General features: G+C 61.1%; 51 protein-coding genes, 1 rRNA gene and 1 pseudogene (1 of these 53 only partly in view). 22 read left to right on the top strand and 31 right to left on the bottom strand.

Features of this window, described 5'->3' with window-relative positions; translation table 11 throughout:
* The 3 genes from rrf to TU75_RS19705 all read left to right on the top strand — a co-directional run.
* A 5S ribosomal RNA gene (gene rrf, locus TU75_RS19695) occupies nt 1-108 on the top strand; the annotation flags it as partial.
* 234 nt (nt 109-342) lie between these two features.
* Entirely contained in the window at nt 343-2,235 is a 1,893-nt protein-coding gene (gene mrdA / locus TU75_RS19700) for a penicillin-binding protein 2 (protein WP_003238591.1), read from the top strand.
* A 149-nt stretch (nt 2,236-2,384) separates the two neighbouring features.
* The gene (locus TU75_RS19705; protein WP_015371722.1) at nt 2,385-2,852 is read left to right on the top strand and encodes an SRPBCC family protein; all 468 of its coding nucleotides are present in this window, start codon (nt 2,385-2,387) and stop codon (nt 2,850-2,852) included.
* A gap of 40 nt (nt 2,853-2,892) precedes the next feature.
* Here the strand turns inward: TU75_RS19705 and TU75_RS19710 are convergent, their stop codons facing one another.
* Nucleotides 2,893-5,118 carry a TonB-dependent receptor gene (locus TU75_RS19710; RefSeq protein WP_060549829.1) on the bottom strand — a complete coding sequence of 742 codons (2,226 nt, stop codon included), beginning with the start codon at nt 5,116-5,118 and terminating at the stop codon, nt 2,893-2,895.
* A 218-nt stretch (nt 5,119-5,336) separates the two neighbouring features.
* Between TU75_RS19710 and TU75_RS19715 the strand changes: the two genes are divergently transcribed.
* The 3 genes from TU75_RS19715 to TU75_RS19725 all read left to right on the top strand — a co-directional run bounded on the left by TU75_RS19715 (nt 5,337) and on the right by TU75_RS19725 (nt 9,078).
* Complete coding sequence (locus TU75_RS19715; protein WP_060549830.1) at nt 5,337-7,694, top strand: DNA polymerase II; 2,358 nt, start codon at nt 5,337-5,339, stop codon at nt 7,692-7,694.
* A 14-nt stretch (nt 7,695-7,708) separates the two neighbouring features.
* Nucleotides 7,709-8,341 carry a glutathione S-transferase N-terminal domain-containing protein gene (locus TU75_RS19720; RefSeq protein WP_060549831.1) on the top strand — a complete coding sequence of 211 codons (633 nt, stop codon included), beginning with the start codon at nt 7,709-7,711 and terminating at the stop codon, nt 8,339-8,341.
* Nucleotides 8,342-8,505: 164 nt separating this feature from the next.
* Nucleotides 8,506-9,078, top strand: a complete 573-nt coding sequence (locus TU75_RS19725; protein ID WP_060549832.1) for a DUF4174 domain-containing protein — start codon at nt 8,506-8,508, stop codon at nt 9,076-9,078.
* 107 nt (nt 9,079-9,185) lie between these two features.
* Here TU75_RS19725 and TU75_RS19730 read toward each other — a convergent pair whose 3' ends face one another.
* From TU75_RS19730 to TU75_RS19785, 12 genes are read right to left on the bottom strand one after another with little or no spacing between them, the layout of a single operon-like run.
* The gene (locus TU75_RS19730) at nt 9,186-10,223 is read right to left on the bottom strand and encodes an acyltransferase family protein (protein ID WP_003238582.1); all 1,038 of its coding nucleotides are present in this window, start codon (nt 10,221-10,223) and stop codon (nt 9,186-9,188) included.
* Nucleotides 10,224-10,245: 22 nt separating this feature from the next.
* Entirely contained in the window at nt 10,246-11,655 is a 1,410-nt protein-coding gene (locus tag TU75_RS19735; RefSeq protein ID WP_060549833.1) for a lipid II flippase MurJ, read from the bottom strand.
* A complete protein-coding gene (locus TU75_RS19740; protein WP_060549834.1) occupies nt 11,655-13,091 on the bottom strand; it encodes an O-antigen ligase family protein in 1,437 nt (478 codons plus the stop codon). Before TU75_RS19740 ends, TU75_RS19735 begins: the two co-directional genes overlap by 1 nt.
* On the bottom strand, nt 13,088-14,191 hold the full coding sequence (locus tag TU75_RS19745; RefSeq protein WP_060549835.1) for a glycosyltransferase family 4 protein: 1,104 nt from the start codon (nt 14,189-14,191) through the stop codon (nt 13,088-13,090). Before TU75_RS19745 ends, TU75_RS19740 begins: the two co-directional genes overlap by 4 nt.
* Complete coding sequence (locus TU75_RS19750; RefSeq protein WP_060549836.1) at nt 14,182-15,399, bottom strand: glycosyltransferase family 4 protein; 1,218 nt, start codon at nt 15,397-15,399, stop codon at nt 14,182-14,184. Before TU75_RS19750 ends, TU75_RS19745 begins: the two co-directional genes overlap by 10 nt.
* An 8-nt stretch (nt 15,400-15,407) precedes the next feature.
* Nucleotides 15,408-16,736, bottom strand: coding sequence for a GH39 family glycosyl hydrolase (locus tag TU75_RS19755; protein WP_060549837.1), 1,329 nt, complete (start codon nt 16,734-16,736; stop codon nt 15,408-15,410).
* On the bottom strand, nt 16,726-17,916 hold the full coding sequence (locus tag TU75_RS19760; protein ID WP_003238569.1) for a glycosyltransferase: 1,191 nt from the start codon (nt 17,914-17,916) through the stop codon (nt 16,726-16,728). Before TU75_RS19760 ends, TU75_RS19755 begins: the two co-directional genes overlap by 11 nt.
* Nucleotides 17,916-19,907 carry a GumC family protein gene (locus TU75_RS19765; protein WP_003238567.1) on the bottom strand — a complete coding sequence of 664 codons (1,992 nt, stop codon included), beginning with the start codon at nt 19,905-19,907 and terminating at the stop codon, nt 17,916-17,918. The genes TU75_RS19760 and TU75_RS19765 overlap by 1 nt, the downstream gene beginning before the upstream one ends.
* Before the next feature lie 14 nt (nt 19,908-19,921).
* The gene (locus TU75_RS19770; RefSeq protein WP_060549896.1) at nt 19,922-20,698 is read right to left on the bottom strand and encodes a polysaccharide biosynthesis/export family protein; all 777 of its coding nucleotides are present in this window, start codon (nt 20,696-20,698) and stop codon (nt 19,922-19,924) included.
* A 29-nt stretch (nt 20,699-20,727) separates the two neighbouring features.
* Nucleotides 20,728-21,639 carry a glycosyltransferase family 2 protein gene (locus tag TU75_RS19775; RefSeq protein WP_060549838.1) on the bottom strand — a complete coding sequence of 304 codons (912 nt, stop codon included), beginning with the start codon at nt 21,637-21,639 and terminating at the stop codon, nt 20,728-20,730.
* Nucleotide 21,640: 1 nt separating this feature from the next.
* Nucleotides 21,641-23,101: a mannose-1-phosphate guanylyltransferase/mannose-6-phosphate isomerase gene (locus TU75_RS19780; RefSeq protein WP_060549839.1), complete on the bottom strand. Its 1,461-nt coding sequence runs from the start codon at nt 23,099-23,101 to the stop codon at nt 21,641-21,643.
* Nucleotides 23,101-24,540, bottom strand: a complete 1,440-nt coding sequence (locus TU75_RS19785; RefSeq protein ID WP_060549840.1) for an undecaprenyl-phosphate glucose phosphotransferase — start codon at nt 24,538-24,540, stop codon at nt 23,101-23,103. Before TU75_RS19785 ends, TU75_RS19780 begins: the two co-directional genes overlap by 1 nt.
* A 190-nt stretch (nt 24,541-24,730) precedes the next feature.
* Between TU75_RS19785 and TU75_RS27430 the strand changes: the two genes are divergently transcribed.
* Complete coding sequence (locus TU75_RS27430; protein ID WP_141687575.1) at nt 24,731-24,922, top strand: hypothetical protein; 192 nt, start codon at nt 24,731-24,733, stop codon at nt 24,920-24,922.
* Between the two features lie 249 nt (nt 24,923-25,171).
* On the opposite strand, the gene inhA is transcribed toward TU75_RS27430, so the two are convergent.
* The gene (gene inhA / locus TU75_RS19790; protein ID WP_060549841.1) at nt 25,172-25,852 is read right to left on the bottom strand and encodes an isonitrile hydratase; all 681 of its coding nucleotides are present in this window, start codon (nt 25,850-25,852) and stop codon (nt 25,172-25,174) included.
* A 92-nt stretch (nt 25,853-25,944) separates the two neighbouring features.
* On the opposite strand from inhA, the gene TU75_RS19795 reads away from it, so the two are divergent.
* Complete coding sequence (locus TU75_RS19795) at nt 25,945-26,916, top strand: GlxA family transcriptional regulator (RefSeq protein ID WP_060549842.1); 972 nt, start codon at nt 25,945-25,947, stop codon at nt 26,914-26,916.
* A gap of 117 nt (nt 26,917-27,033) precedes the next feature.
* Here the strand turns inward: TU75_RS19795 and TU75_RS19800 are convergent, their stop codons facing one another.
* The 5 genes from TU75_RS19800 to TU75_RS19820 form a co-directional block, all read right to left on the bottom strand.
* A complete protein-coding gene (locus TU75_RS19800; RefSeq protein WP_060549843.1) occupies nt 27,034-27,936 on the bottom strand; it encodes an alpha/beta fold hydrolase in 903 nt (300 codons plus the stop codon).
* 48 nt (nt 27,937-27,984) lie between these two features.
* The gene (locus TU75_RS19805) at nt 27,985-28,617 is read right to left on the bottom strand and encodes a BRCT domain-containing protein (RefSeq protein ID WP_060549844.1); all 633 of its coding nucleotides are present in this window, start codon (nt 28,615-28,617) and stop codon (nt 27,985-27,987) included.
* A 12-nt stretch (nt 28,618-28,629) separates the two neighbouring features.
* Nucleotides 28,630-29,019 (bottom strand): hypothetical protein, encoded by a 390-nt coding sequence (locus TU75_RS19810; RefSeq protein ID WP_060549845.1) that lies wholly within the window; start codon nt 29,017-29,019, stop codon nt 28,630-28,632.
* A gap of 173 nt (nt 29,020-29,192) precedes the next feature.
* A complete protein-coding gene (locus TU75_RS19815) occupies nt 29,193-31,019 on the bottom strand; it encodes a glycoside hydrolase family 15 protein (RefSeq protein WP_003238550.1) in 1,827 nt (608 codons plus the stop codon).
* Nucleotides 31,012-31,812 (bottom strand): glucose 1-dehydrogenase, encoded by an 801-nt coding sequence (locus TU75_RS19820; RefSeq protein WP_003238549.1) that lies wholly within the window; start codon nt 31,810-31,812, stop codon nt 31,012-31,014. Before TU75_RS19820 ends, TU75_RS19815 begins: the two co-directional genes overlap by 8 nt.
* 187 nt (nt 31,813-31,999) lie before the next feature.
* Between TU75_RS19820 and TU75_RS19825 the strand changes: the two genes are divergently transcribed.
* The 3 genes from TU75_RS19825 (at nt 32,000) to TU75_RS19835 (ending at nt 34,409) form a co-directional block, all read left to right on the top strand.
* A complete protein-coding gene (locus TU75_RS19825) occupies nt 32,000-32,875 on the top strand; it encodes a type III secretion effector protein (protein WP_169794358.1) in 876 nt (291 codons plus the stop codon).
* Nucleotides 32,876-33,396: 521 nt separating this feature from the next.
* Nucleotides 33,397-34,023: a hypothetical protein gene (locus tag TU75_RS19830; RefSeq protein WP_060549846.1), complete on the top strand. Its 627-nt coding sequence runs from the start codon at nt 33,397-33,399 to the stop codon at nt 34,021-34,023.
* Nucleotides 34,023-34,409 (top strand): hypothetical protein, encoded by a 387-nt coding sequence (locus TU75_RS19835; protein ID WP_060549847.1) that lies wholly within the window; start codon nt 34,023-34,025, stop codon nt 34,407-34,409. Before TU75_RS19830 ends, TU75_RS19835 begins: the two co-directional genes overlap by 1 nt.
* Here the strand turns inward: TU75_RS19835 and TU75_RS19840 are convergent, their stop codons facing one another.
* Complete coding sequence (locus tag TU75_RS19840) at nt 34,410-35,561, bottom strand: MFS transporter (protein WP_060549848.1); 1,152 nt, start codon at nt 35,559-35,561, stop codon at nt 34,410-34,412.
* A 578-nt stretch (nt 35,562-36,139) separates the two neighbouring features.
* Here TU75_RS19840 and TU75_RS19845 point away from each other — a divergent pair.
* From TU75_RS19845 to TU75_RS19860, 4 genes are read left to right on the top strand one after another with little or no spacing between them, the layout of a single operon-like run.
* Nucleotides 36,140-38,152 (top strand): type VI secretion system Vgr family protein, encoded by a 2,013-nt coding sequence (locus TU75_RS19845; protein WP_060549849.1) that lies wholly within the window; start codon nt 36,140-36,142, stop codon nt 38,150-38,152.
* Nucleotides 38,152-38,988 (top strand): DUF4123 domain-containing protein, encoded by an 837-nt coding sequence (locus TU75_RS19850; RefSeq protein ID WP_060549850.1) that lies wholly within the window; start codon nt 38,152-38,154, stop codon nt 38,986-38,988. Before TU75_RS19845 ends, TU75_RS19850 begins: the two co-directional genes overlap by 1 nt.
* A complete protein-coding gene (locus TU75_RS19855; RefSeq protein ID WP_060549851.1) occupies nt 38,981-39,757 on the top strand; it encodes a hypothetical protein in 777 nt (258 codons plus the stop codon). Before TU75_RS19850 ends, TU75_RS19855 begins: the two co-directional genes overlap by 8 nt.
* Before the next feature lie 11 nt (nt 39,758-39,768).
* On the top strand, nt 39,769-41,925 hold the full coding sequence (locus TU75_RS19860; RefSeq protein ID WP_060549852.1) for a lipase family protein: 2,157 nt from the start codon (nt 39,769-39,771) through the stop codon (nt 41,923-41,925).
* Between the two features lie 3 nt (nt 41,926-41,928).
* On the opposite strand, the gene codA is transcribed toward TU75_RS19860, so the two are convergent.
* The 5 genes from codA to TU75_RS19885 form a co-directional block, all read right to left on the bottom strand.
* Entirely contained in the window at nt 41,929-43,170 is a 1,242-nt protein-coding gene (codA, locus tag TU75_RS19865; RefSeq protein ID WP_060549853.1) for a cytosine deaminase, read from the bottom strand.
* Between the two features lie 65 nt (nt 43,171-43,235).
* On the bottom strand, nt 43,236-44,504 hold the full coding sequence (gene codB, locus TU75_RS19870; RefSeq protein WP_015371744.1) for a cytosine permease: 1,269 nt from the start codon (nt 44,502-44,504) through the stop codon (nt 43,236-43,238).
* Nucleotides 44,505-44,668: 164 nt separating this feature from the next.
* On the bottom strand, nt 44,669-45,109 hold the full coding sequence (locus tag TU75_RS19875; RefSeq protein ID WP_060549854.1) for a GNAT family N-acetyltransferase: 441 nt from the start codon (nt 45,107-45,109) through the stop codon (nt 44,669-44,671).
* 84 nt (nt 45,110-45,193) lie between these two features.
* Nucleotides 45,194-45,550, bottom strand: a complete 357-nt coding sequence (queD, locus tag TU75_RS19880) for a 6-carboxytetrahydropterin synthase QueD (RefSeq protein WP_003237990.1) — start codon at nt 45,548-45,550, stop codon at nt 45,194-45,196.
* A 90-nt stretch (nt 45,551-45,640) separates the two neighbouring features.
* The gene (locus tag TU75_RS19885) at nt 45,641-46,720 is read right to left on the bottom strand and encodes a patatin-like phospholipase family protein (protein ID WP_060549855.1); all 1,080 of its coding nucleotides are present in this window, start codon (nt 46,718-46,720) and stop codon (nt 45,641-45,643) included.
* Nucleotides 46,721-46,909: 189 nt separating this feature from the next.
* Here TU75_RS19885 and TU75_RS19890 point away from each other — a divergent pair, with 189 nt between their 5' ends.
* Genes TU75_RS19890 through TU75_RS19905 form a run of 4 tightly spaced genes read left to right on the top strand, consistent with a single transcriptional unit; the run spans nt 46,910 to nt 49,507 of the window.
* Nucleotides 46,910-47,212: a PepSY domain-containing protein gene (locus TU75_RS19890; protein WP_032871482.1), complete on the top strand. Its 303-nt coding sequence runs from the start codon at nt 46,910-46,912 to the stop codon at nt 47,210-47,212.
* Nucleotides 47,212-47,523 carry a PepSY domain-containing protein gene (locus TU75_RS19895; protein WP_060549856.1) on the top strand — a complete coding sequence of 104 codons (312 nt, stop codon included), beginning with the start codon at nt 47,212-47,214 and terminating at the stop codon, nt 47,521-47,523. The genes TU75_RS19890 and TU75_RS19895 overlap by 1 nt, the downstream gene beginning before the upstream one ends.
* Nucleotides 47,523-48,191 (top strand): response regulator transcription factor, encoded by a 669-nt coding sequence (locus TU75_RS19900; RefSeq protein WP_060549857.1) that lies wholly within the window; start codon nt 47,523-47,525, stop codon nt 48,189-48,191. Before TU75_RS19895 ends, TU75_RS19900 begins: the two co-directional genes overlap by 1 nt.
* Entirely contained in the window at nt 48,188-49,507 is a 1,320-nt protein-coding gene (locus tag TU75_RS19905; protein ID WP_003237976.1) for a sensor histidine kinase, read from the top strand. The genes TU75_RS19900 and TU75_RS19905 overlap by 4 nt, the downstream gene beginning before the upstream one ends.
* A gap of 322 nt (nt 49,508-49,829) precedes the next feature.
* Here TU75_RS19905 and TU75_RS28645 read toward each other — a convergent pair whose 3' ends face one another.
* Nucleotides 49,830-50,585, bottom strand: coding sequence for a methyl-accepting chemotaxis protein (locus TU75_RS28645; protein WP_370671330.1), 756 nt, complete (start codon nt 50,583-50,585; stop codon nt 49,830-49,832).
* Nucleotides 50,586-50,687: 102 nt separating this feature from the next.
* Nucleotides 50,688-51,977, bottom strand: a pseudogene (locus tag TU75_RS28650) (methyl-accepting chemotaxis protein); the annotation flags it as partial.
* Between the two features lie 242 nt (nt 51,978-52,219).
* On the opposite strand from TU75_RS28650, the gene TU75_RS19915 reads away from it, so the two are divergent.
* Together TU75_RS19915 and TU75_RS19920 are read left to right on the top strand one after the other, a co-directional pair.
* On the top strand, nt 52,220-53,539 hold the full coding sequence (locus tag TU75_RS19915) for a Na+/H+ antiporter family protein (RefSeq protein ID WP_162276125.1): 1,320 nt from the start codon (nt 52,220-52,222) through the stop codon (nt 53,537-53,539).
* A 121-nt stretch (nt 53,540-53,660) separates the two neighbouring features.
* Nucleotides 53,661-54,728, top strand: coding sequence for an AI-2E family transporter (locus TU75_RS19920; protein ID WP_003237970.1), 1,068 nt, complete (start codon nt 53,661-53,663; stop codon nt 54,726-54,728).
* Here TU75_RS19920 and TU75_RS27695 read toward each other — a convergent pair.
* The 3 genes from TU75_RS27695 to TU75_RS19935 all read right to left on the bottom strand — a co-directional run bounded on the left by TU75_RS27695 (nt 54,725) and on the right by TU75_RS19935 (nt 55,802).
* The gene (locus TU75_RS27695; RefSeq protein ID WP_003237966.1) at nt 54,725-54,898 is read right to left on the bottom strand and encodes a hypothetical protein; all 174 of its coding nucleotides are present in this window, start codon (nt 54,896-54,898) and stop codon (nt 54,725-54,727) included. The two genes, TU75_RS19920 and TU75_RS27695, sit on opposite strands and share 4 nt — an antisense overlap.
* Nucleotides 54,899-54,988: 90 nt before the next feature.
* Entirely contained in the window at nt 54,989-55,183 is a 195-nt protein-coding gene (locus TU75_RS19930; protein ID WP_003237965.1) for a hypothetical protein, read from the bottom strand.
* A 244-nt stretch (nt 55,184-55,427) separates the two neighbouring features.
* Complete coding sequence (locus TU75_RS19935; RefSeq protein WP_169896687.1) at nt 55,428-55,802, bottom strand: hypothetical protein; 375 nt, start codon at nt 55,800-55,802, stop codon at nt 55,428-55,430.
* A 157-nt stretch (nt 55,803-55,959) separates the two neighbouring features.
* Between TU75_RS19935 and TU75_RS19940 the strand changes: the two genes are divergently transcribed.
* A complete protein-coding gene (locus TU75_RS19940) occupies nt 55,960-56,778 on the top strand; it encodes a shikimate 5-dehydrogenase (RefSeq protein ID WP_060549859.1) in 819 nt (272 codons plus the stop codon).
* 121 nt (nt 56,779-56,899) lie between these two features.
* On the opposite strand, the gene TU75_RS19945 is transcribed toward TU75_RS19940, so the two are convergent.
* Nucleotides 56,900-57,021, bottom strand: partial view of a YceH family protein gene (locus TU75_RS19945; protein WP_015371750.1) — the 3' portion only. Its footprint extends 529 nt past the window's final position; 122 of the gene's 651 nt are visible here — the last part of the coding sequence; the start codon falls outside the window, past its right edge; its stop codon occupies nt 56,900-56,902.

Consider the following 57,021-nt stretch of genomic DNA (forward strand, 5'->3'; position numbering starts at 1 on the left):
CCATAGAGCATTGGAACCACCTGATCTCATCCCGAACTCAGCAGTGAAACGATGCATCGCCGATGGTAGTGTGGGGTTTCCCCATGTGAGAGTAGGTCATCGTCAAGATTAAATTCCGAAACCCCATCTGCGAAAGCAGGTGGGGTTTTGTTTTGGGCGATCGGAAAGTTTCAAAAATCGCTTACCGTCTCGGTCATCGCCTGATGACCAATGCCAGCCTGCCGTTCGGGAAATCGATGCAAAGTGTTTCCGCATTTTTGGTATGGTGCAGCACCTTTTCCAAAGGATTGATCTCTTACCGCAGGACGCGGCGTCGACCTTCTTCAACGAGATGCTGTAGAAATGCCCGGACCCATACCGATCAAAGATCACGAAAAAGAAAACAGCCTGGTCAACAAGCGCCTGCTGGCCTGCGCCCTGCTGGTGATCGGCATCACCTGTGCCCTGGTGGGCCGCTTGTATTTCCTGCAGGTGGTGCAGTTCGATTACCACTCCACGATCTCTGAAAATAACCGTGTCCATGTTCTGCCTATCACCCCAACCCGCGGCCTGATCTATGATCGCAATGGCGTGGTGCTGGCTGACAACCGTCCCAGTTACAACCTCACCATCACCCGTGAACGCGCTACTGACCTCAAGGGTGAACTGGACGCCATCGTCAGCCTGCTTCACTTGCCCGCCGAGGACCGCGCGGTATTCGACAAGGCACTAAAGCAGGCACGCCATCCGTTCGTCCCTGTCACATTGTTTTACGAGCTGACGGAAGAACAGATCGCTCTGTTTGCGGTTAACGAATTCCGTCTGCCCGGGGTCGACGTCGAGCCGCAGTTCGTCCGGCATTACCCGCTCGGAGCGCACTTCGCGCACTCCATCGGCTACGTGGGTCGTATCAACGAGAAAGAATCCAAGGCCCTGGACTCGGTGGAATACCGCGGCACCCAGTCCATCGGTAAAACCGGCATTGAACGCTTCTACGAATCCGAGCTGCATGGTCATGTCGGCTATGAAGAAGTTGAGACCAATGCCCAAGGCCGCGTATTACGAGTGCTCAAGCACACCGATCCGATTCCCGGTAAAAACATTGTCCTGAGCCTCGACGTTCATCTTCAGGAAGCCGCCGAAGAGGCCCTGGGCGACCGTCGTGGTTCGGTGGTCGCTCTCGATCCGCAAACGGGCGAAGTGCTCGCCATGGTCAGCAAACCCAGTTTCGATCCTAACCTGTTCGTCACTGGCATCAGTTTCAAGGAATACGCCGCACTGCACGATTCCATTGACCGACCGCTGTTCAACCGCGTCCTCAGGGGCTTGTACGCCCCGGGCTCAACCATCAAGCCGGAAGTGGCCATCGCCGGCCTCGACAGCGGAGTCGTCACCCCACAAACCCGTGTGTTCGATCCGGGTTACTACCAACTGCCGGATTTCGATCACAAATACCGCAACTGGAACCACAGTGGTGACGGCTGGGTGGACATGGACGCGGCGATCATGCGCTCCAACGATACCTATTTCTACGACCTCGCCCACAAGCTGGGCATCGACCGCCTGCATGACTACCTGGCCGAATTCGGCCTTGGCCAGAAAGTCTCGCTGGACATGTTTGAGGAGTCCGCAGGTCTCATGCCATCCCAGGCCTGGAAGCGCGCTACCAGACGCCAGCCCTGGTTCCCCGGCGAAACCGTGATCCTCGGCATCGGTCAAGGCTATATGCAGGTCACGCCGTTGCAATTGGCGCAGGCCACGGCGTTGATCGCCAACAAAGGTGTGTGGAATCGACCGCATCTGGCCAAGACCATCAATGGTGTGCCGCCGGTGGATGAAAATCCGATGCCCAATGTCGTCCTCAAGGACCCGCGTGACTGGGAGCAAGTCAACCACGGCATGCAACTGGTAATGCACGACCCGCGCGGCATCGCCCGAGCAGCCGCGCAAGGTGCGCAATACCGCATCGCCGGCAAGAGTGGTACGGCGCAGGTGGTAGCGATCAAGCAGGGCGAGCGTTACAACCGCGACAAAACCCTGGAGCGCCATCGCGACAACGCCTTGTTCGTTGGCTTCGCGCCCGCCGAGCATCCGAAAATCGTCATCTCGGTGATGATTGAAAACGGCGAGGCCGGCGGGCGAGTGGCTGGCCCGGTGGTCAGGCAAATAATGGACGCCTGGTTACTCGACCAGGACGGCCATCTGAAGCCGCAGTACGCGACACCGAGCAAAGCGCCAGGCGACCCGCATGTCTAGATCAAGCCGTTAGCGCGCCGATTACAAAAGCAACTTCCCTGCAACGGGTCAGTCATAACCATTGGCTTGGTCAAGGACGGGACATCAGCGCGCGCAACCCAGGTTGCGCATCTGTCGATGTCACCTAAGGTCAATGGAGGAGGTGACTTATGCACGTATTGGATCGCATCGAGCGGAAAATTCTGCTCAACGCTTCACGTAAAAAGGTGTGGGAAGCGCTCACCGACGCCGAGCAGTTTGGCGCCTGGTTTGGCGTTGCTCTCAAAGGCAAGCGCTTTGTCGAGGGGGAAACCGTCGAAGCGCCGATTACTTATCCAGGCTACGAACACGTGGTCTGGAAAGCCAGAATTGAACGCATCCTGCCGCAAACCCTGTTCTCCTTCCATTGGCATCCCTTCGCGGTGCTGGAGGGCGTGGACTACGACAGCGAAACGCCGACGCTTGTGGAATTTACCATTGAGGACCGTGCGCCGGGCATCCTGCTGAGGGTTGTCGAATCCGGTTTCGACAAGGTCCCTGAAGCCCGGCGTCAGAAAGCGTTCAAGATGAACTCCCGTGGCTGGGACGACCAGATGGGCAACATCGAAAGCTACCTAGGTGCCGCTCGCCAGGCGTGACGCAAACGGGCATCGATAACGATGCCCGGTTTCGAAGCGATTAAAAATCAATGGTCGCCGACAACTTGGCAACGCGCGGTTCACCCTGACTCAGGTAGCCCCCCAACGCCGACTCCCAGTATTTTTCATTGGCGACGTTCTCCACATTGGCGCCGAGCGTCACATCGCGTTGATCCACCTTGAAGGTGTAGCGCGCACCCAGGTCGAAGCGATTCCAGGCCGGCAGACTCAGGTTGTTGGCCGCATCGGCGTACTGGCCGCCGGTGCGCAGCATGCGACCGCTGAGGGTCGCGCCCTGCAGCCCCGGCACATCCCAATCCACCCCTGCGTTGAGCTGGAATGAAGGCACACCGATCGCGCGATTGCCGTCGTTGGCGCCATTGAGCGTGTCCTTGAGTTCGGTCTTCATCACCGTTACGCCGCCGAGCAAACGCACACCACTCACCGGCTCACCGAAGACGTTCAGTTCCACCCCCTGGTTGATTTGCTGACCTTCGCGCACATAGGTCGCGGTGGTTGCGCCGGTCTGGATCGAGTAGCCATCACTCGGTTGCTCGATACGGTACACGCCCAGCGTTGCGCCGTAGGTGCCCATGTCCAGCTTGATCCCCGCTTCAGTCTGCTTCGAGCGGGCGGGCGCGTAGGCTTGTGCGCCATTGGTCACCGTCAGGCCGCCGGACGACACCGGTGCCGTTGGCCCCTGGGCCAAGCCTTCGATGTGGTTGGCATACAGCGACACATGTTCCCAGGGTTTGAACACGATGCCGTAAACCGGCGTATTGATTGATGCTGTGTAATTGGAACTGCGCGGGCCGGAACCATACGCATAGTTCTGCATGACCATTTCCTGATGGCGCAGCCCTGCGGTGAACAGCAGACGGTCGTCCAGGAAGCCGAAGGTGTCAGAGATGGCCGCACTGCGCACGAAGGTCTTGGCGGTGATGCCGGGGTCGCCCAGGTCACCACCGTTCACCGTGCCCCGCACTGGTTGCGCAATGTCGCTCGAAGGGTGGTAAATATTGCTGGCATTGGGCGTGAAGTCGAACTCGTAGGCATTGCGCACCTGCGTCCAGGTGCCGGTCAGACCGACGTTCAGTTGGTGGCTGACCGCACCGGTCTGGAACTTGCCATTGAGGCCGGTCATCAGGCTGGTGTTGTCTTCCTGATGGGCGATGCGCGAACCCGTCACCCTGGCCGTGCCGAGGTTATCGGTCAGGGTTACCGACGAATAGCGCCCGCTTTCATTAGTGTGTTTGGCGCCGGCGGCAAGGTAGGCGGTCCAGGTGTCGTTGAGGTCGTATTCGCCGCGCAGCATGCCCAGCGTGTCCTCGATATCGGTTGCGTTCCAGCTCGGCGCGTAGTTGGTGTCGGCCGAGGGCGCATCCGGAATGCGGGTGACGCCGGTGCCGAGGAACACCGAGTTACGGCCGCCGTTGACGCGCTGTTTCTGATAAACGAAATCACCCGATAAACGCAGGGCACCGCCACGGTAATCCAGGCCGACGGCAAACAGCTTGGCGCGCTGGTTCTCGTCATCGATGCCGGTATCGCCTTCGCGCTGGGAAATATTCACCCGCGCGCCAAACCGATTGTCCTGACCAAACCGCTGGCCGACATCCAGATGTTCGCCAACCCGACCATCACTGTTGATATCGGTGCTGAAACGGCGCAGCGGCACATCATCGGCGCGCTTGGGTTGCAGGTTCACACCGCCACCAATTCCCGAGCCGCCTGGTGTGACGCCATTGATAAAGGCATTGGGGCCCTTGAACACTTCCACACGCTCAAGCGCGTCGGTGGACATGATCTGGCGCGGCAGGATGCCGTACAGGCCGTTGAAGGAAATGTCGTCGCCATTAAGTTGCAGGCCGCGAATCACAAAGACCTGTGCCTGATTCGCATACCCCGACGCCTGACGCACTGATGAATCATTGAGCAGCACATCCGCCACTGTTTCGGCCTGCTGGTCGCGGATCAATTGCTCGGTATAGGACGCCATGCTGAACGGCACATCCATGATGTCCTGGTTGCCCAGCACACCCAATTGGCCACCGCGGGCCACCTGGCCGCCGCTGTACGCCGAGGGCAGTGTGTTTGGTGCGAGGGCGTCAGCGCTGATGTTGGTAGCGCCCAACTCCAGCGTGTTGCCGTCCTGGCGCGTACTCGTATCGGCCGGGGTGGCGGCATGGGTGGTAAGGCTCAGGGAGCAGCAAAGAGCGAGCAGGGTAGGGCGCAACGGCACTGCGAGTTGGTTACGGGTGGGCATGGTCGATCCTGACGGAGAACCGTCAATGTGAGGAAAAAGGGCAACAGCGTTGCGCGTCCTCACTGCGCGGATACGACTCCGATGCAAATGATAGTAATTGTTATTAGCGTATTGCAACAAATTTGTCAGATTAAGGTCCGCGCGAGCGTTAACCTGCCGCACCTGAGCGGATGCCGGGTAGAATCACACGCTCAAGGCAATGGCTGAGGTGCGGTACGGTGGATTTACAGCAGGGTTTTGTCCTGACCCGGCATTGGCGCGACACCCCGGAAGGCACGCAGGTCAGCTTCTGGCTGGCCACCGACCAGGGGCCCAGGTTCATCCGCTTGCCCGTGCAGACCTCAGTGATGTTCATCCCCGAAGCCCATCGCAAGCCGCTCGATTGGCTGCTCAAGGACGAGCGCGAGATCGAGCTGCGGCCGTTGCAGTTGTGCGATTTTCATCACCGCCCCGTCCTTGGCCTGTATACACGCCAGCATCGCCAGGCGATGGACCTGGAAAAGCGCCTGCGCACCGCCGGCGTCGACGTCTACGAAGGCGACGTGCGCCCGCCCGAGCGCTACATGATGGAGCGCTTCATCACCGCGCCGGTGTGTTTCGGTGGCACACCCGATGCCGACGGCACCTTGCTCGACGCGCAGATGAAACCCGCCCCCGACTACCGCCCGCCGCTCAAGCTGGTGTCCCTGGACATTGAAACCACTGCCCAGGGCGATCTCTATTGCATTGGCCTGCAAGGCTGCGGCGAGCGCCAGGTGTACATGCTCGGCCCGCCGAACAACACCTGCGCGGTGGACTTCAAGCTTGATTACTGCGACACCCGCGCCCAACTGATCGAAGCCCTCAACCTCTGGCTCGCCACCCATGACCCCGATGCGATCATCGGCTGGAATGTGGTGCAGTTCGACCTGCGCGTGCTCCACGAACATGCCCAGCGCCTCAACGTGCCGCTGATGCTTGGCCGTGGCGATGAACCGATGGCTTGGCGCGAACATGGCAGCCGCAATCATTACTTTGCCGCCGCCGCAGGGCGCCTGATCATCGACGGCATCGAAGCCCTGCGCTCGGCCACCTGGAGTTTCGAGTCCTTCAGCCTGGAAAACGTCGCGCAAACCCTGCTCGGCGAAGGCAAGGACATCTCCACGCCGTACCAGCGCATGGACGAAATCAACCGTATGTTCGCCGAGGACAAGCCCGCCCTGGCGCGCTACAACCTCAAGGACTGCGAATTGGTCACACGGATTTTCGCCAAAACCGAGCTGCTCAAGTTCCTGCTGGAGCGGGCCAGCGTCACCGGGTTACCGGCCGACCGCAACGGTGGTTCGGTCGCCGCCTTTACACACCTGTACCTGCCGCTGATGCACCGTCAGGGCTTCGTCGCGCCGAACCTGGGCGACAAACCACCCCAGGCCAGCCCCGGCGGCTTTGTCATGGATTCACGCCCTGGCCTGTATGAATCGGTGCTGGTGCTGGACTACAAAAGCCTCTACCCGTCGATCATCCGCAGTTTCCTGATCGACCCGGTGGGCCTGGTCGAAGGCCTCAAGCACCCTGACGACAGCGACTCGGTGGAAGGCTTTCGCGGTGCGCGCTTTTCCCGCACCCGGCACTGCCTGCCCGCCATCGTCGCGCGGGTTTCCGAAGGCCGCGAAGTGGCCAAGCGTGAGCGCAACGCGCCGCTGTCCCAGGCGCTGAAAATCATCATGAACGCCTTCTACGGCGTTCTTGGCTCCAGCGGTTGCCGGTTCTTCGACACGCGGCTGGCCTCGTCGATCACCTTGCGTGGCCATGAAATCATGCGCCAGACCCGCGCGCTGGTCGAAGCCCAGGGCTATGAAGTGATCTACGGCGACACCGACTCCACCTTCGTCTGGCTCGGCAGCGCCCATTCCCAGGAGGACGCCAGCCGCATCGGCCAGGCGCTGGTGGCGCACGTCAACGAGTGGTGGCGTGCGCACCTGCAGACGGCGTTCGGCCTGCACAGTGCGCTGGAGTTGCAATTCGAGACCCACTTCACACGCTTTCTGATGCCGACCATCCGCGGCGCGGAGGAGGGCAGCAAGAAACGCTACGCCGGGCTGGTGGTGCGCATCGACGGCAGCGAAGAGATGGTCTACAAAGGCCTTGAAACCGTGCGCAGCGACTGGTCGCCCCTGGCCCGACGGTTCCAGCAGGAACTCTACCAGCGCGTCTTCCACCGCCAGCCCCACCAGGATTACATTCGCGACTACGTGCGACGCACCTTGAGCGGCGAGTTCGATGAACTCCTGATCTACCGCAAACGCCTGCGTCGACGCCTGGACGACTACGAGCGCAACGTGCCGCCCCATGTGCGCGCCGCGCGCCTGGCCGATGACTACAACGACCGCCTCGGCCGCCCGCGCCAGTACCAGCGTGGCGGCTGGATCAGCTACGTCATCAGCGTCAACGGCCCGGAGCCGCTGGAAGTGCGGCAGGCGCCGATCGACTATGACCACTACGTGACGCGACAATTGCAGCCGGTGGCGGACGCGATCCTGCCGTTCGTGAATGACGACTTCAGCACCCTCGTTGGCGGGCAAATGGGGCTGTTTTAAAAGGAGGCAATACCATGTACACGCTCTACGGCACCGACGAATCCGGCTCGTGCATGATCGAAATTGCCCTGCAACGTTGCGCCGTGCCGTGGCACCGCGTGGACGCCAGTTCCTGGCATGAGGGCGAGGGCAGCGAAGCGCTTGCGCGGATCAATCCGCTCAAACAGATCCCCACTGTTGTGACACCCGATGGTCAAGTCCTCACCGAGAGCGCGGCCATTCTGATCCACCTGGGCCTGGAGTTTCCCGACGCGGGTCTGCTGGCAGGCAACCGTGGGCAGATCCTGCGCGGCCTGCTGTACATCGCCGCCAATTGCTACTCGGCCATCGGCATCATCGACTACCCGCAACGCTGGCTGGGCGATGCCGATCAGGCGCTGCAGGCGCACCTGGTCACCGGCACACGGCGCTACCTGCACCAGGCCTGGGTGGTGTTCGCCGAGCAGTTTGCCGACCAGTTGTTCACGCCCAACCATACGCCGAACGCTTTAGGCATCATGGCGGCGGCGGTGTCGCGCTGGGACGGTGCGCGGGAAGCGTTGAGCGCATTGGCCCCTGGCTTTGCCCACACCCTGGCGCAGGTGGATGCTGACCTGATCGTGGCCCCCGTATTTGCTCGGCATTGGCCACACTGGAATGGCCTCTGAGGTTTGTGCAATCAGAAGAAACAATCACCGCCCAGCCACCCTGATCCCTTGCGCGGCGGGCGTCATCACCTACGCTTTCAGAACCCGGCGTAGGAATCATCCTTGAAATTGACGGTCGCACACATGAAACTCAAGAACCTGCACGCAATTCAAAGGAGGTGCGCATGCTCATCCGGTCGCTGACCCTGGCTACCTTGATGGCTTTTACGGGGCCGCTGTTGGCCGCGGATGATATCAACCCGCTCAAGCAGGATATGGGCAAAGCCCGTCCGCTGGTGGTGGTGGAGCTCGATTCCGGTAACGCCACATTGTCCACGCTGCAGAAGCAGCTGGAGGAGCCTGCCAACAAGCAGTCGTTCGAAGAGCGCAACATGGTGTTCTACACCGTCAAATTCGGCAGCATCGGCGCCGAAGGGGAAAAATTCGCCAAGGAGGCCAAGGACAACAAAAAGCTCACGCCGCCTGAAACCAACGCGCTGATCCGTGCCCTCAAGCTGGGCGCCGGCAGCGGCACCAAGGTGATCCTGATCGGCAAGGACGGCGAGAAGAAACTTGAGAAGACCGTGCCTCCGGATACCCTCGACTTGAAGGAGTTCTTCAGCACCATCGACCAGATGCCCATGGCCGAAAAAGAGGCCGCCGCCCCCGCAGAGGCCGCGCCAGCCGAACCCGCGCCGGCCAAGGGCAAACCCGGCAAGCCGGGCGCCAAAGCCGCTCCACAACAACTCGACGACTAACTCACCACTCCCTGTGGGAGCGGGCTTGCCCGCGATAGCGGTAGATCAGCTGGTACACAAGCAAGCTGACCCACCACCTTCGCGAGCAGGCCGCCCCACCAGGCAATTCAGCGTTGCCTTGCTACCGGAAACGGGAAATAGAAAAACCGCAGAGCCGCCACCCGCTTGATCACTTCCCCGATCAGCAACGGCCCCACCACTGCCACCACCAGTCCGACACTCGCCGCCAGGAACGCATGCAGTCCCAGGCGCTGCATCAGGTCGAAGGTCTTGTGCTGGATCTCCCCGTGAAAAATCAGCAGGATCAGCGTCGACTGACCGATGTAAGTCATGGCCCGCGTCACCAGCGCCGAGACAGTCAACACTTTCGCCAGCGCCCAGCTTGCATACATGCCAATCACTGCCAGCAGGCTGGTCCACAGCCAGTGGTCATAGCGCCGTTGCGCCAGGTCCATGGTGTCCCAGGTCAAGTCGAATACCACCGCGAACGACACCACCGCGATCAACAGCGTCAGCCAACTGCCAGGGTGCGTGCGCAGCCAGTCGCGCAGCAGGTAGCCGGCGACGAAACAGGCGCTGCTGATCAAGGTGATATCCAGGCTGAACGGCAGCCCCGGCAGTATCCAGGTGTGCTCGCCGAGTGTCACCGGCAGTTGCCAGAACAGCGGCAACATCCAGATCCCCAGCAGCAACTGCACGGTGAGCAGCAGGCCACTGGCCCACGGCGCAAGGTTCAGCCGCAGGATCAGGCGCAGCATCACCCAACTGAACAGAATCGCCACCCACATGTGCGGCAGAAACCACATGGCCTGCCACGGAATGGTGTCCACCGAGGCATAAAGCACGCCGCCGATGTCCGGCAGCAAGGGTTGGTCGCGCAGCAGCGCACGCAGGCTGACATACAGCAGCAAAGTGAAAAAAAACGGTTTGAGAAGACCATCGGCCTTGCGCACGGCCATCTCCACAAACGGCTGCTCCGGCTTGAAAAACACCCCTGACAAAAAGAAGAACAGCGGTATGACGAACGAAGCCAGTATCGGATACATCAGTTCCCGGGAGTTGGCGACGAACCAGCTGTGGGCGAACACGATCACCAGGATGCCGATGCCTTTGGCAATATCCATTTGAATCCAACGATGTTTCATGCGCGTCTTCCCGATCGATCATTCATGCCTTGCGCCACGGCTTGAGCCACAGCCCCATGCCCAGCAACACCACAGCTCCGGCCAGGGTGCTGAGCCCCAGTTGCAGCCATACGCCGTCAATTGCAAACAACAGCACCGCCGCCAGCAGCATCAGTGCTGCGCTCAGCAGCCACTGCCTGGCCCAGGGGAGCGCGCCCAGCAGCGTCTGACGCTGCATCAACAACAGCGCCGTGCAGATCACCCCTGCCAGCGCCGCCAATGGAATACCGGCCAGGCCAAACGCAGAGGGCAGGGCGCCCAGCAACAGCACATTGACCAGGCTGCCGAGCAGCTCGCAGCGCAGGGGCTGGCGCGTGTCACCGGCCGCATAGGCATAACGCGCCAGCAACGCGTTCCAGGCGCCAAACACCAGTGGCACCGCGAACCACGCCAGTAGCAGCGGCAGCGGTGAGTCCGCCGACTGCCGGGGCAACAGCAACGCCACCAGACTCGGCGCCGCCGCCACCAGGCCGACGCCGGCGGGCAGGGTCAGCATGCTCGCGGTGTCCAGGCCGCGCTTGAGCAGGGCCAGACGCGCATCACCCTCGCGACGGCTCATCATGCCCAGCAACACCTGATTGAGGCTCATCAGCGCAATCAGCGGCAGATTCATCAGCTTGCGTGCAAGGTTGACCCAAGTCACCGCGCCTTCGCCCAACAGCGACGCCACCAGCCGTTCGATCAACGCCAGGCCCTGGCTTGCACCGTTGCTCAGCAACAGGGGACCGATGCGCTGGCCCAGCTCCCGCAACGGCGCCGCCGACCACTCCCAGCGCCACGGTCGCCAGCCCTGGCGCCAGATCGACGGCAACAGCGCCAGCGGCATCAGCGCACTGCCGGCCAGGCACGCCAGGGCCAGGGTGTGCGGCGTGGTCGCGGTTCCGGCCAGGGCGAGGTAGGTCACCGGCGGCAGGTTGAACAGCAACGAGCCCAGCCCCGCCAGCACAAAACGCTCACTGGCCTGCAACGGAATGCTGAACAGCGCGTGCAGCATCAAGCCCGGCACGCACCAGGCGACCACCTGCAGATTGCCGGCGGCGAGTGCGGTGGCGCTGTCCGCCAACCCCGGCCCCAGCAGTTGCACCAACCACGGAGCCAACAGTGTCAGCAGCAGGCTGGTAACCAGCGCAATCGCCATCAAGGCAGGGAACAACACGGCTAGCCAGCCCAGTCGTTCAGCGTCCTTGCGTTGCAGATACAGCGGCAACGCTGCGGCACTCAGCACGCCACCGGCCAACGACATGCGCAGCGCCTCCGGCAAAAACAGCGCGATCAGGAATGCATCACTGCGTTCACCCGCGCCCCAGGCCGCCACCAGCAGCCATTCACGCGCAAACCCCAGGCACAGGCCCAGCAGGGTCGCCAGCGTCAGCCAGGCGGCAGAGCCGAGCATCAGGGACGCGCGCCATCAGGCAGCGGTTTGCGATACGCCGCGGTCTTGATCTGCGGCACGCGCGCCGGAAACAGGCGGCGCGCTTCCAGCACATTGAGCCCCACCATCAGCCAGAACAGCGCGACCATCACCACCGCAAAGCTGAAGTAGTGGTCGAACAACCCGCTGACCAGCGCCGCCAGGATCCCGGCGGTACTGCCCAGCCACAGCGCATTGTCCTTGGTCAGACGGATCGGGCCGCGCTCCGGGCGTGCCTCACGCCACCAACGCACGGTCACCGCGACGAACAGCAGCATGCCGACAATGCCGGTCTTGTAGATGAAGTTCAGCCACAGATTGGAGATCCCCAGAAACTGCGTGCCTGGCACCGGTGGGTCAACCTTGAAGCCGATGCCGAACGGGTACGCCGCCACCGCCTGGGGAAACATGCGGTACTCGTCGAACCGGATTTCGGTACTGGCGTTGTCCGACGAAAATATCGTCGCCAGCCGCTCCTGCAACGGTGGATACGCCAGCACCAGCGCCACGGTCAGCGCCGCGCCGATCATCAGCAGGCGTCCGGTGTACGGCACGCGGCGCGTGGCCATCCACATCAGCACCAGCGCCAGGCTGACCATCGCGCCACGGCTGCTGGCCAGCAGCAGCGCCGCCGCGCCCAGGCAGGCCACGCCCAGCCCAAGCGCGCGTCTCCAACCGCGCTCGGTCATGCCGAAACAGAACGCCAACGGCAGGAGCAGCGCCATGATCCCGCCGATGGCATTCGGGTGCATCCACGGCGAGCCCATGCGCGAAGACATCGCTTCCAGGCCGAATTTGAGCATGTCGAAGTTGCCGTAATTGAGTAGGGCCAGGATCGGTGCAATGCCTGCTCCGGACCGCGTGCGCACGAACACCGCAATCGACATCACCAGCATTGCCAGCGTGCCCAGCAGCAGGGCCACCACCAGCGACTCCCGCTGTTTGGGTTCCACTAGCAGTTTGGCGCACAGAAACACCGCCGACAGGCTCAGCAACCAGCGCAACCAGTTGGCCACGCCGCTGGTTTCGACATCGGCGACGATCACTTGGCCGACAATGAACGGGAACACGCTGAACAGCATCAGCCACAGCAGCATCTGGTCGGTGGGCCTGCGCCACAGGCTTGGCGCCGCCGGCAGGCGCGAGAGAAACGTCTGCCACAACACCGCGCCCCAGGTCAGCGCCAGGATCGCCTCGCTGACCGTGCTGCGAATCCCCAGGTTGATGGTGGAATACGGCATGAACGTCGCGATCAGGGCGAACAGCAACAAGCCCCACAGCGGAAAGCGCAGGATGGTCACCGCCGCCGCCAGACCCACCACGCCAAGCAGCGCCTTGGCCGGTGACAGCGCCAGCGCCATCACGCCGAACAACAGGCCGAACAGGATCGCGACAGGGGCGCCCAAGGAGTCTCTCATTGCAATTCCTCGATCAGTTGCGCCAGACGCTGGCGGTAGGCCTGGTGGTTGAAACGCTGTGCCCACTGCCGGCGTAGCTCGGGTGATTCTTCGTCCGGCCGCTCGCTCAGGTTTACCATCAGTTGCACCAGCGCCGGCCCATCGGTGGGCGAAAAACGCGGCGCCGAGGGCGGGGTGATTTCATCCAGCGACGTGCCGCTGGCCACGGCCACCGGCGTACCGACACTCAGCGCCTCGATCACCGGCAAGCCGAACCCTTCGGCATACGACGGCTGCCACAGGCGCGCGGCGCGGCGGTACAGGGCATGCAGCTCGGCATCCGACACCCCGCTCAGGGCACGAATCCCCGGCACGGTGCGCTGGGCCTCGGGCAGATGATCCAGGCTGCCCACCAGCACCAGTTCCGGCACGGCGGGGCACAGCCGACGCGCCTCCTGCCAGGCCTGCACCAGAAACGGCACGTTCTTGCGCAACTCGCGAGTGCCTACCAGCAGCCAATATCGCTCGGGCAACTGCCGCGCCGTGAGGTCCGCCGCCAATTCGATAAAGCTGTCCACCTGGTTGGGCAGTACGCGAACCTTGCCCGCCGCTTTGGGAAACAGGCGCACGGTTTCATCGGCGCTGTACTGCGACGGCGTCCACACGCGGTCGGCGCTGTGCACCGCGTAGGCAATCGACAGGCGATCGCTGGTCTTGTAGATCGACGCTTTCAGGCGGTTGGCGTGGTAGTTGTTCAGGGTGATCTGGAACAGGTCATGCAGCAGCACCACGGTGCGCAATCCCTTGGGCCTGGGCGGCAACGGCAAGCCCATGTTGAAGGTGCTGATGTACAAATCGATATGCTGCTCGCGCAGCGCCCGTGGCAAAAAGCCGGCTTCGAAGCGCAGGCGATTGTGCGGCTGGTGCATCGCGGTTTTCGCGCAGCCCCAGGCAGGGCAGTGCGCCTGCAGACGCGTTTCGTCCCCCAGCGGCGCCACGGTAAAGCGTTCGAGCGCAATGCCCGGCAAGGTGTGCAAGGCGCTTTCCAGCGCGTACACCTGGCGGCTGATGCCCGATTGCGGCGAGGTGCCGACGGTGCGGTAATCAAGGCCTACACGCATGCGGGTTCCTTTTCGGTGAGCGGCGAAAGGCTGGCGTACACGCGCTCCAACTGGCTGGCGGCGACGCTCCAGTCATGGGCGCGGCGCACATAGGCGCGGCCGGCTTCACCCATGGGCGTGGCGGCATCGGGAAACTGCAGCAGGCGCACCACGGCATCGGCCAGGCCGGTAGAACTCTGGGCGCCGAGGTAATCCAGGCCTTCCACCAGGTCCAGGCCGGACACGCCCTGTTCGGTGCTCGCCAGCGGCAGGCCGGCTGCCAGCGCTTCGAGTACCTTGAGCTTGGAGCCGCCACCGTGGCGCAACGGCGCCAGAAACACTGAACAGCTCGATTGCAGGCTCAGCAGGTCAGGCACAAAACCCTGCCACTCGATACGCGGGTCCGGCCAGCGCGTACGCCAACTGTCGGGCATGCCGAAGCCGCACACGCTCATGCGCGCCTGCGGGCAGCGCTCCCAGACCTTGGGCAAGATCTCATCCAGCGCCCATTCGATGGCGTCCACATTCGGCGCATATTCGTAGTTGCCCAAAAACAGCACGCGGCGGCTCGAGGCGTCCGGGCGGGCGCCGGCAAAGTGGTCGCAGTCCACCCCGTTGACCACCACCGGCACCGGCTTGCCGGCGATCTTTGCCAAGGTTTGCGCGTCGCTGTCGGTGACCGCCACCACCTGCGTCGCCTGGCGCATCACCCGGTGTTCCCAACGACCGTAGCGCCACTGGTCGTAGCGAATAAACGGCAGCGCCCAGTTCGGCAGGCGATCGTACGTGGCGGCGCCGAGGGCCGATTCCACGTTGTGTTCGGTAAGCACGAAGGGCTGAGCCGTGCGCGCCAGCGCATCTTCGTAGGGCTGGAAGCTGTAGGTATGTTCGATCTGCACCACGTCCCAGTGTTCGTTGAGCAGTTGGTTGAAACGTGTCTGCAAGGGCGCGGACAGGCCATTCACGCTTGCCAGCAGCGGGTAGGGCGCAAACAGCCCGGCCAGCAGGGTTTTCAGGCTGCGCAGTGGGCGGCGTGGCAGCACGATCAAGCGTTCAAGAAAAGCCTCCAGCACCTGGCGATCAGCGGGCGACACCGGGTGCTTGTCATGCAGTAGCAGAGTGATCCGGTGCCCGCGCGCCGCGAGGCTGCGCAGCAGGTGGAACTGACGCGTCTTGCCGCCGCTGGTGGCCGGCCAGGGCGAATAGGGCAGGATCCATAAAATGCGCATGGCAGGCTTCAATCCCATAGCAGAATTTGCAGGTTGGATTTGACCGGCACGGTCAAGCCAGCGGTGCCGCTGACCGGGGTTTGCGTGCCGCGCAGTGGGTCGTACAGCGTCGCGCTGGCCAGGCCCGGCAAGTGCGCGTTGCCGCCCTGAGCTGACCAGAAAAACCACAACTTGCGCCCATCGGCGCGGGTCCAGCCGATGCTGAACAGGCCGTCGGGCAATTGGTCGGCGCTGGGTGGGTCGCCGGGGGTGAGGCTCGGCCCGCTCACGTCGAGAAAATACTTCAAGGCGGTGTAGACAGGTTTGGGGTTGGCGTCTATATCGAGCAGGCCATAGGACTGGTCGCGCACGCTGGCGCGCTGGTCGAGGTCGCTCAAGGTGAACAGGAACGTGCGGTCGTAATCCAGCGCGCTCATCAGCGCCAGACGCCGCACCACATAGTCGGCCTGGCCTTGCAGGGAAATGATGTCCTGAGCGTCCTTGGGCCCGGTATAGGTGGACCAGCCCCACTCGGTGGTCCATAGCGTTTGCACGCCGCCTGCACGCAGGGACTGGTTGAGCGCGGTGGTCTTGGCGATAAAGTCCAGGTTGGCCGGGTCGTTGCCTTCAGGCAATTGGGTGTAGGGGTGGTAGGCAATCACCGTATTAAGGCTGGCGATACCCAGTGCGCCCAGGGCGTCGAACATGGTCTGACCGTTGGGCATCTCACTGAAGAACGCCATGCCGGCGGCCACCACCGGTTTGTCCGGGCGCATGGCGCGCAGCGCGGCGGCGGTGGTGGTCAACAGGGTGGCGTAACCTGCCGGGTCGGCCACCGGGCGCCAGAAGCCGAGCAGGTTAGGCTCGTTCCACACCTGCCAGGCATCCACGCTGGGGTATCGCTCGGCCAGCAGTGCCATGCGGTTGGCGAACACGTGCGGGTCCTTGGGCGGGTATTGGTCCTGATACGGCACGCCCGTCGGCGCAGTGGTAGCGAAGGGCGCCGAACCGACCAGGTAGAACACCGACTTGAGCTGGTTGTCCTGCAGCTTGTTCACCAACTGGTCGAGGGTTGCCACCTGGTAGTGGCCCTGTACCGGCTCCAGCTGATCCCAGTGCAGATCCAGGCGCACCCATTCCAGGCCCAGCGCCTTGAGACGGTCGATCTGCTTCTGGTAGCGCTCGGGGCTGAACCACAGGAACTGCGCGTTAACGCCCAGGAAATCCTTCCACACCAGCACCTTGCTGCCCTTGAGCACATGGCTCTCGGCATCGGCCTGACGCCCCCACAGCACGGCACCCAGGCCCAGCGCCGCAACCAGCACAAGCGTCAAAACGTACGCGCCCCTACGCACCATGGGGACCTCCCATCATTGCCTGCTTGAAAAGTTGCTTGAACTGCTGCGCGGTCGACGGCCACAAACGTTCGCGCCCGATTTCCCCGGCGCGCTCGGCCCAATCCCGCGCCAATGTCGGTGTACGGGCCAGGCGTAGCAGTTGCGCACTCAGGGCGGCCACATCGCCCTGGGGATAGATCGCGCCGTTGCCACTGGCGACCTCTTCGGCGAACGCCCGCGCATCCGAAGTGATCGCCCCGCGCCCGCACGCCGCCGCCCACGACAACGCTCCACTGGTACCACGCTGGCGCCCCAGCAGGCCGAGTTTTTTCGACTCGCGGTAGGGCAACACCATCACATGATGGGCCTGGATCGTCCCGGCAATCTCATCAGCCGGCAGGTTCAACCGCCAGTCGATAGCGTCGGCCAGGTCGAGGTCGGCGATCTGGCTGTGCAACTGGTCGAGGTAATTCCCCCCGGCGCCGAACGCCATTTCCGCAGCCGTTCCACCGGCCAATGTCAACCGCACGCGGCCACGCAACTCGGGCGCTTGCCTGAACACGTCGGCCAGTGCCTGCAGCAGGTCCTCGATGCCTTTGCCCCGGTATATGAACCCGAAGTAAAGCAGGCGCAGCGTGTCCAGCGGTGGCAACGGCGCCGGTGCAATCGCCAGGTTGGCGTGGTTGATCACCGCGACTTTGCCGGCCGCCAGGCGCATGCGTTGGCTCAGGCACTCGGCCCCCAGGCGCGTCAGGGTGACCAGCCGGGTCAAACCGGCGGCGACCTGGCGCTCTTCGCGCAACGTCAGCGGATCTGCCAACACCACCGCCGCCTGCGGCAACGGGCTGGGCAATCGCTCCAGCAGTTGCAGTGGAAACGGCAGGCGTTCGCGGCGCCACACCATGCGCTCCGGGTCGTGCACCGTGGCGGTCAGCGGCAGGGCAGGGTAGGCCTTGTGCAGTTCACGCAGGGCCAGAAATTCCCCCAGCCGTCCGCCGCCCAGCTCGCCATGGACCAAGTCCACGCTGTGCCAGTCGAACGTGCCGATGGCCCGCTTGATCGCCGCGCTCGATCCCTCGACGCCGCTCAACGGTGTCAGCACCGTCACCCCCAACTGTTCCAGCGCCAGCTTGAAATGGTTCGCGTAGTCGGCGATGCCGTTTTTCTCGGGTGGCAAGGGAGCCAGCAGGGCAATGCGCATCAGAACACCCCCCGGTATTTGGCAATGGTCTTGAGCACTTTGGCCGGTACCTCGAATTTTCGTCGGTTGATAATGATGCCGTCCACCTTGCCAAAGGCCGTATTGAGGATCGACAGCGCATGTTCCACCACCGGTACCGTGCTTTTCTGGGCCTCCACCACCAATGCGATCAGATCGGCCCGCCTGAGGCTGACAAAGGCATCGCGGTTATCCAGCAGCGCTGAGGCATCGAGCAGCACCACTTCTCCCGGCGAGGCCGTCCGCGCACCTCCGACGCGGACCGTGATGCCATTTTCCTGAAGCAGTTGTCGTAATTGCCCCACCACAAAACTCACCCCTTCGCCGTGGCGCGCCGAGGTCAGGCCGAGGGTCATGCCTTGCTCGGTTATGCGCTCGGGCTCAAGCAAACCATAGAGTCGATAGATGCTGGCATTGAATGCGTTGGTGCTCTGCGCGGTGCTGGTGTCCAGCTCCGGCAGGGTCGTCCACAACGGCAGGCCGAACTTGCGTTCCACCAGGCCCCCATCGTGGATGCGCTGGTCGAGCAGGTAGCACAGGTACACCACCAGCAGGCCGACGACGATGGCGAACGGGATCGCCAGCGTCAGCATCACCAGCGTTTTCGGAAAGATGCGTCCCGGGTTCAGGGTGGCTTCTTCGATCACGGCGATGTTGCTGATCTGGCTGTTGTCCAGTTCACGGTCGATGCGCGATTTTTCCAGGTTGTCCACATACAGCGCGTAGTTGCGCTCGGTGGCGCTCAGCTCGCGGGACAGGCGCGTCAACTCCGGTTCAATCTCCAGCGCCTGCTTGCGCTGGGCTTCCAGGTTGACCAGTTGTTTCTGCTGCTGAATCAGTTGGGTACGCAACGCCAGGTTATTGCTGGACTCATCCAGCAGCACCCGTTGCAAGTGAATTTCCAGGGTGTTCGGCGCGCGGTTCTCCGAGCTCTGCACGGTGTTGCTTTCAGCCGCCACCTGCACCTGCATGGCACGGATCGACGCGTCGAGGGCTTTGACCGGCGGCGCGTTATCGGTGTAGGTACGCATCATGTCGGCGCGTTCCAGCAACTTCTGGTTAAGCAGGCGGCGCAGATCCTGCTGCTGCGGATTGAGCGCAATCTGACGCACCGTGGTCACTTCCTTGGGCTGGCTCTTGAGCTGGGTGCGTGTGCTCTCGATGGCGCTGTCGGAGGAAGCGATCAGGCGGGTGGTGTTGAAGGTTTCGCCGCGCAGCACGTTGATGCGCTCGGACAGATCTTCCAGACGATCAGTGATGCTGGCCGCGCCGATTTCGTTCAAGTGCGTGAGGATCTGCTCCTTGTAGCTCTTGATCTCGGTGGCGCTGTTGGACACCTGGCCCTCATAGAATGCGTAGAGGCTTTTACGCCCCAGCGCCTGGGTGCGCTCGTTGATATAGATCTCGACCCAGCTCTTGACCACGGCCTGGGCAATCTGCGGGTCGCCCCACTTGAATGTGATGTCCATCACCGTGGAACCGGCGGCGTGGCTGACTTCGAAGCTTTGCTCCAGCCCTGCGGCCAGGCGCTCGACCGGGGTGGTTTTTTCAATCACGCCCAGGGATTCGAACACTATGCGCACGGCGTCGGAGATCGCGCCGGTCGCATTTTTGACATGGTATTTGCCCAACTTCCAGATGCCCTCCGGCGGCGGCTGGTTGGCCATCACTTCCAGGTAGCGCTCGGCGACCGCCCGCACAATCGGACGCCCCGTCAGCAGGCGCTCTTCGTCGACAATCGGGTCGCGCTGGGTGCTGGGCATCACCAGCGCCTGACGGTTGCTGATCTCGATGGGCAGCGTCGAATCACGCCCCGGTTTCACCAGCAGGCGCGCGGTGGATTCATACTTGGCCGGCAGCAGGAACGCCCCCAGCAGGATAATGACCAGCGCAGCGATGGCCGCCAGTTTGAACTCGTGGCGGAAGATGAAAAACAGGCGCAGAAGATCACGAAAAGAACGGATCTCGATCATGGGATGTCGCTCCTTTAGTTGGTGCCGCCGCTGGTTCGGGAGTAGTTGTAGCCAACCCCGATGGACTTGGTGAACGGAATCAGCTGGTTCAAGTAGGTGTCCACTCCCTGGATACGCTCGCCCACGTTGGATTTGGGTACGAACACCACGTCACCGCGTTGCAGTCGCACCGGTTTGCGGCCGTTGGGGCCGGTCTTGAGGTATTGGCTGAAGTCCAGGAAGTAGGCGCGGTAGGTGCCCTCGGCATCTTCGCGCAGCAACGCAACCATGCTTGCGTTGCCCGCGGGGTTCACGCCGCCGGCGCCTACAATCGCCTGCTCAAGCGTGTTGGCGATACCGATCTGCACCGAGGTCGGGTTATTCACCGCGCCGCCGACGATCACCGAGTTGCTCGGTGCCTGGTTGATATTCACCGTCACCCGCGGTTCGCGGTAGACCGGGGCCAGCTTGTTGCTCAATTCGGCCGCCAGCTCCGAGGGCTGTCGCCCCGCGACCTGCAGCGGACCCAGGAACGGATAGTTGATCTTGCCGTCGGTCTGCACCGTGTACAGCGTCAGCTCGTAGATGGTGCTGACGTTGAACGCCGACAGCGTCGGCATCTCGCCCGCATCGCGCACGATACGCAACTGGTCACCGACGCGGATGCGCTCCACCGCCGGTGGCAATTGGGCCAACTGGTCGAGGGCGCGTTTGCCTTCCTCCACCGCCTGGTCATGCGGCGCAACAATACGGGCCGGTGTGTTGCACGCGGCCAGGGCGAGCATCGCCACAACAAGCAAGATTCGTTTCATCATAGGTGACTTCCTGTAGGTCATGATGCTCACTTCCAATAGCCGGGGAACATGCTGATGCGACGCTTGAGGGCAATGGGGAGGCGGCGCTCCAGGTGGCCCAGGCGATAACCGAGCAACTTGAACGCACTGCGCACCAGCACTTCCGGTATGCGGTGCACTGCACCGGCCTTGCGCAGCGCCGCCAACTCTGCCAGCACGTAACGTTTACCTTCACCGCCAGCATCGCCAAAGGCCTGGCGGATCCAAGGTTCGCGACCGTAGAACACGCCAATGTCGAAGTAGCGGTGAAATTCATCCATGACACGGTAATCGTGGGAGTGGTACACCCGCGCCGAGGCGGCGTAGCGCACCTTGTAGCCGTCGAGCAGCATCCGCGCGGCGACGTAGGCGTCCTCGCTGCCGATGACATCGGCGGGGAAGCCACCCACGGCGTGCAATGCGCTGCGCCGGTACACCGAAAACGAATCGGAACTGAAGCAGGTCTTGATCCCCAGTTGCGGGGCGTCGGCCAGGCTTTTGCTGCGGCTTTGGGCCGGGTAGTTGAAATGCCGCGACTGCGCGCCTAGTACGCCGGCGTCCGGGTGCGGCAATTGGCGACCGTAGGCCACGCCGTTGAGCGGGTCCTGCTGCAGCTCTTCGAGCAGGTGGGCGAACGTCTCGGGGTCGGCGGGAATTGCGTCCTGGGTCATCACGATCAGGGCGTCGCCGCTCACCTGTTCGCTGGCCCAGCGCCGCGTGCCGCCGTGGTTGAAATCGCGGGCGTCGATCACCTCGACCCGGGCGCCGAACTCGCGAAAGCGCGTCACCGTGTCATCGCTGGAGGCGCTGTCCACCACCAGCATCTCGTCCGGTTGCAGGGTCTGCATCTTCAGCGCAGGCAACAGCCGCGCCAGATGGCCGGCGGCGTTGCGGGTGGGGATGATCAGCGAGGTGCGCATGTCACTTCTTCACGTCGGCAGGCGCGCGCCCGTAGATGTCGTCAAAGCGCACGATATCGTCCTCGCCCAGGTACTCGCCGCTCTGCACCTCGATCATCACCAGGTCGATGATGCCGGGGTTGGTCAGACGATGCTTGTGCCCGGCGGGAATGTAAGTGGACTCGTTGGCGTTGATCAGAAATTCGCGCTCGCCATTGGTGATCTGCGCGGCGCCGCTGACCACCACCCAGTGTTCGCTGCGGTGGTGGTGCATCTGCAACGACAACGACGCCAGGGGCTTGACCACGATGCGCTTGATCTTGAACCGGCTGCTTTCCTCCAGCACGGTGTAGGTGCCCCAAGGCCGGGTAACGGTGCGGTGCAGGCTGTACGCCGGATGGTTCTGGCGCTTGAGTTCGGCGACGATGTAGCGCACATCCTGGCTGCGGTGAGCGTCGGCAATCAGCAGGGCATCAGGGGTGTCGACGATGATCAGGTCGCGCACGCCCACGGCGCCAAGCACGCGTTTGGGAGAGTCGATGTAGCAGTTGTGCACGTCATGCAAAATGGCTTCGCCGTTGACCTGATTGCCATGGGCATCGCTCGGCGTGAGCTGGCGCAGCGCTTCCCACGAGCCGATGTCACTCCAGCCGATATCGCAGGGCACCACGGCCACCTGCGTGGACTTCTCCATCAGCGCCACGTCGATGGACACGTCCGGCGCGCTGCCGAAGGCCTCCGAATCCAGTTCACGCTGGCGCGAGGTTTTGTTCTGCAGGTGCTGGCTGTGTTCCAGGGCGGCGCGGGCCGCCTGCAGTACCTCGGGCGCGTAAGTGGTCAGTTCGTCCACCAGGGTTTTGGCCTTGAAGCAGAACATGCCGGCGTTCCACAAATGCTTGCCGCCGTCGAGGTAGGCTTGCGCGGTGGCCAGGTCCGGTTTCTCGACAAAGCGCTGCACGCGGTTGCCGGTGCTCAGCGCCTCGCCTTTTTCGATATAGCCAAAGCCGGTTTCCGGGTGGTCGGGCTGGATGCCGAAGGTCACCAGAAAGCCGGCTTCGGCCAGGTTGCGGGCCTGAGTCACGGCGGCGGCGAACGCGGTCTCGTTGTGGATCAAGTGGTCGGCGGGCATTACCAGCAGTTGTGCGTCGTCGCCAAAATGTTCCTGCACATGCAGCGCCGCGACGGCAATGGCGGCGGCTGTGTTGCGACCGAATGGCTCCAGCAGCAGGTCCAGGGGCAGGCGTGACGGGTTGACCAACCGGTAGTCATCGAGGGTGCGAAACAGCATCTCGCGGTTGGTCACCGTCAGCACGCTCTCCACACCGGGCAGGCGCGCGGCACGCTGGAAGGTTTTCTGCAACAGGCTCTGGCCATCACGCATGCGCATGAACGGCTTGGGCATGTTCTGGCGTGACACCGGCCACAGCCGCGTGCCCGACCCACCGGAAATGATGCAGGGAATTAATCCGTTGAGGGTATTCATCAATAGACTTCCTTGGTGGATAGAACGGCGGGAACCGTCATGAAGACGATGTACAAGTCAAACCACACCGACCACTTGGAGATGTATTCCAGGTCGTACTCGACACGTTTCTGGATCTTGAACAGAGTGTCGGTTTCACCCCGGTAACCATTGATCTGCGCCCAGCCGGTAATGCCCGGCTTGACCCGGTGCCTTGAGCTGTACTCGCTGACCGCCACCTCGAAGGGCACGCCGGCAGCCTTGGTGGCAGTGGCGTGCGGGCGCGGGCCGACCATTGACATGTTGCCCAGCAGCACGTTGAACAGCTGCGGCAGCTCATCGATGCTGGTCTTGCGGATGATGCGCCCGACGCGGGTAATGCGCGGGTCGTGCCGGGTGGTTTGTTGCTGCGCGGTGAAATCGCTCTGGTCGGTGTACATCGAGCGAAACTTGAACACCCGTATTTCATTGTCGTTGTAGCCAAAGCGGTTCTGGCGAAACAACACCGGGCCCCTAGAGTCGAGTTTGATGGCGATGGCCGTGATGATCATCACAGGCGACAGCGCCACCAGCGCCAGGCTCGCCAGCAAACAATCCTCAAGACGTTTGATCACCGGCGACCAGCCGCGCAGCGGTAACTGCGACGTGTTGAACATCAGGATGCCGCCCACGTCGGTGATCTTGCTATGGCCGTAGCGCAGCGCGGCCATGTCCGGCACCAGCATCACGTTTACCGACAACTGTCGCAGACGATTGACCAACCCATGGATGCGCTGCTCCGCAGCCCAGGGCAGGCAGATCATCACCTGGTTGACCTGCTCGGCGCGGATGAGCTTTTCCAGGTCGCGGGTGTTACCCAGCAACGGCAGATTGCTCAACTCCTTGGGGATCCGCTCGGTGCGATCATCAATGAAGCCGATCAGACCGGAGCGGATATCGCCGTTGCGTTGCAGATGGTCGGCAACGTGCACGGCGGTGTCGGTAAACCCAAGGATCACCGTGCGCTGCAGGTACTTACCCTTGCGCATCAAACTGCTGTAAAGGCGCAGCATCAACAAACGTTCGAGACAAAACAGCCCAAGGCTGGCGAAGTACCAGGTCAACAGGTTACGTGGCGTCAATTGTGGAAAAAATTGCAATATCTGATACATGAACAGCAGGATGCAGAAGGCGGCTGACCAGGCCTTGACCTTGGTTTTCAAGCGGAGACGGTTGCTGAACAATTCCTCCGAATAAATGCCCAATGCCTGAAACAAAATGATGGTCAGAAACGCAAAAAATACGAGCAGACCAAGGAAGTGCGAACGCATCTCTGGGTTCATCGGATCGATGAAAAAAACCAGTACCAGCGGGGGTAATATCGCACTTAAACCATGGATGAATTTGACAAAAACAACAAAAAACTCAACAAAACCGGCACGCGTTAAAAACAAGCTATCGACTGATGACTTTTCTCGCATAAAACATCCCTCATTGCACTCCATGCGCTTTAGCCGGTATGCGTTAGTAGTGCATTAAACTCGGCTACGCTGGATAAATCGCAACTAATCAATCCAAATGCAACAAATCCATTTGAAGGGACCTTGCGGGGCAGTGGCTAAAGGAAGTGTTCCTCATGGTTGCTTAGTCAACGAATTGACGATGGTGCGGATGCAGCGTTCTAAAGGTGTTAAGCAAGGTTTTCTGAGGCATTTTATTGACATTCCTTGTCCAGATACTTGGTTAGAGGAGGGTGTGTTTTTGAGTGTAGGAACAAAAGTGAAATTTTTCCTGCTCAACAGCGAAGGTTTTTCAAAAGGCGGTGGGAAAGGGGGACAGGGACAAGGTCGAAGTTACGACTAAGTGCCGTGGCTGCGGGGTTTTAATGGCGTGGAAGTTGTCTTTTTAACTTCAAAAATAAATGAAAAAAAGTTATTTGAAGGACGATAGCGACCAGTTTGAAGAGTGGTGCTTGTTCCCGACGGGGCGGGGCATCACTCGGTAAGAAATGGGGAGCGGGCTTGCTCGCGAAAGCGCTGTGCCAGTCACCGGATTCAGCGAATGCCACACCACCTTCGCGAGCAAGCCCGCTCCTACATGGATCCTGCGATGTCAGCCTAATCGCGCGGCGGCGCGTGCGGTGATTTCACCCCGCACTCTGCGTGACTCGGCGGTGCGCTTGCGGGCTTCGTCCAGCACCTGCTGCGGCGCAGTGTCCGGGCGCCCGGCGTCGAAGGGTGGCGCGGGCGCGTATTCGATCTGTAACTGCACCAGTTGCGCTGCCGCTTCGCTGTACAGCTCCGCTGCCAGCACCAGCGCAAAGTCGATCCCCGCAGTAATGCCGCCGCCGGTGAAGAGGTTGCCGTCGCGCACCACGCGTTCCTGTACCGGGATTGCCCCGAGCGGGGCGAGCATGTCGTGGTAGGCCCAATGGGTGGTGGCCTTGCGACCGCGCAGCAAACCCGCTGCGCCGAGTACCAGCGAGCCGGTGCACACCGAGGTGACGTAACGCGCGGTGAGGGACTGGGCCTTGAGGAAGTCGAGGGTGTCGACATCTTCCATCAGCGCACCGACGCCGGCCCCGCCGGGTACGCAGAGCACATCCAGGTTGGGGCAGTCGGCGTAGGTCATGGTCGGTGTGAACACCAGGCCAGTGCTGGAGGTGGCCGGTGCGAGGTCCTTCCACACCAGATGTAATTTCACCTCCGGCAGCGAGCCCAGCACGTCGTAAGGCCCCGTGAGGTCCAGTTGTTGAATGCCGGGGAACAGCAGGAAACCGATCTGCAAGGTCATGAATGAAACTCCGCTCTGAAGAAGTAGACGACTGCACTGTAGAAGCCTAGGCTCTGGCGTATACGCCATTGAACCCACAAATCGCGCCAATCATGCCCAGGATTATTCACGTACTCGCTTTTGATAACGCCCAAGTGCTCGATGTAACCGGGCCGTTGCAGGTGTTCGCATCGGCCAATGACCTGGCCCGTCAGCGCGGCCAGCCGTTGCCGTACAGCGTTTCGGTGGTTGCGGCCCAGGCCGAGCCGGTCATGACTTCGGCCGGTCTGGCGCTGGTGGCCGAGCCGTTGCCGACGGTCGACACACCGTGCGACACCCTGGTCATCGCTGGTGGCTGGGGCGTCTACGGTGCCGCCGAGGACCCGACGCTGGTGCAGTGGGTACGCGCAAAAGCCCGGCACGCGCGGCGCATGGCCTCGGTGTGCACCGGTGCTTTTCTGCTGGCAGCCAGCGGCCTGCTCGACGGTTGCCGCGTCGCCACCCACTGGACACGTTGCGAGGAACTGGCGCGCAAGTTTCCCGCGTTGACGGTGGAGCCCAACCCGATCTTCATCCAGCAGGGCGCCGTGTGGACGTCGGCCGGTGTGACCGCCGGTATCGACCTGTGCCTGGCGCTCGTCGAGGAAGATCTGGGCCGCGCCGTGGCCCTGGAGGTGGCGCGACACCTGGTGGTGTTCCTCAAACGCCCAGGCGGTCAGTCGCAATTCAGCGTCACCCTGTCGTTGCAAAACGGCGGCAACCGTTTCGCCGAACTGCATGCCTGGATCGCGGAGAACCTGACGCTGGACCTGAGCATTGCCACTCTGGCAGCCCAGGCCGGCATGAGCGAGCGCAGCTTCGTGCGCCACTACCGCGCCGAAACCGGCCAGACCCCGGCCCGCGCCGTTGAACTGATCCGCGTCGAAACCGCCCGCCGGCAACTGGCGGACAGCGCAGCGTCGATCAAGCGCATTGCCGTGCAGTGTGGATTTGGTTGCGAAGAAACTCTGCGTCGCAGCTTTCTTCGCGCAGTATCGGTGACACCTCAGGCATACCGAGAGCGCTTTGCGCCCGCACAGCCATAACAGGTGGCTCCTGTAGGAGCTGTCGAGCTTCAGCGAGGCTGCGATGGGATCACTGCGGTGTGCCTGCCGGACCGCAATGCCCGTATCGCAAACCTTATCCGGCGGGGCATGACTCTTTTATCGGCGCAGCAATTCCAGCAGCGCAGCCAGGGTTTCTCGCGGTGCTTCCTGAGGAATATTGTGGCCCACACCGGGTAAGACTTGGCGTCGATAAAATCCGCTGAAATGCGCGAGGTCGTCATCTTCTTCCGACGCAGGCCCGACGCCGTCGTCGGCACCGCACAACGAAATACTCGGCACTGAGATGGGGGGCTGTTGCGCCAGCGCCTGTTCAATGGGCTCCAGGGCAGGATCACCCGGCGCACACATGAATCGATGGCGATAGGAGTGAATCACCACCTCGACAAAGTCCGGGTTATCGAATGAACGCGCGGTCTGCTCATACAGGCGCGGCCCCGCTGCCCACGATGGCGACCAAAGCGCCCACAGCAACTGGCAGAGTTCGCGGCGGTTGGCCGTCAACCCCGCCACGCCGCGTGGAGTGTGAAAATAGTACTGGTACCACAATCGATGCTCCGTCGCAGGCGCTTGAGGCTCGTGGGCGTGGGCAATGTCCTGAATGTTGTAGCCATCCCCGGTGACCAGTCCACGCACCCGCCCTGGCCACAGCGCCGCGACGATACAGGCCGCGCGCCCGCCCCAGTCGTAACCGGCCAGCGTCGCTTGCGCAATGGACAGCACATCCATGAAGTCCAGCAAGTCCCTGGCCAGCGCCGCTTGCTGACCCGAGCGCATCACCTGCGCATTGATAAACCGCGTCGGTCCGTAGCCGCGCAGATAGGGAACCAACACCCGATAGCCCAGCTCGCCCAGGACCGGCGCAATTCCATCATAGCTGCGCGGGTCATAAGGAAAACCGTGCAGCAGAATCACCGGTTCGCCGCTGGCGGGGCCGTGGGCTTCATACGCCACGTCGAGCATGGAGGTACGCACGTAAAGCAGCGGGGCAGGGCGGTTCATCGTGGGTGCCTGTCGATAGAGGAACATTGAGAATAGAAACGATAGGTCTCAACCAAACAACACTTGTGTCCAGTGGTCCTCACTGATGATTGCAATGGGAACGCCGCTGTTTCGCAGCTCGACGGCTTTCTTGATTTTGGTGCCATAGGAACTATGCAACCACTGCTCATTACCGATACTGCCTACCACTAGAAAGTGCAGTTTTTTGTTCACCGAATTACCGATCATCCCACCGCGCTCGATCACCAGCGATTCACATTCTTTGCGGGGGCCGAGAGCCATGACACCGGTAAAAAGAAATACCCGGTCAGGCCAAGCAAGATCAGGAACCGGATCATTCAGCGGAAGGCTACTGACGTTCGTAGCGCGCTTCGGCGCTCCTACGGAAAGTCCGGCAAACTGGTGCAATGTTTCCAGCAGTTCTATCGACTCCTCTTCATCCAGCACCCCATCGCTGAGCATGTCGGCGAGTCGGTGGTAAAGAATATTTACCACCGGATCTTCCAGATGGATCAGATGAGTTTCTATCCAGCTTTTAAGGAACTCAGCTTCAAGCTGGTTGATTTTTCCGTCAGCCGTCAAACCTGCCGTTATTCCAACCAACGCATCGGCAGAGCGCCGATCAATGCGTGCTTTGTGAAAGAAGCGGCTTCGCTCGAATTCCTGATAAAGGTCAACCATGCGCGTTGCTCCTCACTCTTCCGTTTCGGCCGTTTGATTGATGTACTTGGCTTTTTCCGGCGTAAACGTCACGATCATGTGAGTGCGCGAGCAGGTCTTGACGATATCTACGGTCGGATCGATATCCAGATCTTCTCCGCGAAGCCCCTGCCACTGGGCGAGATAGTTGAGTGAACCGAACTTTTCACGCTTTTTCAGGCTGCGGCTCACGCCGCCTTTCCAGCCAAGCGCGGGCAATTCGTTCGCCAAGCAGGCTTCCACAAGGTCAAGACGCTTAGCTGCCAGCTCGCGGCCAACCTCCCAGCACTTTATTAAACCTTTGTCTTTACCCTCCCAGGTCTCACTCCAGTTCAACGCTGACCGAAGCTCCGTACGAATGGTTTGTTGAATGCGTGCGGGCATATTCTCTCCTTGAATACTCATAAGGTTGTAGATCAGTGGTATCGATATACCAGTCTTCTCCACTGATTGCCAAACGCCCCGACATTACCCGCACTTAAGGAAGGAATGATATGGCCTGCTACGTGCCCTGTTTTAAACATGGGCACCTTTAGTTACTTATCTTGATCCATCTCTCACGGCTGCCACACCGTCTTCTCCCCACTCAACTTCCTGTCCAGAAACGACGCCGCGCTGATCAACGCCAGATGGCTCAGCGCCTGGGGCGTGTTGCCCAAGTGCCGTGCCTGGGTGTCGAATTCCTCGGCGTACAAGCCCAGCGGGTTGGCGTAGCGCAGCAGCTGTTCGAATTCCAGGTGGGCCTTTTCCAACTGGCCGGCGCGGGCCAGGCATTCGACGTACCAGAACGAGCAGGCCGCAAAGGCGCCTTCGGTGCCTTGCAGGCCGTCGATCTGGCTGTCGTCGTTGCGGTAGCGGTAGACCATGCCGTCGCGCACCAGGCTTTTCTGGATCGCGGCCAGGGTCGACAGCCAGCGCGGGTCGGTGGCGGCGACGAAGCGAACCAGCGGCATCAGCAGCATTGAGCCGTCGAGGGCGGTACTACCAATGTGCTGCACGAAATGGCCGCGTTCCTCGTTCCAGAAATTTTCCCAAATGTCGGCGTAGATCGCCTGGCGCGTCTGGTCCCAGCGGGCGAACGGGGCCGGCAGCGAACGTTTTGAGGCCAGGCGAATCGCGCGGTCCAGGGCCACCCAGCACATCAGCCGCGAGTGCAGGAAGTGATGCTGTTCGCCGCGCATTTCCCAGATGCCCACATCTTTGGTGTCCCAGATTTCGCAGACCTGATTCGCCACGTCCACCGTGTGTTTCCAACCCTCATGGGAAATGGCTTCACCGTATTTGTTCACCAGGTAAACCGCGTCCATCAGCTCGCCGTAGATGTCCAACTGGATCTGATCGAACGCTTCGTTGCCCACTCGCACCGGCGTGGCGCCGCCGTGGCCGCTCAAGTGGTCCAGGGTGGCTTCCGGCAACTCCTGGCGACCGTCGATGCCGTAGAGAATATTGATCTTGATCGACTGGCCGCAGCAGTCGCTCACCCGTCCTTTTAGCCAGCGCATGTAGCTGTTGGCTTCTTCGACGAAACCCAGGCGCATGAACGCGTAGACGGTGAACGACGCGTCGCGGATCCAGGTGTAACGATAATCCCAGTTGCGCTCGCCGCCGGGAGTTTCCGGCAGGCCGAAGGTGGCGGCGGCGATGATTGCGCCGTGTTTGCGCGAAGTCAGCAGTTTCAGCGCCAGGGCCGAGCGATTGACCATCTCGCGCCAGCGGCCTCGGTAGTTGGATTGGCTGATCCAGCCGCGCCAGAACTTCAACGTGCGTTCCAGGTAGAGGTCGGTGCAGGCGTTGGTGACGCGCGGATCATCCTCACCGCCGAGCACGAATTCGGCGCCTTCGTCCTGGGCCAGGCTGAAGCTGGCGACGGCGGCATCGTCTTCGAGGGTCAGCGGATGGCTGCCGATCAGGCGCAGGCCGGGCTGGTCGGCGGCGCTGAACACCACGCCTGCATTGGCAATCTCGGCGCGGGTGGTAGCCCGCGCATAATCATGGCGCACGGCGCAGCGCAGGTGAATGGTCGCCTTGCCGCTGACCACGCGCACGCGACGAATCAACAGCGGCAGGTCATCGACGTTTTCACTGACCGTGAGCAAATCGGTGATCTCCACCACGGCCTCGTCACTCAACCAACGGGTTTGCAGCACATTGGTGTCGGGCAGGTAGATCTGCTCGCGACGGGCGTCGGGCAGGTCGGGGGTGAGCTGGAAAGTACCGGCGTCGGGGGTGTCGAGCAGCGCGCAGAAGATCGACGGACTGTCGAATTCCGGCCAGCAGAAAAAATCGATGCTGCCCTTGTCGTTCACCAACGCGGCGCTGCGCATGTCGCCGATGATGCCGTGAGCATCGATCGCGCTCTGGGGTTCGTTTTTGAAATCAACCATTGCCACGGAACTCCGGATAAAGGCTCATGCCGCCGTCGATGAACAACGTGCTGCCCACCACGTAATCGGATGCATCACTGGCCAGCCACACCACCGCATTGGCCACGTCTTCCACATCGCCGACCCGGCCGTAGGGAATCAGCTTGAGCAGCTCTTTTTCCGCCGCGCCTTCGGTGGCTGCGCGATTAATCGCGGTGCGAATCGCCCCCGGCGCGATGCCATTGATGCGAATGCGTTGTTCGCTGACCTCCTGGGCCAACGTGCGCATCAGCATGTCCACACCGCCTTTGGAGGCTGCGTAGTTCACATGGCCGGCCCAGGGAATCAACTGGTGCACCGAACTCATGTGGATGATCTTGCCGGCTGCGCGGGAAACACCTTCGCGCAGTCCCTGGCGGTTGAAAATGCGCACCGCTGCACGAGCGCAGAGGAACTGCCCGGTGAGGTTGACGCCGATTACGGTGTTCCAGTCGTCGAGTGTCATGTCGACCAGATTGGCGTCTTTTTGCAGGCCGGAGTTGGCGACCAGAATATCCAGGTGTCCGAACGCATCGAGGGTCTGGGCAAACAGACGCTCCACGTCAGCCTCTTTGGACACGTCGCCGCCGATGGCAATGGCGCGGCCGCCGCTCGCATTGATCTGCGCGGCCAGGGCTTCGGCCGGCGCCGCCTGGGAATTGTAATTGAGCACTACCGCCGCGCCGGCGTCGGCCAGGGCCTTGGCGGCGCCTGCGCCGATGCCGGAGCTGGCACCGGTGACCAGCGCTACTTGTTGCTGCAATGTGATCTGCATGGCCCACCCGCTGATTGTTGAACGTCCCTTGTGCTGACTGGCGGGCAGCGCCGGAAGTTCAGGGCCATGCCTGATTGCCTGCCAGGAACTGATCACGACGGATGCGCCACACAGGTGGTCAGTTGATGCGTTTCGACCGCAGGTCGCCTCTCTCGACTGCAGACCGCCCCGTTCACTGGAGAACCCCATGTCGGTATCGACGACTGATCCATCCGTATCCACTTCATCCTTCCATGGCCACTCGCACGCGAATACCCGGCCTGATGAAGCCGCCCAACGCTCTTCGCCTGCTGCGTCCCCCGTCAACGGGCAAAAAACGGCCAATGTGAGCTTTCATTTTCATCAAGATCACGCTGGACCGGTTTTCGGGCAACCGCAAACCACAGCGCCCCATCAGCATCAGCACGCCGAGCCGCAGCGCCCTGCGCCCTCGATGTGGGGGTTGCTGGCAATGGTCAATAACTTGATGAGCCTGTTAGGGTTCGCCCGGCCACCGATGCTGACGGGCTTGTCGACGAAGAGCAACGAACAGTTGGCGCAGATGCTGCTCAATAATTTCGACGCCTTCAGAGACCCCAAGAGGCCCAATTATGTCAGCCTCGACAGTATTGGAACGATGGCGAAAAAAGCGTGGACCAGCGATCCGGTCATGAACCAGAACATCCTCCTGGCCAGAGAGATGCTCAAGCGCCCGGCGCTCATGAGAGGTCTCGATCAGCATGGAGCAACGGGCGCGCAGGATGGCCTGATCAGTTGGCAAAACCTGGCCGCTGTCAGTCGGGGCGACACCCTCTTCAAGTACAGGAGCGATAAGGAGCTGGTCGGATCGATATTCCAGCACTTCAACCAACTCAAAACGCCCGGTGCGCAGGACCTGCGGATCAGCGATCTGGCCAGGTGGGCGGCCGCACCTCTGATGGGCAAAGGTGATCAGGATGACCTGATTCAGATGGCCCGTGAAATCCTCAAGCGTACTTGGTTGCTGGAAAATATTGATGACTTTCAACTCGGGTCCAACGGCGACATTATCAGCCTGTCAGCGCTCTACCACTTGTCTCGCTGACAACTGCCCGGGCGCCACCCACCCTTCGTGGCGCCTGGGTAATGGGTTGGCTGCCCGCCATGGCGCACGGGTTTTTACATGCTGTCATTGGTATTTCCCGAACGCTCGGAACTGGCACCCTCATCCGGCCACATATCAGGTGTTTGCCTGACCTGAGTTTGCTTGATGACCGGGGTCATCAAGTTGACGCTCTCCAGGCAGGCCTCTATTTGAAAGAGTTGGAGAAAGCTCATGAGTATCGAGGGTGTATTACCTTACGCACGACCTCCCGCGCTGGACACCACGGCTACGCGGCCAGTCGCGCCAAAGCCGTTGTCTCCCCCTGAAGCCTGGCGCGAAAACCAGCTCGCGACCGCAGCCCAGATCCCTCGCCAGCCCTCCCGGTTGCGTGGATCGCCGCCAGGGTTGCATCACCGAGCGTTGCAGAATCCTGCCTCTGGACGAGCAAGCTTGCTCAAGGTTGACGCGACGACTACCGATAGCAAGTTGGCAGCGTCGCTGGAAGAACACTTTCATCTGTTATGGCCCTTTTGAAGATGGGCCGCTTACCCCTGTCAGCATTACGCCAGTTTGCTGCTCAACCCCAAGGTGATTGCGAGAAACGTAACCGCTTGATCCAGATAGTCGGTGAAATCCTTAAACGCCCGCGACTGGTGGATGCGATCTCGATGCCCGATGGTTACATTACCCGCGACAGCCTTAGAGCTGCCGCTTCGGTAATGCAGGGCAGCAGTTCTCCGTCGTTATTCAGCCTGGACACGTTTCATGGCAAAGGTAATCACGAGGTGGTGCTGAGCTTTAAAGAAGAGTTCGCAGGTTTGCGGGACCCGACCAAGGATCTCAAGTTTCTGTTTTGGGAGCTTCAGTACGTGGAAATCGCAAAGCTCAGAGACGTCATGCGGGATCCTTACAAGCTCGATAACAATGGCAAGCCGGTGGCGGAACCGTCTACCGGCATGCTGATGCCTGAATACAGCGAGCGCTGCGTATACACAGCCATCAATCTCGTTAACAGACCGGGCTTGCTTTCTTCACTGCGCCTTGCCAACTCCATGCAGCTGTTGGGCAGGTTTTGTCCGCCGGGCTATCTTGGCAACTTGTGTCTTGATCTTTGGCTTGAGCAGGACGTAGCGCGAAAGGCGCGCTGATGAAGACTCTTGTCTGGCACGCGATCGGGTTATGCGGGAACCATTTTTCGACGGTTTACCACGAACAGGACATCCATCGGTCGTTGTTTGCCCGTGGGTGTTTTCATTTACTGGAACAGGTCTGGATCATGAACTCGCCATCTTTCGAATCTCGTCAAGCCCAGTACACCTTAACGCCCCTGCCTTCTGCTGCATGCGAGGGCCAGAAGCATGACACGCCGCTGCCGCAGGGTCTCAACCTTACCTCCACGCCTAAATTCAGCTTCAAGGCGCCTACGGCCGAGGACTTTGATAAAGGTTCGAAAACACAGGCGCAAGAGCCTGGGTCCGGCTCCACGGGTTCACTGCTCGCCAGCATCAGGAACCTTTTGTCCCGTCGCGCCTGATCATGCGCGCAGTATTTTTCCGCTGACCGCCACCGCTGCCAGCAGGACACCGATCAGCATGAAGGCGGTCGCCAGGCTGCTGCCGTGGGCTATGAAGCCGATCAGGGCGGGGCCTGCCAGAATCCCTGCATAGCCCAGGGTAGTGATGGCCGGCACGGCAATGTGTTCCGGCATCACGGTCTGCTTGCCAACCGCGGTATAGAGCACCGGGACAATGTTTGAACAACCGGCGCCCACCAGTGCATAACCGAGCAATGCCATTTCCCAGGCAGGGGAGAGTGTCGCGAGGAATATGCCGGCCGCCGCCAGCGCGCCGCCGACCACGATCACGCGAGTTGCGCCCAGGCGGCGCACAATGGCATCACCGGTCAGTCGCCCGGCAGTCATGGTCAGGGCAAAGGCCGCGTAGCCCAGGCCCGCATAGGCTTCATCCAGGCCGCGCTCATCGCTGAGGAACACCGCGCTCCAGTCCAGCACCGCGCCCTCGGCCAGGAACACGATAAAACACAGACAGCCGATAAACAGCACCACGCCATGGGGAATCGCAAACGCGGGGCCCGAGCTCTCACTGCCGTAAGGCAACAGGTGCGGTCCGGCCTTGAGCAGTGCCACGACCATGATCACAATCACTACCAGCGTCGCCTGCAGTGGCGAGCAACCGAGCCCCAGCAGGCCCGCGACACCCGCCGCGCCGACAATACCGCCCAGGCTGAACAACCCATGAAAACCCGACATCATGGTTTTGCCACTGGCGCGTTCGACGATCACCGCCTGCAGGTTGACCGTTGAATCCACTGTGCCCAGACCCGCGCCGAAGAGAAATAACCCAGCCATCAGCAGCGGAATCGAACTGACCGTAGCGAGCAGGGGCAGCGCCAGACAGATCATGACAGTGCCGGCAGTCAGTACGCGTCGGCAGCCATAGCGCGATGCCAGCAAGCCCGCCACCGGCATGGCGAGGATCGACCCGACCCCCAGGCACAACAGCAGCAGTCCCAGCGTGCCTTCATTGAGGTTCGCCCGCGCCTTGGCATAGGGCACCAGGGGGGCCCAGGCCGCGATGCCAAAACCGGCGATAAAAAAGGCGATGCGTGTCGACATTTGCTCCAGCCGTCCGGGAATCACGGGGGCTGGGGTGGGGATGGCAGTCATGCAGAGTCCTTGGTTTGACGTTCAGCTAACGATGTCCTGCGCGACATCCTTGCACATCAGGCCGTGCCGAGCGAGCGCGGTTGCGTCACCGTTCAAGGCAAAAAGCGCCGGTCGTGAATATTATTTTTACACATGCGGGAACGCTCGGCGCATCACTGACCACAGACAAGCCATCGAGCCTGTGGGAGGGAGCCTGGAAGGTGTGCAGTCCCTGCGAGAAAGGTTGAACCCCGGATTTCTTGCAGGGAGTTACCTCTTCCAGTCTGCCAACCATGGGGTCGATTTTTTGTAATCAGCCAATAGTTTTGTGAACAGTGCCTACAACTTTTTAGTTATGTGCCTACGAACTACCGTACGAAATTTCTTGTTGGAGCCAGTCAGCTCTTCTGAGCTTATTTATTATTTTGTAAAAGACACTTCCATCCTCGCCGTACGAAACTTCTTTTTTATTTCTGAAAGGCCGAATTTTTCCTGAAATCGCTAAGCTTCAGGGCGTTCAGGCACTTTTTTTCGCCACCCAGCGAGCAGTGGCGAGGGGAAGTATTTTCTATCAGGAAGTTGACTGGCGGTTACCTACGATGGCTGATGCGTTTGTTTCTTCACGGTTTAATTTAATCTTTTCAAGTCTGGATACAGACTTTCAAGTAGCGGCGTTCAAGGGCAGCGAGGCCATTGATCAGCCGTACTTCATTGAGGTGCAGTTAGTCAGCGAAAATCCCTCGATTGACCTGGAGGCCTTGCTTCACCAGCCCGTCTTCCTTTGCCTGGGCGAAGTCGATGAAGGGCTGCATGGGCAGGTCTACAGCATCGGGCGCGATGACCGGGGTACGCGGCTCACGCGCTACCGCCTCACCCTGGCACCGCGCCTGGCGTGCCTGGCCCATCGCTGCGACCAGCGCATTTTCCAGCAACGCAGCGTGCCGCAGATCATTGCATCGGTGCTTGAACACCACGGCATCCTCGCCGACGCCTACGCTTTCGAACTTGGGCCGGTGGTGTATCCGCCGCGCACGTTCTGCGTGCAATACGCGGAAACAGACCTGCATTTTATCCAGAGGCTGTGCGAAGAAGAGGGCATCCACTTCCACTTTCGCCACACTGCGGACAACCACCTATTGGTGTTCGGTGATGACCAGACGGTGTTCCAGCACCTGCCCGCACAGCGTTACAGCGCGTCAGCCGACCCGCTGCCTCAGGGCGCTCGAGTGGTCCAGCGTTTCGACCGGCGGCTGGCGACACGCAGCCGGCAAACCGTACGTCGTGATCATGACTTCGAGCACCCTTCGTTGTGCCTGCAGAACACCGCAGGAGACGCGGGTGCACAACCCCACCAGGATTATCACTACCCCGCAGGTTTCACCAGCCGTGTAAGGGGTTTGCAACTGGCGCGACGTGGCCTGGAGCGCCATCAAAGCGATCGGCATCGCGCACTTGGCAAAAGCGATCAGCCTGCGCTGCGCAGTGGTCACTTCCTCCCGTTGCAGGATCACTCCGACCCGGATTGCAACGACCTGTGGTTGCTCACGTCCGTGCACCATGAAGGTTACCAACCGCAGGTGCTGGAGGAGGCGGTATTCGAAGCAGGCAAGTTCCGTGGCTATCGCAACCGCTTCACCGCGACACCCTGGCGCGCCGCACACCGACCGGCCCTCAAACATCCCAAGCCAACCATCAACGGAAGTCAGACCGCAACGGTGACCGGGCCTGCCGGGGAGGATGTGCATTGCGATGCCTATGGTCGGGTAAAAGTCCGCTTTCATTGGGATCGCCTGGAAAAGAGCGACGACAAGAGCAGTTGCTGGGTGAGGGTGGCGTCGGGATGGGCAGGTAATGGCTTCGGCGCAATGATGATTCCACGGGTGGGAATGGAAGTGCTGGTGACGTTCCTCGAGGGTGATCCAGACCGGCCACTTGTCAATGGATGCCTGCCCAATGCGTCGCACCTGCCCACCTATCCGTTGCCACAACACAAAACGCGCAGCGTATTGCGCAGTTGCAGTTCACCCGGCGGTGACGGCGCCAACGAGTTGCACCTCGAAGACCGGCGCGGCGAAGAACTGATCTTCCTGCGCGCTCAACGTGATCTGGAGCAACAGGTCGGTCACGACAGTCGGCTTGAGGTGGCCGGAGAGCGGCATGAAGTCATTCGCGGAGTAAACACGGTGCGCCTGGAAGACGAGGACCATCGCCATGTCGTTGGTGATCGCAAGGTGGTGCTGGAGGCGCACGACCACCTCAAAGTACACGGCGACAGCCTGACCCATGTTGGTCAGGCCCTGGTGGTCGAGGCCGGTCAGCAACTGCACCTCAAGGCCGGAGCCATCCTGGTGATCGATGCGGGTGCGCAACTGAGCCTGAAGGCGGGGGGAGAGCACCTGGTGATCCAGGCTGGGGGTATTTTCAGCAGCCGGCCCATCACTGCGGGCGGGGCGCCGTCCGTCACACGCTCGATCAGTGCTGCGCCGACAACTGCTCCGAGCATCTCCCCGGCACAGGATCAGATCATGCGCCTTGCTCGAAAACTGGACGCGGATTTCTGCCCACTGTGCGAGCGCTGCAGCGAAGGCCTGTGCGACATGAGGGCCGCCTGATGGAAAACCTGCCCAGTGAATGGATGGCCCGCCAACAACAGGCGGGGCGGCGTCTGTGCCTGATGCTCGAAGGAAACAACTGTGCGCGTCGGCCACTGCTGGCCGTGCGTGAACCGCTGAACTATCGCTGCCTTTACGGCGAGACCGCTGCGGCGGAACTGGCGAACGCAGGTCCCGTGATCCTGCTGTTGGAGCATTTGAACGAGCCCGCTCTGGTCGACCTGCTGCAACGTCCCGAGGCTCATTGGGGCTGGCTGGGCAGCCTGCCCGATGAAGACCTGACCAGCGTGACGCGACATTGGCGCGAGCGTTTGCTCATGGGACCGGCGGGGAGTCAGGCGCTTTACCGTTTCCATGACAATCGCACCTTCGCCCGTGCCCTGGCTTGTCTACCGAAAACGCACTGGCCGCCCTTTCTCGGTCCTCTGATCAGCGTGTGCTACTGGCATGAGGGCACTTGGCGCCAAGCTGAGAACCCCGCCCCTGGAGAATATCCGGTGCCTGACCCGGCCCCGTGGCTGGCCGTCCCAAACCCACAGGCTGAGGCGATCCTGCACGCCAACATCCTGCGCTATCTGTTGGCCGAACACAGCGAAAACCTCGTTGCGCTGTTTGAATTCCAGGACCCCAGAATCTGGCTGACGCAAGTACTGGAACAGGCACGTGCCTGGCAATGGCGGGGCACGGAACAGTTGGAGTTTCTGGTGGTGCGCAGGCTTGAGGAAGCGACCCGAGGCAGCGTTGTTCATTGGCAACCGATGACAGGCGAGGCGCCGCAAGAGCATTTTGAACGGCTAGCGGGGCAGTGGCACAGGGCGGGGCGCAGGGATGAGTAAGTGGTTGGGGGTGACGTTATTTGTCTGTGTGATGACAGGGCTCTATGGGTGTGCGGGGAGGGCGGCGGAGCGGTTTACGTTGGAGGTGGATTTGCCGGCGGAATTTAAAATTAAGACGGCTGCCAATTATCGACCTGCGAGGGGGGAGACCTGCACGCTGCCCAGGCGTCGAGGCAAAAGACCCGAACGAAAAGTGTTTTTTTCTGAGTACGCATCGGTAGCGAGTCGAGTGAGTTATGAGCTTCCTCTGACCGAAACGGCTGACGGATGTCCCTTGGTATTAAGCGATGTGGAGTTTGATATTTATGCAAAGTGGGGCGCGCGGTACTCGGATGTAGCGGGAGATATCACGAGCATCTTTATCGGTGATGGCGCAACGGAGAACGCTTCATCCGAAATGGGCTCGGGTGTTCAGGTGTTACGTCGGCAATGCCAGTGGTTGTTTCGAACCGCAGGGCCCCAGCACGCAATCATCAAGGTTCTTAAATGCAAGTCGGTAAACGATGAGGAGGATGAGCGGAGAAAATCTGTAGCGGTTGAACGGGACCAGCTTGTGAAGAAAACCCTCAGGGTTGTCATAGGCGTCATCGGCGAAGAGCGACCTTACATGGGCGATAACTGGGTCCAGTTTCCACAAGGCTGGAAGCGCTGCCGGGGAGAAAGTCTGGAGGATCAAAGCGCGTTTTGCGCCGGAAACACGGTGGACTTCAAGTCTTTCAAAATGCCCGATGGACGTAGATGCACTGTTTACCCAACCTGTACTGAATAAGGATATCCAGCATGGCAATCGAGCAATGGAAGCAGCCTTTTTTTAACGAAAGAATGCCTGCTTGTGCGTTACGTGGTGATTGGCTGAGCTTTCGTCTTGTGGAGGCATCAGGCGATGGAAAGGCCTATGGAGGGCTTGCGTACGAGGTGATTGATAGTGCCGGGCAGAGACACAAAGGGTATCTGGACGGAAATGGCTTTGTGCGGCTGGAGGATCAATGCAGAGGTCCTGTCGTGCTGATTTTCAATGCACTCTATGAGGCGCAAGAGGGCTTGTATCAGCACTTGCAGAAGCGCATTAGCTATCCATTGCTTATTACCGACCTCCAGGTCAGAGCAGAAAAAACGCGGTTTCTCGATCCTGGAGCTAAGCGTAATGAGAAAAACCCGGCCTGGCAGAAGGGAGATCATTATTATCAGGTTGAAGTGCGTGACCTGGTTCGACACGGTGCCCATTTACCTCCTTTAATCCCAGGCATTCATAGTACCCAACGACACGCTTTGAAAATGGTGGCCGAGTTGGGTTTCGGTCCTTCCGAGCCGACCCTTTCAGGCGTCGTGTTGTTTCCCAATCGGCATACCGTTCTTGAGGTTCGGCCATTGCGTGCGCTACGGCCCATGCTTTCCAGTGATGATCAGTTCAGCGCCTTGAACCTTTACCAACTGGCGCTGATGTCTACGTTGAGTTACTGCGGTTTTGGTCAGGAACCTGCGGATAAACCAGTGGATGAAGTGAGTTTCCCGTTGCAGCCCAGTGTGGGAAATGTCTTTGCACAAAAGCTTTCAGGGTATCAGCAGGCCTGGAAATTTGACGTTGGGCAGGTGCAGCGCTTTTATCCCTTGTATGAGGAGGTGCCGTACTCCAAACGTTTTGAAATATTGCCCTTCGACCCTGAGTTGTATTCGCAAAACTCTCCAGACTTGGGGACGGCCCAGGAACATCCCGCCAAATTGCATTTTTTTGACGATGAGGCGTTCGGCACTGATACCCAAGCCTTTATCTGCCATCACGATGAGATCGTCTTGATTGCTGTGCGCGGCACCGCCAGTACCCCTGATGGATTAAGGGATGCCAATGCTCACCAGGTGTCCTTTTCCGAGGGTGTCGGCAACGTTCATGAGGGCTTTTACCAGGCATACCGTGCCATGCGCGATTTTGTATTGCGATATCTCAGCCTGTTTCATAGGGGGCAGCGTGTCATCATTTGCGGTCACAGCCTGGGTGGTGCAATTGCTTTGCTCTTGGCCGAAGGATTGCGTCGTGCCCCTTACCGCGATTACAACCCACTCCTCTACACCTACGGCGCCCCCCGTGCCGCCGACTCCGAATTCGTCGCCGGTGCGTCCAGCCTGGTGCACCACCGCATCGTCAACCACAACGACCCCGTGCCCAGCGTCCCGGCGACATGGATGAACACCACCGCCAAGCTGTGGATTCCTGGTGCCGTCGCATTATTCAGTGCCCCCGGCCCCGGCGGTTTGTTGTTCGCTGCCGGGCTGGTGCGCGTGGGCGGCAACCCCTATCAGCATCATGGTGAGCAACGGCATTTCATGCCGATCAAGCTGCCGGATGGCACGCAGTCTTCGGTGTTGTGGAAGCCCGGTTGTGAGTCCATTCAGGAGGCAGCCTGCAATCGCGCCCTGCAGCTGCAAGGCGACATGCCCGCGCGTGACAACTTGTTGAAACAGCTATTCCAAGCCAGCCAGCACTTCATGACTGCCAGCTACATACCGGCTGCCTGGGCCACCTTGCGTCGCTGGCAGCAGACCCTGGAAAGCCAGGGTACGTTGGTTACGCCAAGAGAGTTCGAATGGATCGACCGAGCACTTGAGCGTATGGGCCAGCAACTGCGTGACAAGAACCGCGAACTTGATCGGCGTCGGCCAACCAACCAGCGCAGTCACGCGCACTCGCACAGCCAGGCCTTGAGTGCCGAGATCGACCGGTTGCGCACCAGCCGCGAGCGCCTGCAGAGCTTGCGCTGGCGCCGCCTGGATGCGCGCGACGTCTATGGCAGTCATGCCGACGCGCCGCACCTGCAAGCCAGCCTCAAACGTTGGTTCAGCCATCGCGAGAACCGCGAATTGTCCCAGGTTGCCAGCATTCCGCCGCCCACTCTCGACGATCGGGGGAGGGCGCACACGCTGGATATCGATTCAATCGTCTAGCCCTCAGCGTGCAAAAAACTCCACCTGCGTGGGTTGGCGCTTCATAAGCACCTTGCCATTGCGGATCGAGTACAGCGGCAGGCCCTGGCTGCGAATCACCTCATAGTCGCTGTCTGCCGAAAGAATCAGCAGGTTGGCCGGTCGCCCAGGCGCGAGGCCGTACCGGTCACCCAGGGCCATGGCTTTGGCACTGTTGTCGGTGACCAGGTCGAGGGCACTTTGCAGGTTGCGGTAGCCGAGCATATGGCAGATATGCAGACCCGCTTCCAGTACGCGCAGGATGTTGCCGTTGCCCAGCGGGTACCACGGATCGACGATGGAGTCCTGGCCGAAGCACACGTTCATGCCGGCCTCCAGCAGTTCGTTGACGCGCGTGACGCCACGGCGTTTCGGGAAACTGTCGAAGCGCCCTTGCAGGTGAATGCTCTCGGTGGGGCAGGATACGAAGCTGATGCCCGAATGCCCCAGCAGGCGGAACAGCTTGGCGCAGTAGGCATTGTCGTAGGAGCCCATGGCCGTGGTGTGGCTGGCGGTGACACGGGCACCCATGTCGCGGCTGCGCGCTTCTTCGGCGAGCACTTCGAGAAAGCGCGAGTGGGGGTCGTCGGTTTCGTCGCAATGCACGTCTACCAGGCAGCCGGTGCGCTCGGCCAGGTCCATGAGAAATTTCACCGAGCTTACGCCTTGGTCACGGGTGTACTCGAAGTGCGGTATGCCGCCGATCACATCGGCCCCCAGGCGAATGGCTTCTTCCATCAGCTCGCGGCCGTTGCGGTAGGACTCGATGCCTTCCTGGGGAAAGGCGACGATTTGCAGGTCGATCAGATGCGCGCTTTCCTCGCGCACCTGCAGCATGGCCTTGAGCGCGGTGAGATCCGGATCGGTGACATCGACATGAGTGCGCACATGCTGGATGCCGTGGGCGGCCAGGGCCTGGATGGTCTTGTGGGCGCGGGTGCGGGTGTCTTCCTCGGTAATGGTGGCCTTGCGTTCGCCCCAGCACTCGATGCCTTCGAACAGCGTGCCGCTCATGTTCCAGCGTGGCTCGCCGGCCGTTAGGGTGGCATCGAGATGGATATGCGGTTCGACAAAGGGCGGTATCACCAGATGACCGGCGGCGTCCAGGTCGTCGGCCATCAACGCAGGCACGGCGGTCTGTGCAGTGATGCTGGCAATCCGGCCATTTTCCAGGTGCAGATCATGCAGGCCTTCACGGTTGCGCAGGCGGGCATTGATGATGTGCATGGGCAAGTTCCTCTTGGCTAAAAACAATCAGGCGGTCGACAGATTACCACCGGCGAGGGTAGGGCTCATGCCTGTGCGTCAGCCAATGGTTCGCGTACGCGCAGTACCGCAGTGAGCAGCATGTAGGTCAGGGAAGCGGCGACTATCCCCACCAGTGGTGCCACCCAGGGCGAGCTGAACGCAAGCACTGTACCGACGACATAGGCCGTCAATCCCGGCCAGTTGAAGGCGGGCAGGCGTGCAACGGCCAGGCGCGGGTAACGTCCACGATAGCGGTAGAAGAAATCCGCCATGATCACGCCGCCTATTGGGGGGATCACGGTGCCCAGCAGAATCAGGTACGGGACCAGCATGTCATACATGCCCAGCAAGGCCAGCAGGGTGCCGATCACTGCGCCCGTCAGGGTCACGGTCTTGCGGCGGCGAGTGCGTAACAGGTTGCAACCGGCCACGGCGAAGTTGTAAATGGTGTTGTCCTGAGTGCTCCAGATGTTGAGCAGCAACATGGCCATCGCTGCCATGGCAAAGCCTTGCAGCAGCAACACTTCCACCACGTCAGGTTGTTGATAGACGATGGCGCCGTAAGCGCCGATCAATACCATCAAGCCATTGCCGACAAAAAATCCGATCAGGCTGGCCAGCACCGCGACTCTGGCCGAGCGGGAAAATCGCGTCCAGTTGGTGGCCTGGGTCGCCCCGCTGACAAAGGTACCAAACACCAGGGTGATCGCCGTGGACAGGTTCAACTCACCCGTCGGCACCACCGCCAGCAGGCCATCGAGCCCGCCGACTTTTTCTGTTGCCACCCACATCGACAGGCACAACAGAATGCCCATCGCCGGCACCGCGATATACGACAGGATCTCAAGGCCGCGATACCCCACGTATGCCGTCGCGCAGAACATCAGTCCAAACAGCACCATCAAACCCAGCACGCTGCCCTGGCTCAATGCGAAATATTTGCCCAGTACCACGGCTGCCGTGGCGGTACCCCAGGCATACCAGCCGATCTGGGTAAAACCAAGGATCAGGTCGCTGAGCTTGCTGCCCATCTCGCCGAAGCAGAAGCGGCCCATCAGCACCGAGTTCAAGCCGCTCTTGAACGCGATGTAACCCAGGCCCGCGGCGTAGATGCCCAACAGCAGGTTACCCAGCGCCACGACACCGAGCATATCGACGAAGCTGAACGCCACACCCAGCTTGCCGCCGGCAAACATGGTCGCCGTAAAAAAAGTGAACCCCAGCAGCACCATTGCGGTGGACGCCAGGCCTTTGCGCGCATGCAGAGGGACTTCGCTGAGAGGGTAATCGTTGCCCGGTTCGTGCTGCGTCATGTGACTTGCTCCCTGATGGTTGACGCAGGGGTTGTTGCACCGCGCGTGCCAAACCTGCAGGCGGTCAATGATCACTGCACCGCACTTTTAGCCATCTGAGAGAACCTGTGCTCACCCAGCGCGAAAGCGGTGCAGCGGTGAGACAAATTGGATCGCTCGGCGAGTCAGAGTTGTTTGCTCATATACACCCTGCGCAGACCGTTCTCGACGCAATGATGGGTTTTTACATAGCCTCTGCGAGTGTAGAGCGCGATATTTTCGGTCATGGCTTCATTGGTGTAGAGGATGATGTTCGAATAGCCCGAGTCAACAGCTTGCCGCTCGGCAAAGTCCATCAGCTGCCGCCCGAACCCGAGGCCCTGGGCGTTCGGGTCGACGGCGAGGTTATCCAGCAAGAGCGCATTACTGGCGGCGACGAGGATGATAAAACCCTGAACCCGCCCGGCATTGTCCAGCACATGCACTCCGCCGCAGGCAACCCGTTGGTGATAGTCCTCCAGCATCGGGCCGGGTTTACGACCGATGCGCTCTATGTACGGCGCGTAGGCAGCCTGGACAATCAGCTCAATGGCAGCGACATCGTGGGCGGTAGCGGTGCGTATCATTGTTGCGGGCTCCGTCGAAAAATGAGTCGCATGTGGTCGTGCACAAAAAAGCCACCCGCAGGTGGCTTTGCTTTCATCAACCGCTCACTCGCCGCGATAGATGCAACCGCTGGTGCAAGTCTCATGGATGCGGATCGCGCTGAGTTCCGGCAGCAGGGGTTTGAGTTCGGTCCAGATCCACTTGGCCAGCACTTCGCTGGTGGGGTTTTCCAGACCGGGAATATCGTTGAGGTAGTTGTGGTCGAGGCGTTCGTAGAGCGGCTTGAAAATCGCCTTGATCTCCGAGAAGTCGCGAATCCAGCCGGTATGGGGATCCAGGTCGCCGCTCAGATGGATCGCCACCTTGAACGAATGCCCATGCAGGCGCCCGCATTTGTGGCCTTCGGGGACATGGGGCAGGCGGTGGGCGGATTCGAACGTAAACTCTTTGAAGATTTCCACGGTATTTTCAGCTCGGTCAGGTATCTGGCAGGCGGCGAGTTTAACAGCTTGACCCCGCACTGCGCATACCGTCCCTCGTGCAGTAGCGCATTAGAGAGCCAACAGCCGCTCGCCCAACCTGCCGTTATCCGCCAATTCCAGAAACTCATCCCCCAGCCGCCGGCTCTCACTCATCGCGGTTTGCCAGTATTTGTGGCGGCTCGCGTCATCCCCCAGGAAGCGCTTGAAGTCGCTGCGGTCCGGTAGCTTGCCGTGGGGCAGGCGAGCGAGATAGTCCTTTGAGGGGGCCAGCAGCAACACATCCTGCAAACCTTGTTGACTGCTGCGGCGCCATGGCAGGCCCTTGTCGAACCAGCCGGGAATGACCCGGTCGGTGAAGTGCGGGTACAGCACGATGTCATCGCCGTGGTAGGGCAGGTCGAGGTGGTAATCCAGCAGGCCGCCGTCACGGTAGGTGCCTGCACCGGCGCCGGGCAGGTCGCGCACACCTTGCATTACCATGGGGATCGAGCCAGAGGCGAGCAGGGCCTGGCGCAGGTTGCCCACGCCCAGCTCAATGAAGCGCGACGGGAAATCCTTCAAGGCATGCACCGGCGGCGCCTGGCGCGGGTCGTGAATGATCAGCCGCTCGAAATGCCGTGACAGCCGTGCGCGAGCGCGCAGGTTGTCGGCAATCACCGACGACAGGCCCAGACCCAGCCGTCCGCGGTGGTCATCGGCGAGCAGGCCGTGGCTCTTGACCACCATGATGTTCAGCCGATAGTCGGGGTTGTCCAGCACCCGTGCATCGCGGCCGGCCAGCAGGTCGTCGAGCATGCGCTGGCAACTGCGGGTGACCTCGGCCATGGTCACGCCTTTGGCAAAGCGTTGTTCGTTATACAGGCGGCCGAGGTCGAGCAGGCCTTGCACCGGGTCGGGCAAGCAGGCACTGGCAAACCGCCAGGAACCGATGGACGCGCCGATCAGTGCACGCTCACGGGGTGCACGGCGCAGCCAGTCGCCGAACAGCGCCAGGTCCAGACCCTGGATGCCCAGGGCCTTGGGGCCGCCAGCCGCGCCCGGCAGAATGCCGACCTCGGCAGGCGCGAGGCCTTGCTCACGAATACGGGTGAACGCACGTTTGCCGGCCTTGAGGGTCAGGGCGCAAAACTTGACATGAATAGCGGCCATACACGTCTCAAACTGAAGGAGCGGGTTCGCTCGAGAAAAAGGTCAACGATAACGCGTGTATGAGGAATAAACAGAGTATCAACAGGAGTTTTCTTATTGAAAATTGCCATGGTGGCAATTCAGTTTGAGTTAAGTTGCGGCGCGTACCTTCGCAGATGTAGGAAAAACATCCTGAAACGGAGACTCATCATGAAGCGCCTCACAGCGCTGGTCGCCGCCGGTATCATCGCTGCGTTTGCGGTGCAGGCGTGGGCAGTGAACCCCGACAAACCACCGAATGTGCCCGGCGCTGTTACCATTGTCGCCTTCGATCAGCTCGAGGCCACGGCGCTGGCTTTGCATCCGGGTTCGACCCTGCTGGACACCGACCTGGACGAGCACTACGGCAGGTACATCTATGAGGTCGAGCTCGAGGATGCCCATGGCGTCGAGTGGGACGTTGAACTGGACGCGCTCTCCGGGCATGTTCTCAAGAATCATCAGGATACGTAATGACGGTATATCGACGCGTCGCGAGTCTGGCAGTGCTGGTGTTCCTGGCCTTCTGCTCAAGCCTGGCCGCCCGCGACCTCAACCAGGACGAAGCCTTGGCGCTGCGCCAGCAGGGAGTGATCCTGCCGCTGGAGCAACTGCTGCAGCAGGCCATGGCGCGGCATCCCGGGTCCAGGCTGCTTGAAGCGGAGCTTGAGAAAAAGCACGGCGAGTACGCTTATGAAGTCGAACTGGTGACGACAGAAGGCGTGGTGCGCGAAATCAAACTCGACGCCACCACCGGTGTGCTGATCAAGGATAAGGAAGACTGATGCGCCTGCTATTGGTGGAAGACAACGTACCGCTGGCCGATGAGCTGCTCGCCGGCCTGCAGCGTCAGGGTTACGCGGTCGATTGGCTGGCCGATGGGCGCGACGCCGTGTATCAAGGCCGCAGCGAACCTTACGACCTGATCATCCTCGACCTTGGCCTGCCGGGCCTGCCCGGGCTCGACGTATTGGCGCAATGGCGCGCAGCGACGCTGGCCATCCCGGTGCTGATTCTCACCGCCCGCGACTCCTGGGCCGAACGCATCGAAGGGCTCAAGGCCGGCGCCGACGATTACCTGAGCAAACCCTTTCACCCCGAAGAACTGCACCTGCGCATTCAGGCGCTGTTGCGCCGCTCCCATGGGCACGCGAACCAGCCGACCCTGCAAGCGGCCGGTCTGCACCTGGATGAAGGGCGCCAGTGCGTGCTGCGCGACGGCGAGGAAATCCAGCTGACCGCTGCGGAATTTCGTCTGCTGCGCTATTTCATGCTGCACCCGGAGCAGATCCTGTCGAAAAGCCATCTGGCCGAGCATCTGTACGACGGTGAGACGGAGCGCGACTCCAACGTGCTGGAAGTGCATGTCAATCATCTGCGACGCAAACTGGGACGCAGCGTGATCGAAACCCGGCGCGGCCAGGGTTACCGGTTTGGCGCCAGCCCTGCATGAGGTCGATCCAGCGGCGCCTGAGCCTGGGGTTGATCAGCGTGATGGTGATCGTCGGCGTGGTGCTGGCGCAAACCAGCCTGTGGTTGTTCGAGGCCGGATTGCAGCGCTACCTGGAAGCCGGTCTGCGCAACGACAGCGAGAACCTGCTAGTGGCGCTGGTACGCGGGCCGGGCGGTGTGCAACTCGATGAACAGCGCTTGTCGCCGGCCTACCAGCGGCCGTTTTCGGGGCATTATTTCCGTATCGATTTTGCCGACACCCACTGGCGCTCCCGGTCACTGTGGGATCAGGAACTGCCCAGGCTGCCCGAAGCCGGTCTCAAGGGCAACTTGCAACTGGGTCCGGAAGGTCAGCAACTGCTGGTGTTGCGTTCGGATTACAAACGTTTTGGCCAGTCGATTTCCATCAGCGTGGCCCAGGATTACACGCCGGTACGCGAAAGCTTTCGCCTGATGCGTCAGATTGGTCTTGTAATGGGGCTGGCAGCCTTGTTGCTGGTGCTGGTGCTGCAGCGAGTCACGGTGCGTCGCGCCTTGCGGCCGCTGGAAACCGCACGCAACCAGATCGCCCAGTTGCAACAGGGCCAGCGCTCGCAACTGGACACCCAGGTGCCGCTGGAGCTGGAGCCGCTGGTGGCGCAGATCAACCACCTGCTGGCCCACACTGAAGACAGCCTCAAGCGCTCACGCAATGCCCTGGGCAACCTTGGCCACGCGTTGAAAACACCGTTGGCCGTGATGCTGAGTGCGGCGTCGAGCGAGGCGCTCAAGGAGCACCCGCAGTTAAGCAGGCTGCTGCGCGACCAGCTCGAACAGGTGCAACAACGCCTCAACCGTGAACTCAATCGCGCTCGGTTGGCCGGCGAGACCCTGCCGGGGGCGTTGTTTGACTGTGAACAAGAGCTGCCGGGCCTGCTCGCCACCTTGAACATGATCCACGGCGAACACCTGGACCTGAGTTATCACGTCGCCCCCGGCCTGCAACTGCCGTGGGACCGCGAAGATTTGCTGGAGCTGCTCGGCAACCTGCTGGACAACGCCTGCAAGTGGGCGGATGCCGACGTACGGCTGACGATCAGCGAGACTGAAAAGACGTACCTGCTGGCAGTGGAAGATGACGGTCCAGGCATTCCCGAGGACCAGCGCCAGCAAGTGCTGAGTCGTGGCACTCGCCTGGACGAACAGATTGACGGCCACGGCCTGGGGTTGGGCATCGTGCGTGACATCGCCGAGGTGTGGGGCGGGATGCTGCAGTTGCAGGAATCCGAATTGGGTGGCCTGAAGGTATTGATCGAGCTGCCCAAACGCCATGCCTGAGCGTCGAAAACCAATATGTGGGTGAGGGAACAAGCTTTCACCCCGAAGTATTGACTGCGTACGCGTTATTTCAGGCGACCTCATCCCTGTCGCGAGCGGGCTTGTTGTGGCGAGCGGGCTTGCCCCGCGTTGGGGTGCGAAGCGCCCCCAATCCAGCAAAACGCGGTGTACCTGATACGGCTCAGCGCCTGGTTTTGGGGCTGCTGCGCAGCCCAACGCAGGACAAGCCTGCTCGCCACAGGGAATCTGCGCTTAACTGAACGGCATTGGGGCAAGCGGGCTTGCCACGGAGGCTGCTGGTGCAGCCGCCACTTCCCGAGGCTTACACCCTGAACTGGTCCATCAACCCCTGCTGCTGATTAGCCAGGCTGTTCAACGCCTGGCTCACTCGGGCCGACTCATTGGCCTGCTCCGACAAGGATTCGGTCACATCCCGGATCGTTGCCACGTTGCTGTTGATCTCCTCGGCCACCGCGCTTTGTTCTTCTGCGGCGCTGGCGATCTGCAGGTTCATGTCGCTGATCACCGTGACCGCCTCGCCAATCTGACGCAACGCGGTCACTGCCTGGCCGACCTGTTCGACGCTGCCTTGGGCCTGGCGATAGCTGCTGCCCATGGCGCCCACCACGGTTTCAGTGCCGTCTTGCAACTGTTCGATCACCTGGCGGGTTTCTTCCACCGACTCCTGAGTGCGTCGCGCCAGGTTGCGCACTTCATCGGCCACCACTGCAAAGCCGCGACCGGCCTCACCGGCGCGGGCGGCCTCGATGGCTGCGTTCAGCGCCAGCAGGTTGGTCTGCTCGGCAATGGCGCGAATCACTTCCAGCACTGAACCGATTTTTTCGCTATTGACGGCCAAGCCTTCGACCTGAGTCATGGTGGCGCTCATGCCGGCGGCAAGCTCACCGATATTGCGCGTGGTGCGGTCGATCACCGTCAAGCCATCGCGGGTCGCCTGGTCGGCATCGCGTGCAGCTTGCGCAGCTTGGGCGGCGCTGCTGGCCACGTCCTGCGCGGTGGCGCTCATCTCATGGGAGGCGGTGGCCACCTGGTCGACCTGGCGATACTGCTGCTCCATACCGGCGCTGGTCTGGGTGGCAATCGCGGCGGATTGATCAGCGGTGCCGCGAGCGTCCTGCACCGAGCGTTTGACCTCGGCAATAATCGGTTGCAGCTTGTCGAGGAAACGATTGAACCAGCCGGCCAGTTGCCCCAGCTCATCGTGTTTGGCGTAGGCGAGGCGGCGGGTCAGGTCGCCTTCGCCGCTGGCGATATCCTCCAGCATGCGTGCCACGCCGAGGATCGGCCGCGTCACGCTGCGAGCCATCAGCCACACCAGCATCAAGCCGAGTATGGCGGCCAGCAGGCCCAGGCTCAGCTCCAGCCAGGTGCCGCGGGCGTTGTCGGCATCCAACTGTGCCTTCAGCGCTTCGGCCGGGCCCATCAGGATTTTTTCCGGCACATCCAGCAACACGCCCCAGGGTTTGCCGTCTGGAATGGGGGTGAACGGCGCGAGCACTTTCAGTTGATGGTCGGCGCGCAGGCTCTGCACCCGGGTGCTACCGGCGAGTGCGCTGATCAGTTGCGCGCCGCTGGTACGGTCGACCTGGTCCAGACGCTGGCTGAGTTTGCTCGCATCCGCGCTGTAGCCGGCGAGCAAACCGGTGGCGCTGAGGATGCTGACCTGGGTCTGGCCGTCATACAGCTTCTGGCTGGCCTGCTGGCTCACCGCCTGCAGGCTGTTGAGGTTGATGTCCACCGACAGTGAAGCGACGACCTTGCCATCGACCAGCAGCGGGAACACGATGCTGGTCATCAGCACATTCTGCCCGTCGATCACATAAAAATACGGCTCGATCACGCAAGGTTTAAGGGTGGCGCGTGGGCATGTGAACCAGGCGTTGGCGTTCTCCCCGCTGGGACCGACGGAAGCGTCGGCCATGTCGCTTTCAGGTAGCGCCATCGAGGTGATCTTGCCCTGCGTCGGTTGCGACCAGTACAGCGCGAAACGTCCCTTTTCATTGCTGCCCAGTTCGGCCTGGTTGGCGAACAGCTCATCCTTGCCATCCAGTGCATTGCTCTCGAACACCAGGGACAGGCCGAGCAGATCGGGGTTGGCCTGCAATGCGGCCTTGACCTGGCGGGTCAGGTCTTCGCGGGTATCAAATGCGTCGAGAAAACGTTTTTCGGCCTGCTCGCGCAGGAACAACACCTGACGCGCGAAACCGTGGCCGTACTGATAGGCGTCCATGAACTGCCGACGAATGCTCAGTGCCTGCCCTTCACCCTGTGCCTCGATGCGAGCCTGGGCCGCCTCGTCGAGCATTTGCATGCTGGCAGCCTTGACCTGTGCCGAACTGTGTTCCATGCGATACAGCGACAGGCCCACGAGCAGGGTGACGATGCCCAGCAGGCACAAGCCGGCGAGCAGGGTGATTTTCCATTGAATGGACAACTGTCTAAGGGACATCAAAAAGCATCCTTAACCGGAAGGCACAGAGAACTACTGTGTCGGCTGCGGTAAGCGCTTCTTTATTCAAACGATCAATCAAAACCTGAAAACGGCGCCGTTTTTTGACATGCGGCTCCGCCTGCTGCAAAGTGCGCGGCCTCTAACAAGACCTCCTTGACGCCTGTTCGCCGGCCGCCCTATTCATTGGCTGCGCGCGCGGGCATGCCTGTCTTTTTATGTTTCTGCCTGAGGTAACCATGATTAACGCAGTCATCGCCGCGGTCGGCACAATGCTGGTGCTCAGTCTGTCCCGCGTGCATGTGGTCATCGCCATCATCATCGGCGCCCTGGTGGGTGGCTTGACCGGTGGCCTGGGCATCGAGGCCACGCTTCAGGCGTTCAACGGCGGTTTGGGTGGCGGTGCGACCGTGGCCTTGTCCTACGCTTTGCTCGGCGCTTTCGCGGTGGCGATTGCCAAATCCGGCCTGGCCCATGCGCTGGCGGACAAGGCGCTGATGCTGGTCGACCGCCAGGACGCCACCGGTGGCAGCCACGTCAAATGGTTGCTGATCGGCCTGCTGTGGGGGGTGGCGATTGCCTCGCAGAACATCCTGCCGATCCATATCGCGTTCATTCCGTTGTTGGTTCCTCCGTTGCTGTACGTGCTGACCAAGCTGCAACTGGACCGCCGCCTGATCGCCTGCGTGATGACCTTCGGCCTGATCACGCCGTACATGTTCCTGCCGGTGGGCTTCGGCAATATTTTCCTCAACCAGATCCTGCTGGCCAATGTGGCCAAGAGCGGCGTGGACATAAGCCAGGTCAACGTCACCCACGCCATGGGCCTGCCGGCAATGGGCATGGTGGTCGGCCTGCTGGTGGCGGTGTTTGTCAGCTACCGCAAAAAGCGCGTGTACGATCTCAAGAAAATCGAGCGCGTCGAGCAGGTGGCCGTGCAGTACAACCCGCTGACCCTGCTGGTGGCCGGGCTGGCGATTGCCTCGGCGTTCATCATTCAGTTGTGGCTGGACTCGATGATCATCGGCGCGTTGGCCGGGTTCCTGATTTTCTCGGTATCGGGCATCGTGCGCTGGCGCGAAACCGATGATCTGTTCACCGAAGGCATGAAGATGATGGCAATGATCGGCTTCATCATGATCGCCTCGTCGGGCTTTGCCGAAGTACTCAAGGCCACCGGTGACGTGCGCTCGCTGGTGGAAGCTTCGGCAGCGTTCATCGGCCACAGCCGTGGAGTGGGAGCGTTGTTGATGCTGCTGGTGGGCCTGCTGGTGACCATGGGCATCGGTTCGTCGTTTTCCACGGTGCCGATTCTCGCGGCGATCTTCGTGCCGCTGTGCGTGCAACTGGGCTTCAGCCCGCTGGCTATCGTGTGCATCGTCGGCACGGCTGGGGCGCTGGGCGATGCCGGTTCGCCGGCCTCCGATTCTACCCTCGGCCCAACCTCGGGCCTGAACATCGACGGCCAGCATCACCATATCTGGGACACCGTGGTGCCGACTTTTCTGCACTACAACATCCCGTTGCTGGCCTTTGGCTGGGTCGCGGCGATGACCCTCTGAGACGAACGCCGCTCTCTACCGTTTTACAACGGCTACGCTCAGCGCAACAAAGATGGCACTCGCAGGATTCGCTGCGGACTAAGCAGCAGGATGCACCCCGCTTTTTTCACACGGACCGGACATGAACGCGACCAACCTTCAATTCAAAACCCTGCTGCTGATGCTGGTCCTGGTGACCGTAGCGTTTATCTGGATATTGCTGCCGTTCTACGGCGCGGTGTTCTGGGCAGTGATACTTGGCATCATCTTTGCGCCCATGCAGCGCCGCGTGCAGGCGAAATTCGGCTGGAACCGCAACCTCACGTCCCTGACCACGTTGACGGCGTGCCTGGTGATCGCGATCCTGCCGGTGATCATCACCAGCGCCTTGCTCGTGCAGGAGGGCGCCACCCTGTACAAGAATATTGAAAGCGGCAAGCTGGATGTGGCCGGTTATATCGAGCAGTTCAAGAACTTCCTGCCGCCTTACTTCCAGCATCTGCTTGACCGTTTTGGCATGGGCAATCTGGAAGGCCTGCGCGAAAAGATCGTCAAGGGCGCGATGCAGGGCAGCCAGTTTTTTGCATCCCAGGCGTTCAGCTTCGGCCAGGGCACGTTTGATTTCCTGGTGAGCTTTTTCATCATGCTGTATCTGCTGTTTTTTCTGCTGCGTGATGGTCCGGAGCTGGTGCGCAAGGTGCGCACCGCGGTGCCGCTGGCCGAGCCGCAAAAGCGTCGCCTGCAATTGAAGTTCAACCGGGTGGTGCGGGCGACGGTCAAGGGCAACGTGCTGGTGGCGGTGACTCAGGGCGCGCTGGGCGGCTTGATTTTCTGGTTTCTCGACATTCCCAGCTCGCTGCTCTGGGCCGTGCTGATGGCGTTTCTATCGTTGTTGCCAGCGGTTGGCGCGGGGATTGTATGGGCGCCTGTAGCGGTTTACTTCCTGCTGAGTGGGGCGATCTGGCAGGGCGTGGTGCTGGGCCTGTTCGGCGTGTTCGTGATCGGCCTGGTGGACAACGTGCTACGCCCGATTCTGGTCGGCAAGGACACCAAGATGCCGGACTACCTGATCCTGATCTCTACCTTGGGCGGTCTGTCGGTGTTTGGCCTCAATGGCTTTGTGATCGGGCCACTGGTGGCGGCGCTGTTCATGTCCAGCTGGGCGCTGTTCGTGGAGACCAAGCCGCGGGTCAAGTTGCCGTTGCCTTAAGCGTGAAGCGACGTTTTTTGCAGTTGCTGTTTTGCGTCGGACAATGACATGAGCGGGCCACTGATGGGCTCGCCATCGCTGACCAGGTACCAGCAGGCCAGCAGACCCAGGTTGCGCAGGGGGGCGGGAACGGCGGTGCCGACGACGGACATGATTTGAATTGTGGGCATAAGTACCTCCAAACGTGATGGCGCTACCTTAAGGCGTGTGATGGGGCGGGAAAAATCATCTGTCTCGATAGTCGTCATCAACGTCAGGCGTCAGTCCACTACCTGATCAAGCATATGCACCACTTCCGCTTCACTGAGCACGCCTTTGCGCACCAGGTTTTCCGCCAGTAACGCCAGGAACTTCGCGTTGCGGTGGCCTTCCAGGTGCTTGAGTTCGGTCAATGCGTTGTAGACCTTGCTGGATGTGCACAAGCCGGCGGTGCGATGGGGGTTCTGCGTGGGCATGGTCAGTCGTCCTATGTTGTTATTGGGTGGACAGGCGCAGTGATGAGCGTGTGAGTGGGCACCAACATGCCAGCGCCGGCCCCGGTCAAGCAAGTGGACTTTTGATCTCCATGATGTGGGATTACGCCTTGGTCGCTGTCCTCAGAGCGACCCTTGCGCGACTGAATCGGACGGTGCCCTGTGAATTGCGCGCAAAAAAAGGCCCCGCGTGTGGGCGGGGCCTGTTGATGCAACGTGCTGACGCTTACCAGCCACGGCCGTAATAGCCATGGGGAGGGCCGTAGTAGTGGGCAGGTCCGTAGTAGCCGCGCGGTGGGCCGTAATAGACCGGCGCCGGGCGGTAGTAGACCTCGCGCTGCACATATACCGGTGGCGGCGGAGCGTAGTACACCGGTGGCGGCGCCGCATAGACCGGCTGCGGTTGCACGTACACCGGCTGCTGCTGCACATAGACTTCACGGGGCTGGTTGGCCACCACGGAGCCTACTACGGCGGCGCCGACCAGCGCACCCAAGACGGCAGGGCCACCCCATCCACCACCGTGGGCGGAGGCTTGGCCGGCCATTGCGAGTGCGCCGATAAGCAAGGCGATCCTGGGGAGTTTACGCATCATGGTCATTCCTCGGTTAGCCCCTGCGCTTGTGGTCTGCAATCAATAGACTCAAGTAATGTCGCGGGGATACTTTTAAGACAACGTATTTCTGAAAAACAGCACAGCCGCCAGGTAAAGGTTGTGTAAGGTCTGTACCGATTTGCTTACCTTCAAGGAGCTACCCATGCAGATGCACCCCAACAAGGACACCCAGCTGTGCATGTCACTGTCGGCGCGTCCCGGAAATTTCGGCCTGCGTTTCCATAACCATCTGTACGAGCAGTTGGGCCTGAATTTCTACTATAAGGCCTTCAGCAGCCGCGATCTGCACGGCGCGATCGGCGGCATACGGGCGCTGGGCGTGCGCGGTTGCGGGGTGTCCATGCCGTTCAAGGAGGCCGCCATTGCCTTGGTGGACGAACTTGACGAGTCGGTTCAAGCCATCGACTCCCTCAACACCATCGTCAACACCGATGGCCATCTCAAAGCCTACAACACCGACTACATCGCCATCGAGCAACTGCTGAAAAAGCACGCCGTGCCCAAGGAATCATCCTTCGCCCTGCGTGGCAGCGGCGGCATGGCCAAGGCTGTGGCCAGTGCCTTGCGTGATGGCGGCTATGCCAATGGCGTGATCGTGGCGCGCAATGAAAAGGCGGGCAGGGCGCTGGCGAGCAATTTGGGGTATGAATGGCAAGCAGACTTGGGCGCGTTGCGCCCGCAGATGCTGGTTAACGTGACGCCAATCGGCATGACAGGCGGCGCGGAAGCAGACCAGTTGGCGTTCGACCCGGATACCGTGGATAACGCGGAAACTGTGTTCGATGTGGTGGCGATCCCCGCCGAAACACCGTTGATCGTACGAGGCCGTGCCCAGGGCAAGCGGGTGATTACAGGGTTGGAGGTGATTGCGATCCAGGCGCTGGAGCAGTTTGTGCTGTATACCGGCGTGCGGCCGACGCAGGAGCAGTTTCAGGCGGCTGTGGCCTTCGCCCGAAGCTAGAAGTGTGTACAGCCCCAAATGTGGGAGCGGGCTGGCTCGCGAAGGCGGTGTGTCAGCCACCCGATAGTTTGCTGAACCACCTCATTTGCGAGCGAGCCCGCTCCCACAGTGTTTGCTCGTGTCAGGCTTGTTCCAGCTGCGCCAGGCGCTCTTCCAGCGCCGCAATCCGCGCTTCCAGTTCTTCAATACGGTCCATGGAAACCCCGGCCGACCCGCGCTCCACGGGGTTCCCCCGCGCCGCGA

The organism is Pseudomonas poae, assembly GCF_001439785.1.
GTDB classification, from domain to species: domain Bacteria; phylum Pseudomonadota; class Gammaproteobacteria; order Pseudomonadales; family Pseudomonadaceae; genus Aquipseudomonas; species Aquipseudomonas poae.

Bases quoted from the DNA above. Each gene is read 5' to 3' on its own strand.
- mrdA (WP_003238591.1), top strand. From the start codon at position 343: ATGCCCGGACCCATACCGATCAAAGATCACGAAAAAGAAAACAGCCTG.
- TU75_RS19705 (WP_015371722.1), top strand. From the start codon at position 2,385: ATGCACGTATTGGATCGCATCGAGCGGAAAATTCTGCTCAACGCTTCA.
- TU75_RS19710 (WP_060549829.1), bottom strand. From the start codon at position 5,118: ATGCCCACCCGTAACCAACTCGCAGTGCCGTTGCGCCCTACCCTGCTC.
- TU75_RS19720 (WP_060549831.1), top strand. From the start codon at position 7,709: ATGTACACGCTCTACGGCACCGACGAATCCGGCTCGTGCATGATCGAA.
- TU75_RS19725 (WP_060549832.1), top strand. From the start codon at position 8,506: ATGCTCATCCGGTCGCTGACCCTGGCTACCTTGATGGCTTTTACGGGG.
- TU75_RS19730 (WP_003238582.1), bottom strand. From the start codon at position 10,223: ATGAAACATCGTTGGATTCAAATGGATATTGCCAAAGGCATCGGCATC.
- TU75_RS19735 (WP_060549833.1), bottom strand. From the start codon at position 11,655: ATGCTCGGCTCTGCCGCCTGGCTGACGCTGGCGACCCTGCTGGGCCTG.
- TU75_RS19740 (WP_060549834.1), bottom strand. From the start codon at position 13,091: ATGAGAGACTCCTTGGGCGCCCCTGTCGCGATCCTGTTCGGCCTGTTG.
- TU75_RS19745 (WP_060549835.1), bottom strand. From the start codon at position 14,191: ATGCGTGTAGGCCTTGATTACCGCACCGTCGGCACCTCGCCGCAATCG.
- TU75_RS19750 (WP_060549836.1), bottom strand. From the start codon at position 15,399: ATGCGCATTTTATGGATCCTGCCCTATTCGCCCTGGCCGGCCACCAGC.
- TU75_RS19755 (WP_060549837.1), bottom strand. From the start codon at position 16,736: ATGGTGCGTAGGGGCGCGTACGTTTTGACGCTTGTGCTGGTTGCGGCG.
- TU75_RS19760 (WP_003238569.1), bottom strand. From the start codon at position 17,916: ATGCGCATTGCCCTGCTGGCTCCCTTGCCACCCGAGAAAAACGGCATC.
- TU75_RS19765 (WP_003238567.1), bottom strand. From the start codon at position 19,907: ATGATCGAGATCCGTTCTTTTCGTGATCTTCTGCGCCTGTTTTTCATC.
- TU75_RS19770 (WP_060549896.1), bottom strand. From the start codon at position 20,698: ATGAAACGAATCTTGCTTGTTGTGGCGATGCTCGCCCTGGCCGCGTGC.
- TU75_RS19775 (WP_060549838.1), bottom strand. From the start codon at position 21,639: ATGCGCACCTCGCTGATCATCCCCACCCGCAACGCCGCCGGCCATCTG.
- TU75_RS19780 (WP_060549839.1), bottom strand. From the start codon at position 23,101: ATGAATACCCTCAACGGATTAATTCCCTGCATCATTTCCGGTGGGTCG.
- TU75_RS19785 (WP_060549840.1), bottom strand. From the start codon at position 24,540: ATGCGAGAAAAGTCATCAGTCGATAGCTTGTTTTTAACGCGTGCCGGT.
- TU75_RS27430 (WP_141687575.1), top strand. From the start codon at position 24,731: ATGCAGCGTTCTAAAGGTGTTAAGCAAGGTTTTCTGAGGCATTTTATT.
- inhA (WP_060549841.1), bottom strand. From the start codon at position 25,852: ATGACCTTGCAGATCGGTTTCCTGCTGTTCCCCGGCATTCAACAACTG.
- TU75_RS19795 (WP_060549842.1), top strand. From the start codon at position 25,945: ATGCCCAGGATTATTCACGTACTCGCTTTTGATAACGCCCAAGTGCTC.
- TU75_RS19800 (WP_060549843.1), bottom strand. From the start codon at position 27,936: ATGAACCGCCCTGCCCCGCTGCTTTACGTGCGTACCTCCATGCTCGAC.
- TU75_RS19805 (WP_060549844.1), bottom strand. From the start codon at position 28,617: ATGGTTGACCTTTATCAGGAATTCGAGCGAAGCCGCTTCTTTCACAAA.
- TU75_RS19810 (WP_060549845.1), bottom strand. From the start codon at position 29,019: ATGCCCGCACGCATTCAACAAACCATTCGTACGGAGCTTCGGTCAGCG.
- TU75_RS19815 (WP_003238550.1), bottom strand. From the start codon at position 31,019: ATGGTTGATTTCAAAAACGAACCCCAGAGCGCGATCGATGCTCACGGC.
- TU75_RS19820 (WP_003238549.1), bottom strand. From the start codon at position 31,812: ATGCAGATCACATTGCAGCAACAAGTAGCGCTGGTCACCGGTGCCAGC.
- TU75_RS19825 (WP_169794358.1), top strand. From the start codon at position 32,000: ATGTCGGTATCGACGACTGATCCATCCGTATCCACTTCATCCTTCCAT.
- TU75_RS19830 (WP_060549846.1), top strand. From the start codon at position 33,397: ATGGCCCTTTTGAAGATGGGCCGCTTACCCCTGTCAGCATTACGCCAG.
- TU75_RS19835 (WP_060549847.1), top strand. From the start codon at position 34,023: ATGAAGACTCTTGTCTGGCACGCGATCGGGTTATGCGGGAACCATTTT.
- TU75_RS19840 (WP_060549848.1), bottom strand. From the start codon at position 35,561: ATGACTGCCATCCCCACCCCAGCCCCCGTGATTCCCGGACGGCTGGAG.
- TU75_RS19845 (WP_060549849.1), top strand. From the start codon at position 36,140: ATGGCTGATGCGTTTGTTTCTTCACGGTTTAATTTAATCTTTTCAAGT.
- TU75_RS19850 (WP_060549850.1), top strand. From the start codon at position 38,152: ATGGAAAACCTGCCCAGTGAATGGATGGCCCGCCAACAACAGGCGGGG.
- TU75_RS19855 (WP_060549851.1), top strand. From the start codon at position 38,981: ATGAGTAAGTGGTTGGGGGTGACGTTATTTGTCTGTGTGATGACAGGG.
- TU75_RS19860 (WP_060549852.1), top strand. From the start codon at position 39,769: ATGGCAATCGAGCAATGGAAGCAGCCTTTTTTTAACGAAAGAATGCCT.
- codA (WP_060549853.1), bottom strand. From the start codon at position 43,170: ATGCACATCATCAATGCCCGCCTGCGCAACCGTGAAGGCCTGCATGAT.
- codB (WP_015371744.1), bottom strand. From the start codon at position 44,504: ATGACGCAGCACGAACCGGGCAACGATTACCCTCTCAGCGAAGTCCCT.
- TU75_RS19875 (WP_060549854.1), bottom strand. From the start codon at position 45,109: ATGATACGCACCGCTACCGCCCACGATGTCGCTGCCATTGAGCTGATT.
- TU75_RS19885 (WP_060549855.1), bottom strand. From the start codon at position 46,720: ATGGCCGCTATTCATGTCAAGTTTTGCGCCCTGACCCTCAAGGCCGGC.
- TU75_RS19890 (WP_032871482.1), top strand. From the start codon at position 46,910: ATGAAGCGCCTCACAGCGCTGGTCGCCGCCGGTATCATCGCTGCGTTT.
- TU75_RS19895 (WP_060549856.1), top strand. From the start codon at position 47,212: ATGACGGTATATCGACGCGTCGCGAGTCTGGCAGTGCTGGTGTTCCTG.
- TU75_RS19900 (WP_060549857.1), top strand. From the start codon at position 47,523: ATGCGCCTGCTATTGGTGGAAGACAACGTACCGCTGGCCGATGAGCTG.
- TU75_RS19905 (WP_003237976.1), top strand. From the start codon at position 48,188: ATGAGGTCGATCCAGCGGCGCCTGAGCCTGGGGTTGATCAGCGTGATG.
- TU75_RS28645 (WP_370671330.1), bottom strand. From the start codon at position 50,585: ATGGAGCAGCAGTATCGCCAGGTCGACCAGGTGGCCACCGCCTCCCAT.
- TU75_RS19920 (WP_003237970.1), top strand. From the start codon at position 53,661: ATGAACGCGACCAACCTTCAATTCAAAACCCTGCTGCTGATGCTGGTC.
- TU75_RS27695 (WP_003237966.1), bottom strand. From the start codon at position 54,898: ATGCCCACAATTCAAATCATGTCCGTCGTCGGCACCGCCGTTCCCGCC.
- TU75_RS19930 (WP_003237965.1), bottom strand. From the start codon at position 55,183: ATGCCCACGCAGAACCCCCATCGCACCGCCGGCTTGTGCACATCCAGC.
- TU75_RS19935 (WP_169896687.1), bottom strand. From the start codon at position 55,802: ATGACCATGATGCGTAAACTCCCCAGGATCGCCTTGCTTATCGGCGCA.
- TU75_RS19940 (WP_060549859.1), top strand. From the start codon at position 55,960: ATGCAGATGCACCCCAACAAGGACACCCAGCTGTGCATGTCACTGTCG.